General features: G+C 68.7%; 64 protein-coding genes (1 of these 64 cut by a window edge). 21 read left to right on the forward strand and 43 right to left on the reverse strand.

Going from position 1 to position 53308, the window contains the following annotated elements; genetic code table 11:
• On the reverse strand, window positions 1-77 hold a 77-nt coding region (locus AC1Q5B_RS13305; RefSeq protein WP_492632792.1), incomplete at its 3' end, for a serine dehydratase beta chain.
• 76 nt (window positions 78-153) lie between these two features.
• Here AC1Q5B_RS13305 and AC1Q5B_RS13310 point away from each other — a divergent pair.
• Window positions 154-381, forward strand: a complete 228-nt coding sequence (locus AC1Q5B_RS13310) for a glutaredoxin family protein (protein ID WP_492632097.1) — start codon at window positions 154-156, stop codon at window positions 379-381.
• 197 nt (window positions 382-578) lie between these two features.
• Window positions 579-1061 (forward strand): hypothetical protein, encoded by a 483-nt coding sequence (locus AC1Q5B_RS13315; RefSeq protein ID WP_492632098.1) that lies wholly within the window; start codon window positions 579-581, stop codon window positions 1059-1061.
• On the opposite strand, the gene AC1Q5B_RS13320 is transcribed toward AC1Q5B_RS13315, so the two are convergent.
• From AC1Q5B_RS13320 to AC1Q5B_RS13335, 4 genes are read right to left on the reverse strand one after another with little or no spacing between them, the layout of a single operon-like run.
• On the reverse strand, window positions 994-2004 hold the full coding sequence (locus AC1Q5B_RS13320) for an alpha/beta hydrolase (RefSeq protein WP_492632099.1): 1011 nt from the start codon (window positions 2002-2004) through the stop codon (window positions 994-996). The two genes, AC1Q5B_RS13315 and AC1Q5B_RS13320, sit on opposite strands and share 68 nt — an antisense overlap.
• Window positions 2005-2010: 6 nt before the next feature.
• On the reverse strand, window positions 2011-2574 hold the full coding sequence (locus AC1Q5B_RS13325) for a YceI family protein (RefSeq protein WP_492632100.1): 564 nt from the start codon (window positions 2572-2574) through the stop codon (window positions 2011-2013).
• Window positions 2561-3187 carry a cytochrome b gene (locus tag AC1Q5B_RS13330; protein ID WP_492632101.1) on the reverse strand — a complete coding sequence of 209 codons (627 nt, stop codon included), beginning with the start codon at window positions 3185-3187 and terminating at the stop codon, window positions 2561-2563. Before AC1Q5B_RS13330 ends, AC1Q5B_RS13325 begins: the two co-directional genes overlap by 14 nt.
• Window positions 3184-3816: a YceI family protein gene (locus AC1Q5B_RS13335; protein WP_492632793.1), complete on the reverse strand. Its 633-nt coding sequence runs from the start codon at window positions 3814-3816 to the stop codon at window positions 3184-3186. The genes AC1Q5B_RS13330 and AC1Q5B_RS13335 overlap by 4 nt, the downstream gene beginning before the upstream one ends.
• A 135-nt stretch (window positions 3817-3951) precedes the next feature.
• On the opposite strand from AC1Q5B_RS13335, the gene AC1Q5B_RS13340 reads away from it, so the two are divergent.
• Window positions 3952-7536: a hybrid sensor histidine kinase/response regulator gene (locus AC1Q5B_RS13340; protein WP_492632102.1), complete on the forward strand. Its 3585-nt coding sequence runs from the start codon at window positions 3952-3954 to the stop codon at window positions 7534-7536.
• Complete coding sequence (locus AC1Q5B_RS13345; RefSeq protein ID WP_492632103.1) at window positions 7533-8498, forward strand: hypothetical protein; 966 nt, start codon at window positions 7533-7535, stop codon at window positions 8496-8498. The genes AC1Q5B_RS13340 and AC1Q5B_RS13345 overlap by 4 nt, the downstream gene beginning before the upstream one ends.
• A 6-nt stretch (window positions 8499-8504) precedes the next feature.
• Here the strand turns inward: AC1Q5B_RS13345 and AC1Q5B_RS13350 are convergent, their stop codons facing one another.
• Genes AC1Q5B_RS13350 through AC1Q5B_RS13375 form a run of 6 tightly spaced genes read right to left on the reverse strand, consistent with a single transcriptional unit; the run spans window position 8505 to window position 12654 of the window.
• A complete protein-coding gene (locus AC1Q5B_RS13350; protein WP_492632104.1) occupies window positions 8505-8939 on the reverse strand; it encodes a hypothetical protein in 435 nt (144 codons plus the stop codon).
• 52 nt (window positions 8940-8991) lie between these two features.
• On the reverse strand, window positions 8992-9627 hold the full coding sequence (locus AC1Q5B_RS13355) for a hypothetical protein (protein WP_492632105.1): 636 nt from the start codon (window positions 9625-9627) through the stop codon (window positions 8992-8994).
• Between the two features lie 31 nt (window positions 9628-9658).
• Window positions 9659-10729, reverse strand: a complete 1071-nt coding sequence (hemE, locus tag AC1Q5B_RS13360; RefSeq protein WP_492632106.1) for a uroporphyrinogen decarboxylase — start codon at window positions 10727-10729, stop codon at window positions 9659-9661.
• An 18-nt stretch (window positions 10730-10747) separates the two neighbouring features.
• Entirely contained in the window at window positions 10748-11002 is a 255-nt protein-coding gene (locus AC1Q5B_RS13365) for a WGR domain-containing protein (RefSeq protein WP_492632107.1), read from the reverse strand.
• Between the two features lie 9 nt (window positions 11003-11011).
• On the reverse strand, window positions 11012-12115 hold the full coding sequence (gene aroB, locus AC1Q5B_RS13370) for a 3-dehydroquinate synthase (RefSeq protein ID WP_492632108.1): 1104 nt from the start codon (window positions 12113-12115) through the stop codon (window positions 11012-11014).
• Window positions 12112-12654 (reverse strand): shikimate kinase, encoded by a 543-nt coding sequence (locus tag AC1Q5B_RS13375; protein WP_492632109.1) that lies wholly within the window; start codon window positions 12652-12654, stop codon window positions 12112-12114. The genes aroB and AC1Q5B_RS13375 overlap by 4 nt, the downstream gene beginning before the upstream one ends.
• A gap of 105 nt (window positions 12655-12759) precedes the next feature.
• On the opposite strand from AC1Q5B_RS13375, the gene AC1Q5B_RS13380 reads away from it, so the two are divergent.
• Entirely contained in the window at window positions 12760-12963 is a 204-nt protein-coding gene (locus AC1Q5B_RS13380; RefSeq protein WP_192270205.1) for a dodecin family protein, read from the forward strand.
• 129 nt (window positions 12964-13092) lie between these two features.
• On the opposite strand, the gene AC1Q5B_RS13385 is transcribed toward AC1Q5B_RS13380, so the two are convergent.
• The gene (locus AC1Q5B_RS13385; protein WP_492632794.1) at window positions 13093-13902 is read right to left on the reverse strand and encodes a kinase; all 810 of its coding nucleotides are present in this window, start codon (window positions 13900-13902) and stop codon (window positions 13093-13095) included.
• Window positions 13903-13951: 49 nt separating this feature from the next.
• On the opposite strand from AC1Q5B_RS13385, the gene pdxH reads away from it, so the two are divergent.
• From pdxH to AC1Q5B_RS13400, 3 genes are read left to right on the forward strand one after another with little or no spacing between them, the layout of a single operon-like run.
• Entirely contained in the window at window positions 13952-14554 is a 603-nt protein-coding gene (pdxH, locus tag AC1Q5B_RS13390; RefSeq protein ID WP_492632795.1) for a pyridoxamine 5'-phosphate oxidase, read from the forward strand.
• Entirely contained in the window at window positions 14551-15000 is a 450-nt protein-coding gene (aac(6'), locus tag AC1Q5B_RS13395) for an aminoglycoside 6'-N-acetyltransferase (RefSeq protein WP_492632110.1), read from the forward strand. Before pdxH ends, aac(6') begins: the two co-directional genes overlap by 4 nt.
• A gap of 2 nt (window positions 15001-15002) precedes the next feature.
• A complete protein-coding gene (locus tag AC1Q5B_RS13400) occupies window positions 15003-15797 on the forward strand; it encodes a cobalamin-binding protein (protein WP_492632796.1) in 795 nt (264 codons plus the stop codon).
• A 150-nt stretch (window positions 15798-15947) separates the two neighbouring features.
• On the opposite strand, the gene AC1Q5B_RS13405 is transcribed toward AC1Q5B_RS13400, so the two are convergent.
• Genes AC1Q5B_RS13405 through AC1Q5B_RS13420 form a run of 4 tightly spaced genes read right to left on the reverse strand, consistent with a single transcriptional unit; the run spans window position 15948 to window position 18535 of the window.
• Window positions 15948-16409 (reverse strand): DUF4426 domain-containing protein, encoded by a 462-nt coding sequence (locus tag AC1Q5B_RS13405; protein WP_492632111.1) that lies wholly within the window; start codon window positions 16407-16409, stop codon window positions 15948-15950.
• Between the two features lie 22 nt (window positions 16410-16431).
• Window positions 16432-17274, reverse strand: coding sequence for a pyrroline-5-carboxylate reductase (proC, locus tag AC1Q5B_RS13410; protein ID WP_492632112.1), 843 nt, complete (start codon window positions 17272-17274; stop codon window positions 16432-16434).
• A gap of 10 nt (window positions 17275-17284) precedes the next feature.
• A complete protein-coding gene (locus AC1Q5B_RS13415) occupies window positions 17285-17854 on the reverse strand; it encodes a hypothetical protein (RefSeq protein WP_492632113.1) in 570 nt (189 codons plus the stop codon).
• 3 nt (window positions 17855-17857) lie between these two features.
• Window positions 17858-18535: a YggS family pyridoxal phosphate-dependent enzyme gene (locus tag AC1Q5B_RS13420; RefSeq protein WP_492632114.1), complete on the reverse strand. Its 678-nt coding sequence runs from the start codon at window positions 18533-18535 to the stop codon at window positions 17858-17860.
• A 93-nt stretch (window positions 18536-18628) separates the two neighbouring features.
• On the opposite strand from AC1Q5B_RS13420, the gene AC1Q5B_RS13425 reads away from it, so the two are divergent.
• The 4 genes from AC1Q5B_RS13425 (at window position 18629) to AC1Q5B_RS13440 (ending at window position 22478) form a co-directional block, all read left to right on the forward strand.
• Entirely contained in the window at window positions 18629-19666 is a 1038-nt protein-coding gene (locus tag AC1Q5B_RS13425) for a type IV pilus twitching motility protein PilT (protein WP_492632115.1), read from the forward strand.
• A gap of 132 nt (window positions 19667-19798) precedes the next feature.
• Window positions 19799-20929 (forward strand): PilT/PilU family type 4a pilus ATPase, encoded by a 1131-nt coding sequence (locus AC1Q5B_RS13430; protein ID WP_492632116.1) that lies wholly within the window; start codon window positions 19799-19801, stop codon window positions 20927-20929.
• Window positions 20930-21012: 83 nt separating this feature from the next.
• Window positions 21013-21849 carry an endo alpha-1,4 polygalactosaminidase gene (locus AC1Q5B_RS13435; RefSeq protein ID WP_492632117.1) on the forward strand — a complete coding sequence of 279 codons (837 nt, stop codon included), beginning with the start codon at window positions 21013-21015 and terminating at the stop codon, window positions 21847-21849.
• A 116-nt stretch (window positions 21850-21965) separates the two neighbouring features.
• The gene (locus AC1Q5B_RS13440; protein WP_492632118.1) at window positions 21966-22478 is read left to right on the forward strand and encodes a DUF6622 family protein; all 513 of its coding nucleotides are present in this window, start codon (window positions 21966-21968) and stop codon (window positions 22476-22478) included.
• Window positions 22479-22532: 54 nt separating this feature from the next.
• Here AC1Q5B_RS13440 and scpC read toward each other — a convergent pair whose 3' ends face one another.
• Together scpC and AC1Q5B_RS13450 are read right to left on the reverse strand one after the other, a co-directional pair.
• On the reverse strand, window positions 22533-24047 hold the full coding sequence (gene scpC / locus AC1Q5B_RS13445; RefSeq protein WP_492632119.1) for a succinyl-CoA:acetate CoA-transferase ScpC: 1515 nt from the start codon (window positions 24045-24047) through the stop codon (window positions 22533-22535).
• Between the two features lie 93 nt (window positions 24048-24140).
• Window positions 24141-24686, reverse strand: a complete 546-nt coding sequence (locus AC1Q5B_RS13450) for a DNA-3-methyladenine glycosylase I (RefSeq protein ID WP_492632120.1) — start codon at window positions 24684-24686, stop codon at window positions 24141-24143.
• 102 nt (window positions 24687-24788) lie between these two features.
• Between AC1Q5B_RS13450 and AC1Q5B_RS13455 the strand changes: the two genes are divergently transcribed.
• From AC1Q5B_RS13455 to AC1Q5B_RS13465, 3 genes are all read left to right on the forward strand, one after another.
• Window positions 24789-25355 (forward strand): YqgE/AlgH family protein, encoded by a 567-nt coding sequence (locus AC1Q5B_RS13455; RefSeq protein ID WP_492632121.1) that lies wholly within the window; start codon window positions 24789-24791, stop codon window positions 25353-25355.
• 76 nt (window positions 25356-25431) lie between these two features.
• Complete coding sequence (gene ruvX, locus AC1Q5B_RS13460; protein WP_492632122.1) at window positions 25432-25881, forward strand: Holliday junction resolvase RuvX; 450 nt, start codon at window positions 25432-25434, stop codon at window positions 25879-25881.
• Between the two features lie 20 nt (window positions 25882-25901).
• The gene (locus AC1Q5B_RS13465) at window positions 25902-26846 is read left to right on the forward strand and encodes an aspartate carbamoyltransferase catalytic subunit (RefSeq protein ID WP_492632123.1); all 945 of its coding nucleotides are present in this window, start codon (window positions 25902-25904) and stop codon (window positions 26844-26846) included.
• Window positions 26847-27026: 180 nt separating this feature from the next.
• Here AC1Q5B_RS13465 and AC1Q5B_RS13470 read toward each other — a convergent pair whose 3' ends face one another.
• The 18 genes from AC1Q5B_RS13470 to AC1Q5B_RS13555 all read right to left on the reverse strand — a co-directional run bounded on the left by AC1Q5B_RS13470 (window position 27027) and on the right by AC1Q5B_RS13555 (window position 43165).
• The gene (locus tag AC1Q5B_RS13470; protein ID WP_492632124.1) at window positions 27027-28586 is read right to left on the reverse strand and encodes a GGDEF domain-containing protein; all 1560 of its coding nucleotides are present in this window, start codon (window positions 28584-28586) and stop codon (window positions 27027-27029) included.
• Window positions 28587-28733: 147 nt separating this feature from the next.
• Window positions 28734-29012, reverse strand: coding sequence for a hypothetical protein (locus AC1Q5B_RS13475; RefSeq protein ID WP_492632125.1), 279 nt, complete (start codon window positions 29010-29012; stop codon window positions 28734-28736).
• A gap of 2 nt (window positions 29013-29014) precedes the next feature.
• Window positions 29015-29818 carry a carboxylesterase family protein gene (locus tag AC1Q5B_RS13480; RefSeq protein WP_492632126.1) on the reverse strand — a complete coding sequence of 268 codons (804 nt, stop codon included), beginning with the start codon at window positions 29816-29818 and terminating at the stop codon, window positions 29015-29017.
• Between the two features lie 74 nt (window positions 29819-29892).
• On the reverse strand, window positions 29893-30744 hold the full coding sequence (locus tag AC1Q5B_RS13485; protein ID WP_492632127.1) for a DNA ligase: 852 nt from the start codon (window positions 30742-30744) through the stop codon (window positions 29893-29895).
• 168 nt (window positions 30745-30912) lie between these two features.
• Window positions 30913-31530, reverse strand: coding sequence for a DUF1294 domain-containing protein (locus AC1Q5B_RS13490; protein WP_492632128.1), 618 nt, complete (start codon window positions 31528-31530; stop codon window positions 30913-30915).
• 10 nt (window positions 31531-31540) lie between these two features.
• A complete protein-coding gene (gene mgtE / locus AC1Q5B_RS13495; protein ID WP_492632129.1) occupies window positions 31541-32902 on the reverse strand; it encodes a magnesium transporter in 1362 nt (453 codons plus the stop codon).
• A gap of 217 nt (window positions 32903-33119) precedes the next feature.
• Window positions 33120-34841: a phosphoenolpyruvate--protein phosphotransferase gene (ptsP, locus tag AC1Q5B_RS13500; RefSeq protein ID WP_492632130.1), complete on the reverse strand. Its 1722-nt coding sequence runs from the start codon at window positions 34839-34841 to the stop codon at window positions 33120-33122.
• Window position 34842: 1 nt separating this feature from the next.
• Window positions 34843-35112, reverse strand: coding sequence for an HPr family phosphocarrier protein (locus AC1Q5B_RS13505; RefSeq protein ID WP_492632131.1), 270 nt, complete (start codon window positions 35110-35112; stop codon window positions 34843-34845).
• Window positions 35105-35497 (reverse strand): PTS sugar transporter subunit IIA, encoded by a 393-nt coding sequence (locus tag AC1Q5B_RS13510; RefSeq protein WP_492632132.1) that lies wholly within the window; start codon window positions 35495-35497, stop codon window positions 35105-35107. Before AC1Q5B_RS13510 ends, AC1Q5B_RS13505 begins: the two co-directional genes overlap by 8 nt.
• 169 nt (window positions 35498-35666) lie before the next feature.
• On the reverse strand, window positions 35667-36587 hold the full coding sequence (gene rapZ / locus AC1Q5B_RS13515) for an RNase adapter RapZ (protein ID WP_492632133.1): 921 nt from the start codon (window positions 36585-36587) through the stop codon (window positions 35667-35669).
• Window positions 36584-37534, reverse strand: coding sequence for an HPr(Ser) kinase/phosphatase (hprK, locus tag AC1Q5B_RS13520; RefSeq protein ID WP_492632797.1), 951 nt, complete (start codon window positions 37532-37534; stop codon window positions 36584-36586). The genes rapZ and hprK overlap by 4 nt, the downstream gene beginning before the upstream one ends.
• Window positions 37535-37736: 202 nt before the next feature.
• Window positions 37737-38057 (reverse strand): ribosome hibernation-promoting factor, HPF/YfiA family, encoded by a 321-nt coding sequence (hpf, locus tag AC1Q5B_RS13525; protein WP_492632134.1) that lies wholly within the window; start codon window positions 38055-38057, stop codon window positions 37737-37739.
• Between the two features lie 258 nt (window positions 38058-38315).
• On the reverse strand, window positions 38316-39752 hold the full coding sequence (locus AC1Q5B_RS13530; protein ID WP_492632135.1) for an RNA polymerase factor sigma-54: 1437 nt from the start codon (window positions 39750-39752) through the stop codon (window positions 38316-38318).
• A 46-nt stretch (window positions 39753-39798) separates the two neighbouring features.
• The gene (gene lptB / locus AC1Q5B_RS13535; RefSeq protein WP_241045331.1) at window positions 39799-40518 is read right to left on the reverse strand and encodes an LPS export ABC transporter ATP-binding protein; all 720 of its coding nucleotides are present in this window, start codon (window positions 40516-40518) and stop codon (window positions 39799-39801) included.
• Entirely contained in the window at window positions 40518-41027 is a 510-nt protein-coding gene (gene lptA / locus AC1Q5B_RS13540) for a lipopolysaccharide transport periplasmic protein LptA (protein WP_492632136.1), read from the reverse strand. The genes lptB and lptA overlap by 1 nt, the downstream gene beginning before the upstream one ends.
• Window positions 41005-41568 (reverse strand): LPS export ABC transporter periplasmic protein LptC, encoded by a 564-nt coding sequence (gene lptC, locus AC1Q5B_RS13545; protein ID WP_492632137.1) that lies wholly within the window; start codon window positions 41566-41568, stop codon window positions 41005-41007. The genes lptA and lptC overlap by 23 nt, the downstream gene beginning before the upstream one ends.
• Window positions 41565-42110, reverse strand: a complete 546-nt coding sequence (locus AC1Q5B_RS13550; RefSeq protein WP_492632138.1) for a KdsC family phosphatase — start codon at window positions 42108-42110, stop codon at window positions 41565-41567. The genes lptC and AC1Q5B_RS13550 overlap by 4 nt, the downstream gene beginning before the upstream one ends.
• 50 nt (window positions 42111-42160) lie before the next feature.
• Window positions 42161-43165 (reverse strand): KpsF/GutQ family sugar-phosphate isomerase, encoded by a 1005-nt coding sequence (locus tag AC1Q5B_RS13555; RefSeq protein ID WP_492632139.1) that lies wholly within the window; start codon window positions 43163-43165, stop codon window positions 42161-42163.
• A gap of 53 nt (window positions 43166-43218) precedes the next feature.
• Between AC1Q5B_RS13555 and AC1Q5B_RS13560 the strand changes: the two genes are divergently transcribed.
• Genes AC1Q5B_RS13560 through AC1Q5B_RS13570 form a run of 3 tightly spaced genes read left to right on the forward strand, consistent with a single transcriptional unit; the run spans window position 43219 to window position 45119 of the window.
• A complete protein-coding gene (locus AC1Q5B_RS13560; protein WP_492632140.1) occupies window positions 43219-43458 on the forward strand; it encodes a BolA family protein in 240 nt (79 codons plus the stop codon).
• Between the two features lie 51 nt (window positions 43459-43509).
• Window positions 43510-44781, forward strand: coding sequence for a UDP-N-acetylglucosamine 1-carboxyvinyltransferase (murA, locus tag AC1Q5B_RS13565; protein ID WP_492632141.1), 1272 nt, complete (start codon window positions 43510-43512; stop codon window positions 44779-44781).
• Window positions 44778-45119 (forward strand): EF-hand domain-containing protein, encoded by a 342-nt coding sequence (locus tag AC1Q5B_RS13570; RefSeq protein ID WP_492632142.1) that lies wholly within the window; start codon window positions 44778-44780, stop codon window positions 45117-45119. The genes murA and AC1Q5B_RS13570 overlap by 4 nt, the downstream gene beginning before the upstream one ends.
• A 45-nt stretch (window positions 45120-45164) precedes the next feature.
• Here AC1Q5B_RS13570 and AC1Q5B_RS13575 read toward each other — a convergent pair whose 3' ends face one another.
• From AC1Q5B_RS13575 to purM, 5 genes are read right to left on the reverse strand one after another with little or no spacing between them, the layout of a single operon-like run.
• Window positions 45165-45851 (reverse strand): DUF3108 domain-containing protein, encoded by a 687-nt coding sequence (locus AC1Q5B_RS13575; protein WP_492632143.1) that lies wholly within the window; start codon window positions 45849-45851, stop codon window positions 45165-45167.
• Between the two features lie 2 nt (window positions 45852-45853).
• A complete protein-coding gene (locus tag AC1Q5B_RS13580; protein WP_492632144.1) occupies window positions 45854-46570 on the reverse strand; it encodes a DUF3108 domain-containing protein in 717 nt (238 codons plus the stop codon).
• 13 nt (window positions 46571-46583) lie between these two features.
• Entirely contained in the window at window positions 46584-47237 is a 654-nt protein-coding gene (purN, locus tag AC1Q5B_RS13585; RefSeq protein ID WP_492632145.1) for a phosphoribosylglycinamide formyltransferase, read from the reverse strand.
• The gene (locus AC1Q5B_RS13590) at window positions 47234-47854 is read right to left on the reverse strand and encodes a DUF2238 domain-containing protein (protein ID WP_492632146.1); all 621 of its coding nucleotides are present in this window, start codon (window positions 47852-47854) and stop codon (window positions 47234-47236) included. Before AC1Q5B_RS13590 ends, purN begins: the two co-directional genes overlap by 4 nt.
• Before the next feature lie 7 nt (window positions 47855-47861).
• Entirely contained in the window at window positions 47862-48878 is a 1017-nt protein-coding gene (gene purM, locus AC1Q5B_RS13595; protein ID WP_492632798.1) for a phosphoribosylformylglycinamidine cyclo-ligase, read from the reverse strand.
• A gap of 169 nt (window positions 48879-49047) precedes the next feature.
• Between purM and AC1Q5B_RS13600 the strand changes: the two genes are divergently transcribed.
• From AC1Q5B_RS13600 to hda, 3 genes are read left to right on the forward strand one after another with little or no spacing between them, the layout of a single operon-like run.
• Window positions 49048-50133 carry a DUF2066 domain-containing protein gene (locus tag AC1Q5B_RS13600; protein WP_492632147.1) on the forward strand — a complete coding sequence of 362 codons (1086 nt, stop codon included), beginning with the start codon at window positions 49048-49050 and terminating at the stop codon, window positions 50131-50133.
• 14 nt (window positions 50134-50147) lie between these two features.
• Window positions 50148-51314, forward strand: coding sequence for an AI-2E family transporter (locus AC1Q5B_RS13605; protein ID WP_492632148.1), 1167 nt, complete (start codon window positions 50148-50150; stop codon window positions 51312-51314).
• Window positions 51315-51337: 23 nt separating this feature from the next.
• Window positions 51338-52021, forward strand: a complete 684-nt coding sequence (gene hda, locus AC1Q5B_RS13610; protein ID WP_492632799.1) for a DnaA regulatory inactivator Hda — start codon at window positions 51338-51340, stop codon at window positions 52019-52021.
• A gap of 4 nt (window positions 52022-52025) precedes the next feature.
• On the opposite strand, the gene murU is transcribed toward hda, so the two are convergent.
• Together murU and AC1Q5B_RS13620 are read right to left on the reverse strand one after the other, a co-directional pair.
• Complete coding sequence (murU, locus tag AC1Q5B_RS13615; protein WP_492632149.1) at window positions 52026-52739, reverse strand: N-acetylmuramate alpha-1-phosphate uridylyltransferase MurU; 714 nt, start codon at window positions 52737-52739, stop codon at window positions 52026-52028.
• Window positions 52736-53308 carry the 3' portion of an aminoglycoside phosphotransferase family protein gene (locus AC1Q5B_RS13620; protein WP_492632150.1) on the reverse strand. Its footprint extends 444 nt past the window's final position, so only the last 573 of its 1017 coding nucleotides appear in the window; the start codon falls outside the window, past its right edge; the stop codon is at window positions 52736-52738. Before AC1Q5B_RS13620 ends, murU begins: the two co-directional genes overlap by 4 nt.

Genomic DNA, 53308 nt, shown 5'->3' on the forward strand with positions numbered 1-53308 from the left:
GCCCGCATCGGTCCGACCGTATGCGAAGAGCTCGGACCGATGCCGATCTTGAACAGGTCGAACGTGCTGACTGCCATGCTGCAGAACCGCCATCGAAAAAAGGCCGCTATTCTAAGCACGTAGACGCTGGATACCCTTCACCCCTCAGCCGCGATGCCCCTGATCCTCTACCAGCGCGACGACTGCCACCTCTGCGACCTGGCGCTCGATATCCTCGCCAGCGCGCGCGTTCCCGAGTTCGAAAGCGTTTTCATCGATGGCGACGACGCGCTCGAAGCGCGTTACGGCATCCGCGTCCCCGTGCTGCATCGCAGCGACACCGGTGCGGAACTGGACTGGCCGTTCGGCATCGAGAGGGTGGCGGCATTCGTGCGTTCCTGAACCTGTCCGTGAGGAGAACCCGACATGCGAATGCAGGCGGAGCCGCCAGGAGATTACGGTAGGCTCGCGCCATCCGGGTTCGGGGAATTCCGATGACGGCGACACGAAGGTGGCTGCTGGTATCCGTGATGGCCGCGGTCTGTGCGCCACTGGCGACCACGGGCAGCGTGCTTGGCGATGAGGCCGCGCTCCGTCGCATGCACGAGGATTTCGTCGATGCGTTCGTGAACAGCCAGGGATTCGGAAAGACGCGCGTGACGCCCATGATGGTACGCATGCGCCACTATCAGTTCGAGGGCATTGGCGGCAGCGGCCGCTGCGTGCACGACGTGGAACTGATCGGCATCGCCTGGCACGATCCGCCGGTCGTCTATCCCGCGAACTTCATGGGCTTCCAACACGAGGGTGGCGATGCTGGCCTGCGTTTGCCCGTCATGCCTGCCCGAAGCCTGCAGGCATGGGAGCGCGACGCGGTCGCCGCCCTTGGAACAGGCCAGGAGATCGTGCGGCATGCGCTGCCCGGCGGCGAGCGCGCGATGGGTGCTATCCGCGCGCGCCGGGATTGTCTGACGTGCCATACCCGTAGTCGCGAGGGAGACGTCCTTGGTGCGCTCAGTTACGGGTTGGGTCACCTGGTCGTACCGGCGCAGGCGTCCGACCCCCGTTCCTGTCGTCCCTGAGCATCATTTTGGCTTGAAGATCGCCTTGGTGCTGGTCGAGGTCACGGGAGCGCTGGTCGGTGTCGCGCGGCGTATCGAGCTGCCGATCCAGGAAGCCGATCACGTGAGCGGCGTAGCCCTCTGGATCATGCGCCTGGAAATCCACGTGGGCCGCATCCGGCAGCAGCCAGAACGACTTGGGCTGTCGCGCACTCTCGTACATCGCACGCGATTCGGCAGGCAGCGTATGACGGTCTCGTCCACCTGCGATGACCAGCACCGGCGCGCCGACACGTCCGATGCGATCGATGGGCGCCAATTGGCGCACGGGAATGCCCAGTCGCATGCTGGCCTGCATTTCCAATAGCGGAGAGAGTCCGGCCGCCGTGTCGCCCAGTCGCATGGCGATGCGGTTGCGGATCGCTTGGTGGGCCGTCGAATACACGGCTTCCAGCACGATCGCGTCGAAGCCGCTGGGTTGCGGACCGAGCAGCACGGAAGCGCCGCCCAGCGACACGCCGACCGCTGCGCGTTTCTCGCCCGGGCGCTGCCGCTCCATCCATCCGCGAGCGGCGATGACCGCGGCGGCTTCGCGCCATCCCAGGGTTATCGCATCCCCGTGGCTCTCCCCGTGTGCGGGAAGATCGATCAGCAGCACGGCGTAACCGTGCCGCGCCAGCAACCGCGCACGGCCCAGCATCGCGCGCCGGTCCGCGCGGATGCCGTGCAACAGCAGCACGCTGGCGTGGCCGGCCTGGCCATCGATCCACCAGCCGGCCACGGGGGCGGCATCGGGGACTTCGATGTGCACGTCGATGGCGTGCAGATCCGCAGGCGGTGCTCCGACCGTGGCGGGACGCGGCGCCAGCAACTGGCCGCCCAACCACCACACGCCCACCAGGCCGCCGGCGAGCGCGACGAGTCCGGCGATGCCGATGCGGAGGAGCAGGCGTCGCCGGCGCATCCCGTGTTACTTGGCCGGCTTCAACATGACCTTGGTGCTGATCGCGACCTCGTTCGGGATCGTCGAGGTGTCGGCCCAGTCGCCGCCGCCGACCCCGAAGTCCAGCCGCTTCACCGTCGCCTTGCCGGTGAGCACGGGCTGTGCGCCGGGAGTCCAGGTGAAGGTCAGCGTCACAGGCTTGGTGATGCCGCGCAGCGACAGCGTGCCGTCGGCCGCGTACTGGTTGCCGCCCAGCGAGCGGAACTTGGTCGCGGTGTAGCGCGCCTGCGCGAACTTGGCGACGTTGAAGAAGTCGGCCGACACCAGCGTGCCGTCGCGGTCGCCATTGCCGGTCTGCGTACCGGCCAGCTGGATGGCGACATCCAGCTTGCTGGTGGTGAGCTGCGCCGGATCGAAGCTCAGCGTAGTGGTGAAACCGCCGAACTTGCCGGTGAAGGTTTCGCCCTGGTAGTTGCTGGCGAACACGAGCGTCGAGCCCGGCGCCTGCACGTAGTCGGCGGCGGTGGCCTGGCCGGCGACGGCCAGCAGCAGGGAAGCGAGCGCCAGGCGCACGCGGTCAGGGGTTTTCATCGGGAGAATCCTGCGGGGTGGGGGGAAGAGGAGCGGGCGGTGCGGCGACGGGCGCTGCCGCGACCGCGCGTCGGCCCGGCAGCATGCGGCGCAGCGTGGCATCGCCCTGGAACAGATGGTGGTACAGCGCGGCGCCGGCATGCGCCAGTACCAGCACCACCAGCACCCAGAACAGCAGTTCGTGCGCGCCTTCGGCGGCTTCGTGCACGCCTTCGTTGCGGCCGGTGATGGCGGGCAGGTTGAACAGCTTGAACCACTGCAGCGGATAGCCGGCGGACGAGTTCAGCACCCAGCCCGACAGCGGGATCGCGAAAAGCAGTGCGTACAAAAGGAAGTGGGTCGCCGAAGCGATGCGCTGCTGCCAGGTCGGCGTGCCCGGGACCGGCGCGGGTGCGCCGGCATACAGGCGCCACAGTACGCGCAACGCCACCAGCGCGAGGATGGTGAGGCCGATCGACTTGTGCAGTGCGTAGATGTTGATCTTGCGCGGGCCGTTGGGCAGGTCGCCCATGGTCAGGCCCAGATAGGCCATCACCAGGATCAGCACGACGATGGTCCAGTGGAACAACTGGCTGACGGCGCCCCAGTGGTGTTCGGTGTTCTTCAGGGTCATGGCGTCGGTTCCGGAAGCGGTGGGGAAGGCGGGGTATCGGCGGCAGCCTCGTCGGCCTTGCCGTCGTAGGTCGCCTCGGCTTCGATGCGCAATTCGACCTCGTCGCCGATCACCGACTTCCATGCGGTGATGCCGAAGTCGGCACGGCTGAGCGTCGTCGTCGCGGAAAAGCCGACCGTGCGCCGGAACGGCGGCATCGGGTGGCGCTTGACGGCATTGAGCGTGACGTCGAGGACGACCTCGCGCGTCACGCCGCGCAGGCTGAGGTCGCCATGCACTTTCGCATGCGTGGCGTCGACCGGTTCGACCCGCGTGGAGACGAAGCGCGCTTCCGGATGGCCTTCCGCATCCAGCAGCGACTTCGCCAGCGTGGCCTTGTTCCAGTCCGCATCGCCGAGGTCGGCGCGCGCGATCGGCACCCGCACGTCCACGCGTGCGCGGGTCCAGTCGTCCGGATCGAACACCAGCGTGCCGGTGCTGCCGGACACGGTGCCGAGTGCGTTGGAGAAGCCGGCGTGCGAGATGGCGAACATCACGCGCGTATGCACCGGATCCAATCGGTACTCTGCGGGCGCACCGCGCGCGGATGCCAGGGCGGGCAGCAACGCCAGCAGGCAGAGACTGCGCATCAGCAGGCGGGTGGTCGGTCCGGGCATGGGGACGGATTCTAGGGGCCGGGCCATGAAGATACCCCGCTTGCACGTGCAACGGTCCGTTGCGACGATGCCGGACGGGGTCGATCAGGGAACGAGGGACGGACAGGCATGGCGATGCGCGCGTGGTGGTGGTTGCTGTTCTGCCTGCTGAGCGCGCCTGCGCACGCCACGGTGCCCGAGATCCCGCGCTTCCGCCTGCTCGGCGCCGGCGACGGCCTGCCCTCCACCACGATCCCCGCGCTCGCGCGCGACCGCGCCGGCCATCTGTGGATCGCGACCTGGGACGGCCTGGCGCGCTACGACGGCGTCGGCTTCAAGGTCTGGCGCCACGATCCCGCCGATCCGGCTTCGCTGCCCGGCAATGTCGTGCAGGCGCTGCACATCGATGCGCGCGACCGCATCTGGGTGGCGACCGAGAACGGCGGGCTGAGCATGATGGATGTCGACCGGAGGGGCTTCCGCCACTACCGGCAGGCGCAGCACCCGCAGATGCGCAGCGACGACGTGTTCGCCATCGCCAGTCGCGGCGACGAGGTGTGGTTCGGCACGTTCGGCGGTGGCCTGCACCGGCTGGCGGCCGACGGCCGCATCACCCGCTTCGCCGCCACGGCGGAGGGAGAGGAAGGCTTGCCGTCGGACAACGTGCTGTCGCTGGCGTTCGACGCCAGGGGTGTGTTGTGGGTCGGCACCATGGGCGGGCTGGCCCGCTACGACGGTGGCCGGCTGCGCCGGCTGGCGTTGCCGGGCGGCGAGGGTCTGATCATCTATTCGGTGACGGCCGACCGCGATGCGATGTGGATCGGTGCGTCCGATGGCGTGCACCGCTGGTCGCCCGACGGGCGCTGGGGATCGCCGCCATGGTCGCCCATGTTCGCGCGGCCGAACGCGCTGATCGCCATGACCAGCGACGGCCAGGGCGAGTACTGGCTGGCCAGCCAGGGCGGACTGTGGCGCACGGAGGGTGATCGCGCGCCGGCGCCGGTCAACTACGACGCGCAGAACGTGGGCATCGGTCGCGTGCTGCAGACCGTGCTCGCGCTGCCGGATGGAGGACTGTGGGTGCCCGTGCCGACGCGCGGCCTGGCCTACCTGCGTTCGGACTGGCGCCGCATCGCGGCGTTCTCGTCGGCGCAGGGCCTGGGTGGCGGTCTCTATCGCGGCCTGTCGCAGGCCGACGCCGACGGCATCTGGATAGCCAGCAGCACCGGCAAGCTGGAACGGCTGGACACGCGCAGCGGGCATGTCGTGCCGTTGCCGCACCATGCGGCATTGCTGGGCGAACTGCGGCTCACCTCCACCCGGCAGGACCGCCACGGCCAGCTCTGGATCGGACACCGCAGCGGCCTGATCCGCATTGATCCCCGCACCGGTGCCCTGCGGCAGTGGGCGCAGGACGGCGAGGACGCGGTGCCGGACAACACGTCGATCGACTGGCTGGTGGAAGCCCCCGACGACACGCTGTGGGTGGTCTCGCAAATGGGCAGCGTGCAGCAGCGCGAACTGGGCAGCGGGCGCGTGCTGCGCACGATCGCCAGGCGGGAGGACGGCGACGGCCTGCCCGACATCGAAGGCATCGCGGTCGCACCCGATGGCCGTGTCTGGCTGGGCGGCGCGGCCGGCATGATGGTGTGGGACGCTGCGGCGTCGCGTTTCGCCGCGGTGGGCGAAATGGGTGGCGAGCGCGTCTATGCCTTCGCATTCGAACATGCCGACCGGCTGTGGCTGCACCGGATGTCCGGCATGGAAGCGTGGCGTCGTGACGGTGCGCGCTGGGTGCGCGAGCGCCGCATCGGCGCCGACGACGGCCTGCCGGCGGTCGAGTCCACCGGACTGGCGGTGGATCCGCAGCGGCGGGTGTGGCTGGGGACGCGTCGCGGCCTGTTCCGCATCGATCCCAACCTGCGGGGATCGCGTGCGCTGCTGCGCAATTTCGGCGTGCGCGAGGGCCTGCTGAGTCAGGAGCTCAACGACCGCGGCCTGTTGATGACGGCGGACGGCCTGCTGGCGACCACCGCGGCGGACGGGTCGGTCGCGTTGCTCGACACGCACCTGCCCGACCCCCGGCCGGTGACGCCGAACCTGGTGCTGGACAGCCTGCAGGTGAGCCGCGGCGACGACGTGCTGCCGCTGCGCATCGACCAGCGGCTGGTGCTGCAGCCGGACGACCACGAACTGCTGGTCGGCACCCGCCTGCTGAGCTACGAGAATCCGTTGGGCAACCGCTACCGCTCGATGCTGGATGGCTTCGACAGCGGCTGGGTGGACCAGGGCGCCAGCGGCGAGCGGGTGTTCTCCGCGCTCACGCCCGGGCGCTACCAGCTGCGCGTGCAGGCCTACGACGCCGCGGGCAACGCCTCGCGCGAATTGATCGTTCCCTTGCACGTGCTGCCGCCGTGGTGGCGCAGCGTGTGGGGCATGGCCCTGTTCGCCGTGCTGGGCATGGTGCTGATGCTGATCGCCGCCGCGGCGTATCGCCGGCGCGTGCGTCGTCGCAGCGCGTGGCAGCTGGCCGAGCACAAGCGTGAAGTGGCCGAGCAGGCGTCGCTGGCGAAAACGCGCTTCCTGGCCACGCTGGGCCATGAGGTCCGTACGCCGATGACCGGCGTGCTGGGCATGGCCGAACTGCTTCAGGCCACGCCGCTCGATGATCGCCAGAAAGGTTACACCGACGCCATCCAGCGGGCGGGCACGCACCTGCTGCGCCTGGTCAACGACGCGCTGGACCTGGCGAAGATCGAGGCGGGCAAGCTGGAACTGCAGCAGGTCGAGTTCGACCTGCATGCGCTGGTGGCCGATGTCGTCGCCTTGATGGGGCCGGTCGCCGGCAAGCGCGGCCTCGCCTTCCAGGACGGTATCGCCGCCGGGGTGCCGCGGATGGTGCGTGGCGACCCGCTGCGGCTGCGGCAGATCCTGCTCAACCTGCTCGGCAATGCGATCAAGTTCACCGAGGCCGGCCACGTGTCGCTGCACGCGGTGCCGCTGTCGCCGCATGGCGTACGGCTGACCGTCGGCGACACCGGTCCCGGCATCAACGCCGAGCAGCAGACCCGGTTGTTCCGGCGCTTCGAACAGGCCGAGGGTGCGCAGACCACGGCCCGCTACGGCGGCAGCGGGCTCGGCCTGGCGATCTGCCAGGAGCTGGCCGGTGCGATGGGCGGGCGCATCGAGGTGGACAGCGCGCCGGGCAGGGGCACGCGGTTTTCCGTCGACCTGCCCGTGCTGCAACCGGTCTCGCATGACGGTGCGGAGGTGCCGCCCGTGGCTGACGAGGCACGCCTCCAGGCCCCCGTCGGGCCGCTGGAGATCCTGCTGGTGGAGGATGACGCGATGGTGGCCGAGGTCGTGGCGAGTCTGCTGCGCGCGCGTGGCCATCGGGTGACACACGCGCCGCACGGCTTGGCCGCGCTGACCGAGGTGGTGACGACCACGTTCGACATCGCGTTCCTCGACCTCGACCTGCCGGGCCTGGATGGCATGGCGCTGGCGCGGCAATTGCGCCTGCAGGGCGTGCCTACGCCACTGATCGCACTGACCGCACGCACGGATGCCGAGGCCGAACCGCTCGCGCGACAGGCGGGGTTCGAAGATTTCATCCGCAAGCCGGTCACCGGCGACATGCTGGCCGATGTGATCGCCAGGGCGTTGGCGCAGGCAACGGCCATCGGTGATGGACCGCAGGGAGCGCGGGCTTGAGCACGGGATACGGAAACGCATGCGGCATCGCGCTGACGATCGCCTGCTGGCTGGCGTCTCCCACGGCCCTGGCGCAGGCACCTGCCGAGGAGGAGCAGGCCGAGCGCCCGTTCCTCGGCGGCTTCCTGCAGGACAGCCGCATCCTGTATCCGCTCAAGATCGGCGAATGGGTCGCCCGCGACGAGCACCGGTACGAGCAGGCCGAGGCGGGCGCCTCGGTGCGCTACCAGCACGGCGACCTGCGCGACCGTTGGATCGACGTCTATTTCTTCCCTGCCGGCATCGTGCCGGACGATCGAGTGCGCGCGATGGCGCAGGGGACGGTGGACGGCATCCGGGCGCTGCCCGGCAACGGTGGGCTGCCGGCAGGCGGACTGGAGACATTGCGAATCGAGTTCGGCGACGACAAGGACCGGCGGCACGCCACCCTGTACTCGTCGGGCTTCATGCTGGCCCGCGACGGCAAGCGTTACGCGTCGGCGATGACGCTGCTGGCGAAGGACCTCTACTACATCAAGGGGCGTTACAGCGGCGAGGCTGCGGTGCATGCGCCCGAGGCCCTGCACGCCGAACTGAAGGACTTCACTACACGGCTGGTGCGGGAAACCCGGCTGTACAGCACGGGCGAGTGCTGGATGCCGCCGCCGATCGTGCAGGTCGATGCGCCCGATCCCGAGGCGGCCGGTGCGCTGTTGAACACCAGTGTCGATGGCAAGGCGCTGGCGGTCGGGTTCGCCGACCGCGTCGAAGCGGTGGACGCCCGATCGTCGCAGGCGATACTCACGCAGTTCATGGCGCACGTCGCCAGCGGCCGCTGGGTCGATGGCTGCCATCCGCCCGAGGACATGACCCCGCACGTGCCGGACGGGATGCGCGAACTGCGCTTCGAATACCGGGCGCCACCGGAGCGTAGCGACGGCACCACGCCCCGCCTGCGCAGCCCGCGTTCCGGTGTGGGCTGAGGCGGCTCAGCGCAGCCGGCGCACGTCCATCACGCCGGCGACGGTGTCGTAGTAGAACCAGTCGCTGGTGTTGCCGGCCAGCCAGTCGATGCGAGCGCGCGCCGTGGACGGCACGTGGCAGAGCACACCCTCGCCATAATCGTCGCCGGGCGGGGCAGGAGCGGGCGGCGCGTCCGCGAGCAGGTCGTCCAGCGAGGCCGGTTTCCTGCCCCAGGTCAGGCACTCCGCATCGCGGCTGCTGTCGACAGGCCACGCCATGCGGCTCCAGAACGCCGCGCGGCCACGCTCGCCCAGCCGGTGCGCATCGACGACCTTGCCATCGCCGGTGGAAGTGAGGCGCCATCCATCGCCCATGTCCTGGACACGCCATACGACATCGTTGGCGTCATGCGTCGCGCCATGCCCGTAATCGCCCGCGAACGAGAGGGATTCATTCGCCATGGCGACGGACGCCGGAACGAGCAGGCAAACAAGAGGGAGCAAGCGCATCGGTTCAGTCCGCCCAGGCTTCGACGTACAGCGTACGGGTAGCGTCGTCCGGATCCGCATGGATCCAGATGCCGCCGGCATCGGACGAAGGCAGGTAGAGGCCGTCGTCGGCCGCCAGCATGGTGCAGGCGGCGACCGGCGTTTCCTCCGCCAGCGTTCGCGCCAGGCAGGTCTCTTCGACCAGGCGCCGGACCACCGGGGCCACGGCTGCGAACGGGGCGGCCAGCACATACTGGTGGTCGCCCCAGCGTTGCGAATCCATCAGCCGCACCTCCGCTACCGGCTGGCCGGCCAGTTGCACGCGGTCGGGGTGCAACACGGCGCGCGCGGTCACCGCCGTGAGGGTCTGCTGCGCGTCGTCCGCCACGGTGTCTTCGCAGTCCAGCTCGACGCGCGCCACGCGCGTGCGCCATCCGGGCGGCAGTTCATCCACGCGGCGTGCACGGATGCGGTCGCAGCCGGGTGTCGCGTCCAGGCCATGCGCGGCGTGCTCGCCGGGCACCACCATCACCAGCGCGGGAAAATCGCCGCCCGTGACGTGCATGACACGCGCGGCGCCGGCTTCCTCGGCGCGGACGCGTGCGCCGGCCACCAGCAACAGGCCGGCAGCGGCGGGGGCAAGCAGGTGGCGGCATTCCATTGCGTCACTCCGGTGGGGTGGAACGGGTGCGTCAGCGTGCGCTGTAAGCGTGGACTTCGTCCACCAGCACGGCGACGTGGTCCGGATTCATGTCCGGCGACATGCCGTGGCCCAGGTTGAACACGTGCCCTTCGCGCGAACCGCCATTGCCGTCGCGATAGCTGTCGAGGGCGCGGCGCACTTCGTTGCGGATCGCGTCCGGCGATCCGTACAGCGTGGCCGGGTCCAGGTTGCCCTGCAGCGCGACCTTGCCTCCGGTACGCCGCGCGGCTTCACCCAGTTCGACCAGCCAGTCCACGCCGACACCATCGGCGCTGCTGGCGGCCAGGTCTTCCAGATACGCCGCCGTGCCCTTGCCGAACAGGATCAGCGGAGTGCGCTCGGCGCCTTCGCCGCGGTCCAGTTCGCGTGCGATGCGTTGCAGGTACGGCAGCGAGAACTCGCGGTACATCGCCGGCGACAGTACGCCGCCCCAGGTATCGAACACTTGCAGCGCCTGCGCGCCGGCCGCGCGCTGCGCGGCCAGATAGGCGATCACCGCATCGGTGTTGACCGACAGCAGTTGGTGCAGCACCGCCGGCTCGTTCAGCGCCATCGCCTTGATGCGGGCGAAGTCCTTGCTGCCGCCGCCTTCGACCATGTAGCAGGCCAGCGTCCACGGGCTGCCGGAAAAACCGATCAGCGGCACCTGGCCGTCCAGCTCGCGGCGGATCACCCGCACCGCGTCCATCACGTAGCGCAGTTCGGTCTCCATGTCCGGCACGCCGAGCTTGGCCGCGTCGGCGGCGCTGCGCACGGTGCGCTCGAACTTCGGGCCTTCGCCTTCGACGAAGTACAGGCCCAGGCCCATCGCATCGGGGATGGTGAGGATGTCGGAGAACAGGATCGCGGCGTCCAGGTCGAACCGGCGCAGCGGCTGCAGCGTCACCTCGCAGGCGACCTCCGGATTCTTGGCCATGCCGAGGAAGCTGCCAGCCTCCTTGCGGGTGGCGCGGTACTCCGGCAGGTAGCGGCCGGCCTGGCGCATCAGCCAGACGGGCGTGCGGTCCACGGGTTCGCGACGCAAGGCGCGCAGGAAGCGGTCGTTCTTCAAAGCGGTCATCGTGGATCCGGGAAAGGGTTACTTGGGCGCGTCGGCGCCGCGCGCGAACATCAGCTGGAAGCCGCGCTTGAGGTGGCCGTCGCGCGCCTTTTCGAACGCGGCGTAGGCTTCGTCCTGCAGCAGGTACTGCTCGCGCTTCAGCGTCGCGCGGCCGCCGATCTGGCCGGTTTCGCGCAGCAGCTCCCAGCCGCCGAACAGGTCGGGCTGCAGGGTCAGCTGGACGTAGCGGGGGGCTTCGCCCGCATCGGGGCGCTGCTGGAGGAAGACGCGCATGGCGCCATTTTAGCCGGACAGCAGCCCCAGCACGCGGGCCTCGTCCACGTCCGGTACCACCTCGGCCTGGCCCAGGCCCCGCCACAGCACCAGGCGCAGGCGGCCGGCCAGGTTCTTCTTGTCCAGTCGCATGCGGGCCAGCAGGGCTTCGGGCGCCAGGCCCGGGGGAATCCGGGTGGGCAGACCGTAATCGCGCAGGGTGGTCTCGAGGCGGGCAGCGTCATCCGCCGGTGCCATGCCCAGCTCGGTCGACAGGCGCGCAGCCAGCACCATGCCCACCGCCACCGCTTCGCCGTGGTTGAGGTTGTCGTTGCCCACGCCGCCATAGCCCTGTTCGGTCTCGATGGCGTGGCCGAAGGTGTGGCCGAAGTTCAGCAGGGCGCGCTCGCCCTGTTCCAGCGGATCGTGGGCGACGATCTCGGCTTTGTGCTCGCAGCTGGCGGCGATCGCCAGCGCCAGTGCCTCGCCGTCCATCGCCAGCAGGGCGGCGCGTTCCTGCTCGAGCCACTGGAAGAAGCGGGCATCGCGGATCGCGCCGTACTTGACGACTTCCGCCAGTCCCGCGCGCAGTTCGCGCGCCGGCAGCGTCGCCAATGCACCGGTGTCGGCGAACACCGCGCGCGGCGGGTGGAAGGCGCCGACCAGATTCTTGCCTTGCGGGATGTCGACCGCCGTCTTGCCGCCGACCGACGAATCGACCATCGACAGCAGCGTCGTGGGTACCTGCACGCAGTCCACGCCGCGCATCCAGCACGCAGCCGCGAACCCGGCCAGGTCGCCGACCACGCCGCCGCCCAGCGCCACCACGCAGGCGTCGCGGGTGGCGCCCAGCGTCGCCAGCGCCTCGATGGCGTGGCCGAAGTGCGCCAGCGTCTTCGATTCTTCACCCGCCGGCAGGATGAAGGTGCCGATGGCCAGATCCGGGCGCGCGGCATGCAGCGCTTCGCGCACCGTGCCGGCATACAGCGGTGCGACGATCGAATCGCTGACCAGCAGCACATGGCGACCGCGCACATGGCGCGCCAGCGCGGCGCCGTCGGTCAGCAGGCCGGGGCCGATGGCGATGGAATAGGGAATCTCGCCGCCGACGTCGACGGTGCGGAGCTGGTTCATGCGTTCTCTTCGATGGGCTGCCAGCGATGCGCCAGCAACTGGGTCAGACGGGCCGTCGCCTCGGGCGGTGTCAGCCCGTCGGTGTCCAGGGTCAGGTCGGCCACGTCGCGGTACAGCGGCTCGCGCAGCGTGGCCATGTCGTGCAGGACCTGCTCGCGGTCCGGCCGCTGCAGCAGCGGACGGTTGGTGCAGCGGCCGAGACGCTTCAGCTGCGCGTCCACGCTGACCTGCAGGTAGACCACGAAGCCGCGCTGTTTCATCCGTATCCGATTGTCGGCATCCAGGACGGCGCCGCCGCCGGTCGAAATCAGTTGCCCCTGGCCAGCCAGCAGGTCGGCCAAGGTGGCCTTCTCGCGCTCGCGGAAGCCTGCTTCGCCGACGTGCTCGAACAGGGACGTGATGCTGGCGCCGGTGCGGTCGACGATGGCCTGGTCCGCATCCACGAACACCAGCCCGAAGCGCTCGGCCACGCGCTTGCCGATGGAGGTCTTGCCGGCCCCGGTAGGGCCGACCAGGATCAGGTTGGGGGCCGGATTCATGATGGGACAGATGCTAGCACCGCCCGCGCGCATGGCGTGGATTTAACACCGGCGGGACTACGGTGGCGCTCCGGCATCGAGCCGGCCATCCGAGGAGAACGCGCCATGTCCGTCGCCAAGATCATCGAGGTCAACGCCTCGTCGAAGACCAGCATGGAGGACGCCGTCAAGGTCGGCCTGAAGAAGACCTCCGAAACGGTGAAGAACATCAAGGGCGCCTGGGTCAACGAGATCAAGGTCGTCACCGACGATGGCGGGAACGTGCAGGAGTGGCGCGTCAACCTGCGGATCACGTTTGTGGTGACGTGAGGCGCGGACAGGCGTGGAGTAGGCAGGTGTGGGGCAGGTGGGTGTGGGGCAGGTGGGTGTGGGAGCGACGTAAGTCGCGATGAACTATCCGGATGTCGTCATCGCGACTTACGTCGCTCCCACAACCGACTAAATGATCGGTCGGCGCTGCTCGTCCAGCCTCACAACCCGATCCGCCGTCGCCGGCAGCGTCGCCAGCAGGTGGCGGCTGGTGCGCTCGTAATGCTGGATGAAGCGGTCCAGTTGCGCGCGGTCCATGCCCCTGCGGGCCGGATCGCGCGCCACCATCGCCTGCTCCTGCTGCCAGCGCCAGGTGCGCACCACCTCGAAACCGGGCGGCTGCAGGAACCACAGCGCATCCAGGCGCGACCACAGTGCGGAGTAGTCGCGCCGCAGCGCCGCGTTGCAGTAGTGCCGCCAGCGCCCGTCGGCATCCTCTTCGCGCTCCAGCGCATTGATCGGCGTCGCCAGCGCTGGCCCGTCCTCGGGCACGGCACCCACGCACCAGCCTTCGAACAGCACCAGGTCGACGCGCCCCTGCACGCGCGTCCAAGCGTCCTCCGCGCGATCGTCGGCGAGCTTGTCGAAGCGCGGCACCGCGATGTCGTCGCCCGCTTTCAGCGCATCCAGTACGCGGCAGCCCAGCGCGACGTCGTGCGTGCCCGGCGGCCCACGGGTGGCGAGCAGCGGGTGGACCTCGCGGGCCAGCCGCTGGCGCTGGTCACGCGTCAGGTACAGGTCGTCCAGCGACACCACCGCTACGCGTAGGCCGTCGGCCTCCGCGCGCGCGGCGACCTGTGCGGCCAGCGTCGATTTGCCGCTTCCCTGCAGGCCGCTGATGGCGAACACCGGCGTGCGCACCGGCCGGGCGCGAGCCGCGGCCAGTGCGTCGGCGACGAGCGCGTCGGGAAAACCCTCGGGATGCGTTGCCTGCGTCATCGCGCGACAATAGCGCATGCCCGATGCGCGGGTGCTGCCTGACGACGCCATGACCGACCTGTACGCCGAAGCCCTGTCCACGTTCGCCACGCTGTTCGGCGAAGCGAAGGCCGCGGGCACCGAAGTCGAGCCGAACGCGATGACGGTCGCGACCGCCACGCCGGACGGACGGCCGTCCGCACGGACCGTGTTGCTGAAGGCCTACGACGAACGCGGCTTCGTCTTCTACACGCATACGCACAGCCAGAAAGGGCGCGAACTGCACGACAATCCACGCGCGGCGCTGCTGTTCCTGTGGCGCAGCCTGCGCGAGGCCGGCATCCAGGTGCGGGTGGAAGGTGCGGTGACGCCGGTGGCCGACGTGGAAGCCGATGCGTACTTCGCCTCGCGTCCGCGCCCGAGCCAACTCGGCGCCTGGGCGTCGATCCAGTCGGAGACGCTGGCGTCGCGCGAGGCGTTCGAAACGCGCATGGCCGACGTGGAAGCGCGCTTCGCCGGCGGCGACGTGCCGCGCCCCGATGGCTGGAGCGGCTACCGCGTGGCGCCGGAGGCGATCGAGTTCTGGTACGGCGCGCAGTTCCGCCTGCACGAGCGCTGGCGCTACGAGTGCGATGCCGCGGGCGCGTGGAGCAAGCGGATGCTGTTCCCTTGAGCGTCCGCGTACGGCCGGCGTCCGCTGCCGACGTCGAGGCCTGGGTCGCCATGCGCCTTGCCCTGTGGCCCGACGCCGACCTCGCCGACCTGCGTGCCGAGGCGCTGGCGTGGGACGGGAGCAACGGGATTGCGCTGGTCGCGTTCGACGATGACGACCGTGCCGTCGGCCTCGCGGAAGCCACGTTGCGCCACGACTACGTCAACGGCACGGCCGGCTCGCCGGTCGGTTTCCTGGAAGCCTGGTACGTCGATGCAGCGTACCGTGGTCGCGGCGTCGGTCGTGCCCTGGTCGCCGCCGTGGAAACGTGGACGCGCGAGCGCGGCTGCAGCGAACTGGCATCCGACGCCCTGCTCGACAATACGGCCAGCCATGCCGCGCATGCGGCTTGCGGTTTCGAGGAGACCGAGCGCGTGGTGTATTTCCGCAAGGTGCTGGCCCCATGAGCATCGGCCCCCGCCGCATCGTCTGCCTGACCGAGGAACCGACCGAGACGCTGTACGCGCTCGGCGAGCAGGACCGCATCGTCGGCATCAGCGGCTTCACCGTGCGGCCGCCGCAGGCGCGCAAGGAAAAGCCCAAGGTCAGCGCGTTCACCAGCGCGAAGATCGGCGAGATCCTGAAGCTGCAGCCCGACCTGGCCATCGGCTTCTCCGACATCCAGGCTGACATCGCCGCCGAACTGGTCCGGCACGGTGTCGAAGTGTGGATCAGCAATCACCGCAGTGTGGACGGCATCGTCGACTATGTGCGGCGGCTGGGGGCGCTGGTCGGCGTGGCCTCGCGCGCCGGCGACTATGCCGACACGCTGGCGCGCGGGCTGGACGAGGTCCGCGCGCAGGCCGCGCGCCTGCCGCGGCGACCGACCGTGTATTTCGAGGAATGGGACGAGCCGCAGATCACCGGCATCCGCTGGGTGTCGGAGTTGATCGGCATCGCCGGTGGCGACGACGTATTCCCCGAACTGGCGATGGAATCGCTGGCGAAGCACCGCATCCTCGCCGATGGCAGCGACGTCGTGCGCCGCGCGCCGGACATCATCCTCGGCTCGTGGTGCGGCAAGAAGTTCCGTCCGGACCGGGTGGCCGCGCGTCCTGGCTGGGCCGCCATTCCTGCGGTGCGCGACGGAGAGCTGCACGAAATCAAGTCGCCGCTGATCCTGCAACCGGGCCCGGCGGCGCTGACCGATGGGGTGCAGGCGATCGCGGCGATCATCCAGCGGTGGGCGGAACGTCGCGGCTGAGTTGGCCCTGCATCTACGGGATTCGGAATGTAGGGATGCGGGATGTGGGAGCGACGTCAGTCGCGATGGGCTACCGCGGTGCTTCATCGCGACTGACGTCGCTCCCACATGTCTTTCCGCGAGGTCTCCACAGGAGGGCGCAGATTCGCCTCAGAAATTCCGCTGGAACTTCACCGTCTCGCTGCGTCCGCCCGCGGTCACCACCACTTCGAAACGGTAGGAATTGCGCGGCGAGATGCGGGCCGTGCCGATGTGGTCGGTATAGCCGCCGGCGTCGATCCCGCGCAGCGTGATGGCCTGCCGCGCACCGGACAGATCGTGCGCGGTGACGCTGACCTCGCCGTCCGCATCGACCTCCTCGCCGCCGGCCACCGTGCGCAGCGCGACCAGCACCAGCGCGGTGCCGGCATCGCGTGGAACGCTGTACTCCCTGGCGACGGCTTCACTCAGGGCCAGCGTCGGCAGGGCGTTGTAGCGCACGCGCAGGTCGCCGAAGTCCGCCTCGGCCGGCGTGGCCTGCACGAACTCGGCAGCACGCGGCGCTTCGCCGCCGGAGCAGCCCGCCAGCGCCAGCGAGGCGGCCAGGAGGAGGGACGGCAGCGGGAATTTCATGCGGGCACCTTCAGAAAGGGAATCAGTCGTTCGCGGCCGACAACTCGCCGCCGCGCACGGTCGCGGCGTGCACGGCCTTCGCGACCAGCGCTTCGAAGCCGCCGGCCTGGAAGGTTTCGATGGCGGCTTGCGTGGTGCCATGGGGCGAGGTGACGCGGCGACGCAGTTCGGTCGGCGTCTCGCCGCTTTCGGTCAGCATGCGCGCGGCGCCCAGTACCGTCTGCAGCACCAGCGTGCGCGCGGCATCGGCGGACAGTCCTTCCGACAGCGCGGCCGCTTCCATCGCCTCGGCCAGCAGGAACACGTAGGCCGGTCCGCTGCCGGACACGCCGGTCACCGCGTCCATCTTCGCCTCGCTGTCGATCCACACCGTCGGGCCCGCGGCGGACAGCAGCAACGCCGCGCGCTGGCGGCCGGCAGCGTCGACTTCGTCGCTGGCGTGCAGGCCGGTGACGCCAGCGCCCAGCATGGCCGGCGTATTCGGCATGCTGCGCACCACCGGCACGCCGCCGCCCAGCCAGCGCTGCATCTGCGCGCCGGTGATGCCGGCGGCGATGGACACCGCCAGTGGACGTTGCGCCTGCGCGCGCGGCGCGAGGCTCTCGCACACGGTGCGCATCACCTGCGGCTTGACCGCGAACAACCAGGTGTCGGCGCCGTAGACCGCTTCGTCGGCCTCGGCGAACACCTGCACGCCGAAGTCCGCGGCCAGCGCGGCGCGCAGCGGTTCCGCCGGTTCGGCCACGCGGATGCGGGAGGGGTCCGCCCCGCGCGCGATCAGGCCGCCGATCAGGCTGCGCGCCATGTTGCCGCCGCCGATGAAGGCCAGCGGATGCGTCAGGAGCGGAGAATGCGATGCGGTCATGGGGGCAGGCTCAGGGAGAAGGCGAGGGGAACGGCACGGCGGTCGCGCGTGCCTCGAACCGGTGGGCGAGGGCCTCGTCGCCGGTGTAGGTCAGGGCGATGTCGCCGGTCCAGACGATGTCGAAGCGGTCGCTGTCGCCGACGCGGTGGAAGCCGATGCGATGGTTGGCCACGCTGTCGTGGCCGAGCAGATAGATATGGAAGGCGAGGTCGTCGAGTTCCACGTCCTCCAGCGTGCCGCCGGCGATCGTATCGACCACGAAGGTCCGGCCATCCAGCCAGTCCGGAGTGAAGTCGCCGACCGTACACAGCGGGAAGCCGCGGTCGGCGTCCCAGAACGTCGACGACAGCGTGCAGCGATGGTAGTTGCCCCACACGCCGGCGGCGTCCCAGCTGCTGTCGTGGTCCTGGTCGTCGTCCAGTTCGATGTCGCGCTCCGCGTAATGGTCCGCGCTGCGCAGGTGCAGGTCGCACCACACCACGCCGTCGACCGTGCGTGCCGTCCATGCGAATTCGGCCAGCGCATGGCCTTCGGGCCACGGGTTGCCGGGAAAACGGATGCGGTCCTGAGCGGGGTCCATGCGCTACTTTGCCGGTCGCGCGCCGAACAGCGCTGTGCCGATACGGACCATCGTGGCGCCATAGGCGACAGCCTGCGCGAAGTCGTCGCTCATGCCCATCGACAGCGTGTCGGCGCCGGGATACGTCGACGCCAGCCGATCGTGCAGCGTCTTCATGCGGCTGAACGCCGCGATGCGCGCGGTCGGGTCCGGGTGCGGCGCGGGGATCGCCATCAGCCCGCGCAGGCGCAGCGCCGGTGCGGCGGCGATCGCCTCGGCCAGCGCATCGACCTCGTCCGGCCTGCAGCCATGCTTGCTGGCCTCGTCGTCGATGTTCACCTGGATCAGTACGTTCAACGGCGGCCGATCCGGCGGGCGATTCCGTGACAGGGCGCCGATCAATTTGTGACGGTCTACCGTCTGCACCCAGTCGAACAGGCGCGCAGCGATGTCGGCCTTGTTCGATTGCAGGTGGCCGATGAGATGCCATTCCAAGTCCATGCCCGCCAGTTCGGCGATCTTGCCCTGCGCTTCCTGCACGTAGTTTTCGCCGAAGGCGCGCTGTCCGGCGCGTGCCAGCTCGGCCACGGCGGAGGCCGGCTGCAGCTTGGACACGGCCAGCAGCGCGGGGGCTGGCCGATGTGCGGCATCTGCTGCGTTTTCAAGACGTTGCAGGGTCTCGCTGAGGGTGTCGGCGAGCATGTTGGTCCAACCATTGGCGGGAACGGCGAGGGCGCTATACTGCCCTCCGGGGAATCAAGGTTCCAGTTCGCAGCAACTTGGGGAAGCAGCGTCATGGATATCGCCGAACTGTTGGCGTTCTCGGTAAAGAACAAAGCATCCGACCTCCACCTGTCGGCCGGCCTGCCGCCGATGATCCGCGTGGACGGCGACGTGCGCCGCATCAACATCCCGGCGCTCGACCACAAGCAGGTGCACTCGCTGGTCTACGACATCATGTCGGACAAGCAGCGCCGCGACTTCGAAGAATTCCTCGAAGTCGACTTCTCGTTTGAGATCCCGTCGCTGGCGCGTTTCCGCGTCAACGCGTTCAACCAGAACCGTGGCGCCGGCGCGGTGTTCCGCACCATTCCGTCCGAAGTGCTGACGCTGGAGGACCTGGGCTGTCCGCCGCTGTTCCGCGAACTGATCCAGCAGCCGCAGGGCCTGATCCTGGTGACCGGTCCGACCGGCTCGGGCAAGTCGACCACGCTGGCGGCGATGATCGACCACATCAACAAGAACGAATACGGCCACATCCTCAGCGTCGAGGATCCGATCGAATTCGTGCACACCTCGCAGAAGTGCCTGATCAACCAGCGCGAAGTGCACCGCGATACGCACGGTTTCAACGAAGCGCTGCGTTCGGCGCTGCGTGAAGACCCCGACTACATCCTGGTCGGCGAGTTGCGCGACCTGGAGACCATCCGGCTGGCGCTGACCGCTGCGGAGACCGGCCACCTGGTGTTCGCCACCCTGCATACCAGTTCGGCGGCCAAGACCATCGACCGCATCATCGACGTGTTCCCCGCCGGCGAGAAGCCGATGGTCCGCTCGATGCTGTCCGAGTCGCTGCGCGCGGTGATCTCGCAGGCGCTGCTGAAGAAGATCGGCGGCGGCCGCACTGCGGCCTGGGAAATCATGGTGGGCACGCCAGCCATCCGCAACCTGATCCGCGAGGACAAGGTGGCCCAGATGTATTCGGCCATCCAGACTGGCCAGCAGAGCGGCATGATGACGCTCGACCAGCACCTGCAGGACCTGGTGAAGCGCAGCCTGATCACGCGCCAGCAGGCCAAGGAATATGCCAAGGAGAAGCGGCTGTTCGAGTAATGCCGCGATTCGTGATTCGTGATTCGTCAACAGCCGGGGTTCTGATGCGGTGATGCACGCTGGATCGTCAAGGGTGGCTCTTGCGAATCACGTCTCACTCGTCACGAATCACGGCTCCGCAAGGAGCCACCCATGAGCAGCATCGATTTCACCTCGTTCCTCAAGCTGATGGCGCACCAGAAGGCGTCGGACCTGTTCATCACGTCCGGCATGCCGCCGTCCATCAAGGTGCACGGCAAGATCTCGCCGATCACGCAGACGCCGCTCACCTCGCAGCAGTCGCGCGATCTGGTGCTGAACGTCATGACGCCGGCGCAGCGCGAGGAGTTCGAGAAGACCCACGAGTGCAATTTCGCCATCGGCGTGGCCGGCGTGGGCCGCTTCCGCGTCAGCTGCTTCTACCAGCGCAACCAGGTGGGCATGGTGCTGCGCCGGATCGAGACGCGCATCCCCACCATCGAAGAGCTGAACCTGCCGCCGGTCATCAAGACGCTGGCGATGACCAAGCGCGGCATCATCCTGTTCGTCGGCGCCACCGGCACGGGTAAATCCACTTCGCTGGCGGCGATGATCGGCTACCGCAACCAGAATTCGACCGGCCACATCATCACGATCGAGGATCCGATCGAATTCGTGCACAAGCACGAGGGTTGCATCATCACCCAGCGCGAAGTCGGCATCGATACCGACAGCTGGGAAGCCGCGCTGAAGAACACGCTGCGCCAGGCACCGGACGTGATCATGATCGGCGAGGTGCGTACCCGTGAGGGCATGGATCACGCCATCGCCTTCGCCGAGACCGGCCACCTGGTGCTGTGCACGCTGCACGCCAACAACGCCAACCAGGCGATGGACCGCATCATCAACTTCTTCCCCGAAGACCGCCGCCAGCAGCTGCTGATGGACCTGTCGCTGAACCTCAAGGGCGTGGTCGCGCAGCAGCTGATCCCGACGCCGGACGGCAAGGCGCGTCGCGTGGCGATGGAAATCCTGCTCGGCACGCCGCTGGTGCAGGACTACATCCGCGACGGCGAGGTGCACAAGCTGAAGGAAGTGATGAAGGAATCCACCAACCTCGGCATGAAGACCTTCGACCAGGCGCTGTTCGAGCTGTACCAGGCCGGCGAGATCAGCTACGAGGACGCGCTGCGTTTCGCCGACTCGCAGAACGAAGTGCGCCTGCGCATCAAGCTGGCACAGGGCGGCGACGCCCGTACGCTGGCGCAGGGCCTGGATGGCGTGGAGATCGCGGAGGTCCGCTGATACTGCGTATCCGGCGACGGACAGAAGGGGGCGGGCGACCGCCCCTTTTCCATGAGTCGCTGTGTCGAAGCAAGGAGGAGGAAGTGGAGCCACGCCGTCGCACCCTCGTCAGCCTGTCGTGCTTGGCCGTCCTGCTGGCAAGCACCACGGCGGCCGCGGTGACGCCACCACCGGCGAACGGGACCTTCGACTACCAGCTGGGTGGGGCGTATACGCCGGAGGACGGCGTGGCGATCGTGGTGCGCGATCGGCTGGCGGCGCCGGTGCCCGGCAAGTACAACGTCTGCTACGTCAATGCGTTCCAGACGCAGCCGGGCGACGCGGCGTGGTGGAAGACGAACCATCCCGGCCTGCTGCTCGGCGAGGACGGGGTCCATGTCATCGATCCGAACTGGCCCGACGAGCTGCTGTTCGACACGTCCACCGCGGCCAGGCGCGAGGCGCTGCTGGAGATCGTCGGCGGCTGGATCGACGGGTGCGCACGGGATGGCTTCGATGCGATCGAGCCGGACAACCTGGATTCGTGGACCCGTTCGGAGCAGCGGCTCGAACCGGCGCACAATCTCGCCTTCGCCCGCTCGCTGGTCGCGCGGGCGCACGCGCGCGGACTCGCCATCGCGCAGAAGAACGCTTCCGAGTACGCATCCCGGGGCGCCACGGAGATCGGGTTCGACTTCGCCATCGTCGAAGGCTGCGAAGTGTGGTCGGAGTGCGACGCGTACATCACCGCGTATGGCGATCGGGTGTACGAGATCGAGTACAGCGACGTCGATCGCGATGCCGAGGGCAGGCCGGTGGCAGCCGAGTCGTTCTTCATCACCGCATGCCGGATGCGGGGCGACCGGATTTCCGTGATCTACCGGGACCGCGGGGTGAGCACGCCGGCGCGGACAGGCGTCTACGTCTACCGGCGTTGCTGATCAGGCCTCACGACCTCCGGCACCCCGAACAAGTGACTTCCAGCACCTAAGTTGGCAGGGCCCTGACCGGATGATGTGCCTGACCCGACGCGGTGTCGGAACTCCAGGAACCTTCCGTGATCACGCAGATTCTCACGCACACCCCGCTCTGGGTTTTCGGCCTCTTCTTCGGTCTGGTCTGCCTGGGCGTCGTCCAGCGCCGCACGCGTCGCGTCTCGCGCCAGCGCCTGGTCGTGCTGCCGGTGGCCATGCTGGGCTGGTCGCTGTACTCGGTGTGGTCGACCTTCGATACCCACCTGACGGCACTCGCCGCATGGGCTTGCGTGTGGGGCATCGTGGTCGCCTTCGGTCTGGCGCGCGCGCCGCTGCAGGGCGCGTCCTACGATGCCGGGACGAAGCAGTTCACCGTGCCGGGCAGCGGGATCCCGCTGGCGCTGATGATGGGCATCTTCTTCTTCAAGTATGCGGTGGCCGTCGTCCATGCCACCCACCCGAGCGTGCTCGGGACGACAACCGCGGTCGTTGTGGTCGCCGGCACGTACGGACTCTTCAGCGGCATGTTCGCGTCGCGTGCGCTGCGGGTGCTGGGAGTGATGAGGCAGATGCGCCTGGTGGAGCGCAGTGTCTGACACGCCACGCAGGATGGGTGGAGCCGAAGGCGATGCCCATCCTGCGAAACGACTTCAGCGCTTCATCGTCCCCGTCTCCAGCCACCGCTGGTGCCACGACAGCGCTTCCGGCAGCAGGTGCGGGGTGTGCTTGCCGTAGCTGTGGTGCAGAGCGCGGTCGACGTAGTCCTGCAGTGCGTCGCGGTAGTCGGGGTGCGCGCAGCGGTCGATCAGCAGGCGCGCGCGCTGCTTGGGGGTGAGGCCGCGCAGGTCGGCCAGGCCCTGTTCTGTGACGACGACCGAGACGTCGTGTTCGGTGTGGTCCACGTGACTGACCATCGGGACGAGTGCGGAGATGCTGCCGTTCTTCGCGGTGCTCGGGCTCAGGAACACCGACATGAAGCCGTTGCGGGCGAAGTCGCCCGAACCGCCGATGCCGTTCTGGATGCGGCTGCCCATTACGTGGGTGGAATTGACGTTGCCGTAGAGGTCGGCCTCGATCATGCCGTTCATGCCGATGCAGCCGAGCCGGCGCACCAGCTCGGGATGGTTCGACATCTCCTGCGTGCGCATGATGATGCGCTCGCGGTAGAACGCGATGTCGCGCTTGAACGCCTCGTTCGCTTCCGGGCTCAACGCGAAGCCGGTGCACGAGGCGACATCGAGCACGCCTTCGCGCAGCAGGTCGAGCATGCCGTCCTGGATCACCTCGGTGAAGGCGGTCAGGCCACGGAAGCCGCTCTTCGCCAGGCCGGCGAGGACGGCATTGGGGATGTTGCCGACGCCGGATTGCAGCGGCAGCAGGCTGGGTGGCAGGCGCCCCAGGGCGACTTCGTGCTTGAGGAAGTCGATCAGGTATTCGGCGATGCGTTCGCTGGTGCCGTCGATCGGCGTGAACGGGCTGTTGCGGTCCGGCCCGTTCGTCGGCACCACGGCGACGATCTTGGCGGGGTCGCAGTGCAGCGCGGTATCGCCGATGCGGTCGTGCACGTGTTCCAGCGGGATCGGCTTGCGGTGCGGCGGCAGCGCAGTGCCGTAGTAGATGTCGTGCATGCCCTCGACACCGGCCGGTTGCCAGTCGTTGACCTCGACGATGACCTTCTTCGCCAGGTCCAGCCAGGTCTTGTTGTTGCCGACCGACGTGGACGGCACCAGTTTCCCGTCCTCGCGGATCGCCGACACCTCGATCACCGCGGTGTCGATGGGGCCGTAGAAGCCGAACCACACATGCTGGGCGACATGGCTCAGGTGGATGTCGATGTAATCCAGCGTGCCGTCGTTGATGCGCTTGCGTGCGTCCGGATCGCTCTGGAACGGCATGCGCAGGGCGATGGCGTCGGCCTTGGCCAGTGCGCCGTCCAGTTCCGGCGCGGTGGAGGCGCCGGTCATCAGCTTGATCTGGAAGGGTTGGCCGACCGCGTGGGCCTGCTCGATACGCCGCGCGAGCGCCATCGGCACCGCCTTCGGGTAGCCGGATCCGGTGAAGCCGCTCATGGCGACGGTCTCGCCGGGCTGGATGAGGCTGGCGGCGTGTTCTGCGCTGATCACGCGGCCACGCAGGCCGGCGTGGCGGATACGGTCTTCGTGCATCGGGGGAGGCATCGGCGTTGCGAAACCCGGATTATCGCGCGGGGCATCGTGCCGCAGGATACGACCATCGGCGTGGATGCGGCTTGCGCCGGATCAATGCCCCGCGGCGATCATCCACGGTGGGCGCTGCTTCGCCGCGCGCTTGAAGGCCGGACAGTCCTCGCGGTGCGCGCCGGGCAGGTAGCCCAGGCTCATCAGGAATTCGTTGGTGATCTCGCCGCCGGTGAAACGGAAGGTCTTCTTGAACAGCGTGATCCAGTCGGCCTTCGACAGCGGGTGGTGGGCATCCAGCCATGCCGCGAAGCCGCCGTGGCTCTTGCGAAGCTGCTGGATGACCTGGGCGTTGTGGATCGCCGCCTCCACCTTCAGCCGGTTGCGGATGATGCCGGGATCGGCGAGCAGGCGGGTCCGGTCCTTCTCGCCGTAGCGCGCCACTTTGTCCACATCGAAGCCACTGTACGCGGCACGGAAGCCCTCGCGCTTCTTCAGCATGGTTTCCCAGCTCAGGCCTGCCTGGTTGATTTCCAGCAGCAGGCGTTCGAACAGCACGGCCTCGTCCCGTTGCGGAAAGCCGTATTCGCGGTCGTGGTAGGGGCCGTGCAGCGGATGGTCGGGGGCGATGTCGCAGTAGCCGGACATGGGGAGGCGCGCCTGGAGAGGAAGGCCGATTCTAGGGGCAGTTGCGGACAGGACCCGTCCGCACCGGCGCGGCCCGGGCAGGGGCGGGCTAGAATGGCGGCCATGCAAGATGCCGCTACCCCACTGGCCAACCAGCTGCTGATCGCCCTGCCGGCGCTGTCCGATCCGAATTTCGCGCGCGCGGTCACCCTGATCTGCCAGCACGACGACGACGGCGCCATGGGCGTCGTCGTCAACCGGCCCTCGGAATACACGCTGGGCGACGTGCTGAGGCAGATGAACCTGGCTTCGCACGATCCGCAGCTCGACGGTCAGATCGTGCTGGCGGGCGGCCCGGTGCATCCCGAGCGCGGTTTCGTGCTGCACGACAGCGCACGCGCGTGGGAGTCCACGCTGGAAGTCGCCAGCGGCCTGTACCTGACCACCTCGCGCGACATCCTCGAGGCGATGGCGGAAGGCGAGGGTCCGGCGCACGCCGTGGTGGCACTGGGCTGCGCCGGCTGGGGCGCGGGCCAACTGGAATACGAACTGGGCGAGAACAGCTGGCTGACCGCGCCCGCGGATGCCGAACTGCTGTTCAGCGTGCCGCTGGAGCAGCGCTGGCAGACGGCCGGCCAGCGGATCGGCGTGGACATGACCCGGCTGACGGACTACAGCGGACACGCATGAGTCCGCGCCCGCCGACGTCGTGTCCACGGACGCTGTCGCAGGATGGTGCAGACCGTAGCGAAGGGAGGCAGCGGGCATGAAGCTGGACGGCACGGTACTGGGATTCGACGTGGGTGCGCGCCGCATCGGCGTGGCGGTGGGCAGCGCTTTCGGCACCGGCGCACGCGCGCTGGCGGTGATCGACGTGCATGGCCACGGCCCCGACTGGCCGGCGATCGACAAGCTGCATGCCGAATGGAAGCCCGACGGCCTGGTGGTCGGCGACCCGATGACGCTGGACGGCGGCGACCAGCCAATCCGCAAGCGTGCCCATGCCTTCGCCCGCGAATTGCGCACGCGCTACCAGTTGCCGGTGGTGCTGGTGGACGAACGCACCAGCTCGGTGGAAGCCGCGCAGCGCTTCGCGCTGGACCGCGCCGAAGGCCGCAAGCGCCGGCGCGATGCCGCCGCGCTCGACGCCGTCGCGGCCGCCGTCATCATCGAACGCTGGCTGGCCGCGCCCCATGACGCGACCCAGCTGACCTGATTCCCTCCCGACCTCGCCCCATGACGCCTCAACTCGATTCCGACGGACGCCTGCGCCACCTGCTCACCCTCGACGGCCTGCCGCGCGACACGCTGTGTCGCCTGATCGATCGCGCCGGCCAGATCCGCGACGCCGCGCTCGGTCGCACCCCGCGCCGGCAGGTGCTCGACGGCACCACCGTCTGCACCCTGTTCTTCGAACCGTCCACGCGCACGCGCAGTTCGTTCCAGATCGCCGCGCAGCGACTGGGTGCGGATGTGCTGAATTTCGATGCGTCCACCTCGTCGACCCGCAAGGGCGAGACCGCGCGCGACACGCTGCGCAACCTGGAGGCGATGGGCGTGCGCGGCTTCATCGTCCGCCATGCCGACGACGGCGCGGTCGCCGCGTTGGCGGCCGAGGCGGGCGAGGGCACCGCACTGATCAACGCCGGCGACGGCCGCAGCGCGCACCCCACCCAGGGCCTGCTGGACGTGCTGACCATCCGCCAGGCCAAGGGCGCGGATTTTTCGCGACTGAAGATCCTGATGGTGGGCGACGTGAACCATTCGCGCGTGGCGCGCTCGGACCTGCACGCGCTGCGCACGCTGGGCGCGGGCGAGATCCGCGTGTGCGGGCCGGTCTCGCTGCTGCCCGACGACGGCACGCTGGCGGGATGCCGGACCGGGCAGGACTTCGACGCGATGCTGGACGGCGCCGACGTGGTGATGATGCTGCGCCTGCAGCGCGAGCGCATGGAGGAAGGGCTGGTGTCCTCGCTCGAGGACTACCATCGCGATTACGGCCTGACCACCACGCGATTGGCGCGCGCGGCGAAGGATGCGGTGGTTCTGCATCCGGGTCCGATCAACCGCGGCGTGGAGATCACCGACGAGGTCGCCGACGGCCCGCAGTCGCTGGTGCTTCGCCAGGTCAGCAACGGCGTCGCCATCCGCATGGCGGTGCTGGAGATGCTGCTGGGGTGAAGGACGCTCAACGGGGTGCAAGCGCGGGCGATCGCTTTAAGAAGAAGGCATCCCGATTCCGTCATTCCGGCGAAGGCCGGAACCCAGCGACTTCAATCGCCAGAACCAAAGACACTGGTCCCGGCGTTCGCCGGGATGACGATCACTCGCGAACACGGCGCAAGAATCCCTGCGCCTTGCTCACTCCGGTGCCGCGACCACGCGGTTCTTGCCGGCTTGCTTGGCCTGGTACATGGCGCGGTCGGCGCGGGCCAGCAGCTCATCCTGCGATTCGCCCGGCTGCCAGCGCGCCACGCCGGCGCTGAACGTCACCAGGATGCCGCGCCCTTCATAGACGAGGGGCTTGTGCGCCAGGCGGTCGCGCAGGCGCTCCAGTGTGCCCATCGCTTCCAGGAAACTGGTTTCCGGCAGCAGCAGAACGAACTCCTCGCCGCCGAAGCGTGCCACGGCATCGGTGGCGCGTAGCGTGGCGCGCGCGAGCGCCACGACGTGGCAAAGCGCGGCGTCGCCGCCGAGGTGGCCGTGCGCGGCGTTGATGTGGCGGAAATCGTCGAGGTCCAGCAGCGCCAGGGTCAGCGTCTGGCCGCTGCGCAGGGCGCGGACCGATTCGCGTTTGAACAGTTCATCGAAGCCGCGGCGGTTCAATGCCTCCGTCAGCTGGTCCACGCGCACCAGTTCGGACACCGACTGCAGTTCCTGCTCCAGGTCCATCACGCGGCGTTCGGCGTCCTCCACCTCGCGGCGCGCCTCCAGCAGGCTGTCGCGCGCACGCAACGCCTGCGCCTGCACCTGCGCGGTGTCTTCCAGGATGTCTTCCATCCGCCTGCCCAGCTCGGCGATGCTGCGGCTGTCGCGCACGGCCTGCGCGTGGAAGCTGATGCGGTCGTGGAATTCGCCGGTACTGTTGGCCATGCCGTCGAGCCGCTCGACGAAGGTCACCATCATCTCCTTCATCGAGGCCTTCGACTCGGCCAGTCCCTGCTTCAGCAGGCCCTGCTTGTAGATGACCTCGCGCAGGCCGGCGCGAGTCTGCTCCAGCGCGGTGCGATCGAGCGGGCCGGCGAGCAACTGGCGCACGGCGCCGATCTGGTCCTGCAGCCAGCTGCCGTCCTCGATCAGTTCACCGACGTTCTCCAGCAGCAGGTCGAACAGGCTGCGCATCAGTTCCTGCGCGTCGTTGACTTCATGGGTGCGCAGGCCGACCTGCTGGCAGAGTTCCTTCAGGTCGTTGCCGAGCGCGGCCAGCGGCTGCGCGGGCTGCCACTGGCGCACCCGGTCGGCCAGGGCGTGCGTCTGCGGGAGCAGGGCGGCGTCCTCGCGCAGCAGGTGCTCCATGCCGCCCACCAGCAGGTGATGCAGCAGGTCGCGCAGTTGGTCGGCTTCGCCGGACAGGGGCTCGTCCTGGATCGTGCGGATGTACTTGTCGACCAGTTGGCGTAACGCGCGGCCGTAGCGCGGCCAGTCGTTGTCGGCGAGCGCGGACTGCAGGCGCTCGCCCATGCCGTGCAGTTCGCCGGGCAGGCCGGCGACGCCGTCGGCGAAGGCGGACAGCAACGCGCCGGGTTCCTCGGCGTGCGCGAACAGGGCCTGCAGTTGCGCGCTGCTGATCGCGGTCTTCGGGCCGACCCCCCTGGTCGTGGCGAGCTCGCGCGAGGCCGGTGCGTCCGCCTCGCGGCGTCGCGACCACAGCCGGCGGAAGCCGCCGGTAACACCCGAATTGTCGTCGGCCACATCAGCCATGCGCGTCGCTCTCACGGCCATGGGCGGGTGCCCGTCAGCCACCAGGGGATGCCGGGTTATCGGCCGCCAGGGGCGCAGGTTGAGGGAGGGCGGGTTCGGTCGCTGAAAAAGCCGCGGAAGCGTGACGCAGGACGCGCCGGCGCCGGCTCAGCGGGCGTCCGGCGTGAAGCGGGCCTCGGCTTCCTCGACGATGGCCAGCTGGGCGGCGGCTTCGCCGTTGCCTGCCGCGGCGGCTGCGCGGACCTGGTCCAGCGTCGGGTGCGACACGATCAGCAGCAGGTTGCCGCACGGTGGGCAGGCGTAGTCGGTGACGGCGTCGTGCAGTTCCATCGCCATCGCCCGGCTGTCGCCCTGCCAGCCGCAGGGACAGGCCAGGGTGCGCTCGCGCCAGCCGGCGGTGAAGTAGTCGGGAACCAGTTCGGCCACGCTCAGCGCCCGCGGCGCTGGGCGAACAGCCAGTCCCACATCGGGGCGTAGGCGTAGGTCGCGTCCCAGCTGTTGTGGTTGGCGTCGGGGAACTCGGTGTAGCGGGCGTCGCGCGCGCCGGCGGCCTTCAGGGCAGCCTCCATGCGTCGCGACTGCGATGGCGGCACCACGTTGTCCTGGCCGCCGTGGAAGATCCACACCGGCACGTCCTTCAGGCGCTGGGCGGCGGCCGCGAACGGATCGGCGGCATTGCCGACGCTGTGCGCGCGCAGGCCCGGGCGTGCATCGGTCCAGTCGACGGTGATGCCGCCGCAGACCGGTACCAGCGCGGCGAAGCGGGTGGGTTGCTGCATCGCCAGTTCCCAGGTGCCGTAGCCGCCCATGGACATGCCGGTCAGCGAGACACGGTCCGGGTCGCCGTCGAACTCGCGCATCGCCGCGTCCAGCGTGGCGAAGGCGATCGGGCCGGCCGACTCGGTCCACTCGGTGTCTTCGGGCGCCTGCGGGAACACCACCACGGCCGGGAACGTGTCGGCATGCTGGCGCAGGTAGGGCCCCAGGCCAGCCATCGTCTGCTTCACCCCGTCGCTGCCGCGCTCGCCCGAACCGTTGAGGAACAGCACCACCGGCGGCTTGCCGCTGCGGAAGCGCGCGGCGGGCACGAACACCTGGTAGCGGTAGGTCTTGCCATCGACCGTGACTTCGCGCGTGACGAATTCGCCGGTCGGGTTCATGGGAGCGGTGGTGGTGCAGGCGGTCATCAGGATCAGCAGCAGGCCCAGGCAGGCGGTGGCGAGAGAGCGCATGGTGGTGGCGGTCCAAGGGTAACGGGCGGCAGCATACCCCGAGGCGAAAGAAGAACGGGTGGGCTCCGGCCATGTCAGCGTTCGGGATCGGATGGAGGCAGGTCGTCGCGCATCCGCACGAAACGGGCGAACCGCGGCAGTCCGGTCGAAGTGAGGCCGTTGTAGCGGTAGGTCAGCCATGCGCCGAGCCGTGGCGGCGTAGCCCGTTGCGCATCGGTGAAGCCGGTGCCGAGACGGAAGCTGCGCCCGTCGCGCGTGCGCACCTGCAGCGCTCCCATCATGCCCTCGTACTTGCCTTTGCCGGGCAGGTGCGCGACGACCTGCGCCTCCGCGTCTTCGTAGGGCTTGTACTTGAGCAGGTCGTCGCTGCGCCCCGCGCGATAGCGGGCATCGCGTCGATGCAGCATCAACCCCTCGCCGCCGGCAGCGACCACGCGTGCCAGTTCGGCGTCCAGGCCGGCCCGGGTATCGAAGCGTTGTTGCGGAATCATCGCCAGATGCGGGTTGCGTGCCGCCGACACCACGGTGCGCATGCGCGCGATCCGCTCGGCGAACGGCCCCGGGTGGGCCGGCAGGTCGAACGCCATGAAGCGCACCTCGCGCCAGGCATGCGCATCGGTGCCGATGCGCCGCACGAGGGCGCTGACGTCATCGAAGCGGCCGCGCGCGATCCACAGTTCGCCATCGATCGGTTCGGCAAGCCATCCGCGCGTGAACGTGGCCGGCACCGCGATCCGCGCGCCGCCGCGTGTCCACAACGCCCGGCCGTCCCAACGGGCACGCACGCCGTCCAGCTTCTCGCTGACCAGGAAATCGCCGACCGGCACGTCGTCGCGATATGTCGTCGCCAGCATCGGATCGGGCGGCGGTGCCGCCAGGCCCGGCCAGGTCAGGAAGCACAGCAGGGCAACAAGGAGGAGGCGCATGAGGGCGGCCCGGCAGCACAAGGGAGCGCCAGCGTCGCCGTTGCGCGCGGGGGGTGGGCATCGGTCCATGTCGCGGCGGCCTGTAGGAAAGCGCCACGCGCGTCGAGCGCTAGGACAAGGAGGCCCGCCTGTCCAGGTTCAAGCAACGCAACCGGCGCATCGCGGTCGTCACTTCGTCATCCAGCACCCCACGGCCAGCGCGCCACCGTGCAGGACCACCATGGTCCAGAAGGCGATGCGATAGCCCGGCTTGCGCGACTTGTGCCGCAGCATCCGCTGCGCAAGCCATGCGCCCGGCCAGCCGCCGGCGAGTTCGAGCAGGTGCAGGGTGGATTCGGGTGTGCGCCAGCGACCGGTCTGTGCCGCGTGCTTGTCGAGGGCGTAGGCGACGAAGGTGATCGCGGACATCGCCAGCGGGATGGACACCGCTTCGACGGGAAGCCGGTCGTCGCCCACCGCCCAGGCCAAGAGCACCGCGTAGGCCGCGACCGCAACGGCACCGGTCAGCCATGAAGCGGCGGGCTGCGGCGAGGGCGTCCGTGCACGTGTCGACGGCTTGGTGGACCGTGGGGCGGACAGGGTCCGACGGACCGCCTGTGCGCGCCACCTGCCATCCGGCCGCGGCTGCACCGTGAACTTCACCAGCTCGCCCGTTTCGGGACGACGGCCATCGAGACGGTAGTCTCGGACATGGAAGAACACGCGCGCCGGCTCGCCGCCGAGCGGGGCGATGAAGCCGAAGCCGCGATCATCGTTCCACTCGCTGACCTTGCCGAGTCGCTCCATGCGCAGGCCTTCAGTGCAGCAGGATCAGCGTGGCCAGGCCGAGGAAGCAGAAGAAGCCCATCACGTCGGTGACCGCAGTGACGACGACGGTGCCGGCGACGGCGGGGTCGATGTTCATGCGCTTGAGCAGCAGCGGCAGCAGCACCCCGGCCGTGGCGGCGGCGCAGAAATTGAGCACCAGCGCCATCGCGATGACCAGCGAAAGCATCGGGCTGTGGAACCAGAGCAGTGCGATCAGGCCGACGATGCCGCCGATCAGCACGCCGTTGATCAGTGCGACACGGATCTCCTTCCACAGCAGGATGCGCGCGTTGCTGGCGCCGACCTGGCCCAGGGCGAGGCCGCGCACCATCAGTGTCAGCACCTGCACGGCCGCATTGCCGCCGATGCCGGCCACGATCGGCATCAGTACGGCCAGCGCGACAATCTTCTCGAGGGTGACGTCGAACTGCTTGATCACCGTCGCCGCCATGAACGCGGTGAACAGGTTGATGCCCAGCCACACGACGCGGCCGCGCACGGCGCGCTTGACCGGCGAGAACAGGTCCTCGTCCTCGTCGAGGCCGGCGGCGCCCAGCGCCTGGTGCTCGGCCTGCTCGCGGATGATGTCGACCACGTCGTCGATGGTGATGCGGCCGAGCAGGATGTTGTTGTCGTCCACCACCGGCGCCGACACCCAGTCGTGGTCGGAGAACTGGCGCGCCACTTCCTGCGCGCTCTCGCCCACGTCGATGGCCGGCTGCTCGTCGTCGATCAGCCGGTTGATCGGGGTGGTGTCCTCGTGCGTGACCAGCGCGGCCAGCGGCACGCGACCGAGGTACTGGTGGCGGCGGCTGACCACGTACAGGTGGTCGGTGTGGTCGGGCAGTTCGCCGCGCAGGCGCAGGTAGCGCAGTACCACGTCGACGTTGACGTCGGCGCGCACCGTCACCACGTCCGGATTCATCAGGCGGCCGGCGGTGTCCTCGGCATACGACAGCACCTGTTCCAGGCGCTCCCGGTTCTCGCGGTCCATCGACTTGAGGACTTCGTCGATGACGGTGTCGGGCAGGTCCTCGACCAGGTCCGCGAGGTCGTCGATGTCGAGGTCCTCGACCGCGGCGACGATCTCGTCGGTGTCCATGTCCGCCAGCAGGCTTTCGCGCACCTCGTCGCCGACGTGGACCAGCACCTCGCCGTCGTCCTCGGGGTCGACCAGACCCCACACGACCTCGCGCTTGCCCGGCGGCAGCGACTCAAGCAGGTTGCCGATCTCCGCAGGCGACAAGGTGTTGACCAGCCGGCGCACGGGACCCAGCCGGCCGCTGTCGAGCGCGTCGGAGAGCAGGCGCAACTGGCGTGCGGTCTTGTCGTGGCGGATGGTCTCGACCATTCGGTACTCCGGAATGGGGCCGATCCGTCAGGCGGATGCGACCGGGGCATCAGGCGTTCATTGCACCATTATCGCCCGGCCCGCCATTTATGGACACCCTTCGGAAGCGTAGTGAAAGAGGTGGTGTGGCAGCGACGTAAGTCGCGATGGGCCACCGGGAACGCTTCATCGCGACTTACGTCGCTCGCACATCGGGCTCCCACGTCGGGCGCGGCGGTCAGCTCGCGACCGCCGCCTTCAGCCAGCGCTCGATGCCGGCACGGTCGCGCGCCTGCAGCAGCTTGTCGGTGCGTGCCTGCAAGTCGCCGAAGTCGACCTCACGGATGGCCTTGCGTACTTCCAGCAGCGTGGCCGGGTGCAGGCTGAACTCCCGCAGGCCCAGCGCCAGCAGGATCGGCGTGAGCGCGGCATCGCCGGCGATCTCCCCGCACATCGCCACCGGAATGTCGTGTTCGGCACCGGTGCGGATCACGTGCCGCAGCAGCCTCAGCACGCCGGGATGCAGGGGCGAATACAGTTCGCCCAGGGCGTCGTTGTTGCGGTCGGCCGCCAGCAGGTACTGCACCAGGTCGTTGGTGCCGATGGAGACGAAGTCGACCACGTCGACGAAGCCGTGCAGCGCGATCGCCGCGGCGGGCACCTCGATCATCGCGCCGAGTTCGAGCTGTACCGCGATCTCGTGGCCCTGCTTGCGCAATTGCAGCGCGGCGCGCTGCAGCCGGCGGCGCACTTCCAGCATCTCTTCGCGGCCGCTGACCATCGGTACCAGTACGCGCACCGGCCCGTAGTTCGAGGCGCGCAGGATGGCGCGCAGCTGGGTGTCGAACACGCCGGGATGGGCCAGCGACAGGCGCACGCCGCGCACGCCGAGGGCGGGATTCTCCTCGTCGCCGACCACCAGGCCGGCACGGTCCGCCTTGTCGGCACCGAGGTCGAGGGTGCGGATGGTCACCGGCCGTCCGCCCATGCCGAGCACGAGGTCGCGGTAGACCTGGAACTGCTGCTCCTCGCTCGGCAACTCGCGCTGCTGCAGGAACAGGAACTCGGTGCGGTACAGGCCCACGCCGGCTGCGCCGAGGGTGTGGGCGTTCGCCACGTCCTCCAGCGATTCCGCGTTGGCCCATAACGCGATGTCGACGCCGTCGCGCGTGCGGCTGGGCTTGGAGCGCAGGCGTCCGAGCTCGCGCGCTTCGCGCGCGGCGTCGCGCAGGCGCTCGCGGTAACGGCGCAGGTCGTCGGGATCGGGATTGACCACGACTTCGCCGGTGGCGCCGTCGACCAGCAGCACGTCGCCGTCATTGATCTTCTGCAGCGCCTGCGCGTTGCCCACCACCAGCGGCAGGTGCAGGCTGCGCGCCAGGATGGCGCTGTGCGACAAGGGGCTGCCGGCGGCGGTGACCACGCCGACCACGCCCTGCTGTTGCAGTTCGGCCAGTTCCGACGGCGCCACGTTGTTGCTGACCAGGATTTCGCCCGCCATGCCCGGCGCATCGGGTGCGCGCTGGTGCAAGTGCGCGTGGATGCGGCCGATCACATGGTCGAGGTCGTCCATGCGGCTCTTGAGGTAAGCGTCGTCCATGCCGTCGAAGACGGCAGCGAGCCGGTCGCGCTGCAGGCGCAGCGCGTAGTCCGCCGTGTAACGGCCGGTGCGGATCAATTCGTCCAGGCCCTGCAGCAGTTCGGGATCGTCCAGCAGCAGGGCATGCAGGTCGAGGAACTCGCCGACCTCCTTCGCCAGAGCGCCGTGCAGGCGGTCGCGCAGGCTGCGCATCTCGCCGCGGGTGGCCTCGACGGCCGCGTGCAGGCGGCCTACTTCGTCGTCGATCCGGTCCGGGCGGACGTGCTGCTCGGCGACCTCCAGCACATGCGGCAGCCGGACCCGGGCGCGTCCCAGCGCGCTGCCGCGCGAAGCCCCGTGGCCCGGCAGCAGCGCCCTCACGTCAGGACTCCTCGTCGAATCGTCGCTCGAACAACGAGACGATTTCCTGCATGGCGGCGGCTTCGTCCTCGCCCTCGATGCGGACGATGACCGGGGTGCCCTGGCCGGCGGCGAGCAGCATGACGCCCATGATGCTCTTGGCGTTCACCTCGCGCCCCTTGGCCGCCAGCGTGGCGTTGCAGCGGAAGCCGGACAGCGTCTGCACCAGCTTGGCGGTGGCGCGCGCATGCAGTCCGAGGCGGTTGGAAATGATGAGTTCGCGTTCAAGCATCGTCGTGAATGACTCCATTGCGTGCGCCGGCCGCCGCGGTGGCAGGCAGGTCGTCCAGTCCCTGTTCCGGATAGTTCATCACCCTCAGCAGCATGGGCAGGCTGAGCGCGGACACGCGGCGCACGGGGGTACCCAACCGGGCCAGTCTGCCGGCCAGGTTGCTGGGGCTTGCCCCGTACAGATCGGTCAGCACCAGCACACCGTCGCCACCGTCCACGCGCCGCAACGCGGCCGATGCCTGCGGTAGCAGGGCATCGAGATCGGCGTCGAACGGCACCTCGAAGGCTTCCGCCTTCAAGGGCAGCTGCCGCAGCAGCGCCGTGGCGACCGCCAGGGTCGCCGCGCCCACGCCAGGATGAGTTACAAGAAGAATGCCACAGGCCATGCCGGAACGTTAACAGACGCGCATGACGGGCTGGAAGCGGCGCGGATGGAACGGTCAGGGTGACATGACGTCCCGCCTCACCCCGGTAGAGCGGAGCTTGCTCCGCTGCCTTGGCGTGGGCGGGGTATTGGCAGGTGTCAGCCGAGCGGGCTCGGCTCTACAGGACCGGTCAATCCAGTTCGCGGTGGAAGGTCGCGACCTCTTCCCAGCCCTGTTCCCGGGCGTGTCTGGCCAGGGTTTCCGCCAGGTACACCGAACGGTGCTTGCCGCCGGTGCAGCCGAAGGCGATGGTCACGTAGCTGCGGGTCTCACCGCGCAGACGGGGCAGCCAGGTATCCAGAAAGCCGCTGACCTGGCCGACGTATTCGGCCACTTCCGGCTGGGCGTCGAGGAACGCACGGACTTTCGGATCTCGACCGGCGTAGGGGCGCAGCTCCGGATTCCAGTGCGGATTGGGCAGCACACGCGCATCGAACACGAAGTCCGCGTCCGCCGGCACACCGCGCTTGTAGGCGAAGGATTCGAACAGCAACGAGAGCTGCGTGCCGCGGTTGAGCGCGAACTCGGCGATGATCCTGCGGCGCAGCTGGTGCACGTTGAGCTGGCTGGTGTCGATGATGACGTCCGCCTCGTCGCGCAGCGGCTGGACGATCTCTCGCTCCTGGCGGATCGCTTCCTGCAGCGACAGCCCGCCATGGCCGAGCGGATGGCGGCGGCGCGTGTCCGAGTAGCGGCGCAGCAGCACGTCGTCCGCGGCGTCGAAGAACACCAGCCGTCCTTCGAGGCCCAACTGCGCCAGCGCTGCCCGCCATTGCGCCAACTTCGACAGGTCGCTGTGGCGGCTGCGCACGTCGATGCCCACAGCGATCTTGGGCGGCAGCTCGTCCTCGCGGACCAGGCTGCGCACGAACGAGGGCAGCAGGTCCACCGGCAGGTTGTCGACGCAGTAGTAATCCAAGTCTTCGAAGGTCTTCAGCGCCACCGACTTGCCGGAGCCCGACAGGCCGCTGACGATCACCACCGTGGGTGGCGCGAGCGCGGTGGTCTCCTCGCGCGGCGCCAACGCGGATTCGTCGCCCGCCTGGGTCATGGCGCGCTACGCTCGAGCAGGTTGCTGTGGCGGGCGATGAACATCGCCGCGGGATCGATGCCCTTGGTGCGCAGGATGTGCAGGCGCGTGGCGGCTTCGGTCAGCACGGCCAGGTTGCGGCCGGGCATGACGGGCAGGGTGATCAGCGGCACGTCCAGGTCCAGCACGTGGCGCGTGCCGGAATCGCCGGTCAGTCGCTCGTAGCCATGGGGATTGGGCTCGGTCATCGGGCGCGTCAGGTGCACGATCAGGCGCAGGTACTTGTTCTTCTTCACCGCGGTGTCGCCGAACATCTCGCGCACGTTCAACACGCCCAGCCCGCGGACCTCCAGCAGGTCCTGCAGCAGCTCGGGGCAGGTGCCGTCCAGCACGTCCGGTGCGATCTGGGTGAACTCCGGCGCATCGTCGGCGACCAGACGGTGGCCACGGCTCAGCAGTTCCAGCGCCAGTTCGCTCTTGCCGGACCCGGCCTCACCGGTGATCAGCACGCCGATCGAGTAGATTTCCATGAAGACGCCATGCAGCGTCACCCGCGGCGCCAGCGTGCGCGCCAGGTGGTAGGAGAGGTGGTTCAGCAGTTCGTGGCCGCGCTTGGGCGAGACCCACAGCGGGGTGTCGTTCTCGTTGGCGGCTTCACGCAGGTCTTCGGGGCAGGACTGGCTCTTGCTGATCACCAGCGCCAGCGGCTTGGCCTGCACGATCTTCTCGATCGTTTCCCAGCGCTGGCGCGAGTCGAGGGAATCCAGCCAGGTCAGCTCCTCCGTGCCGAGGATCTGCACCTTGTTGGGGTAGACCGCATTGAGATAGCCGGCCAGCGATGGGCGACGGGAGACGGTGTCGCCGGATTCCAGCACGCGCTTCTCGCCCTTCTGTCCCGCCAGCCAGCGCAGCGCCAGCTTGTCCTTCTGCTGGTCGAACAGTTCACGGGCGGTGATGCTGGTATTCATCATGCGGTGGCAGCCGGCGGAAAGGGAATGCGGCACCGGGCGAGATGCGCGATCGGCATCGCGCGTCCCGGGCGTGGCGGCTGCCAGTGTAATGGCCGGAACGGAAGCGTGCGACCGAGGGTGGCGTGAGACGTCCCACCGGGTGCGTCATCGGGACGTGGGCCGCTCCGCCAGGGAGCGGCCCGTAATCGTGCTGCTGCCGTCAGCCGATCAGTTCGCCGCGCATGCTGTGGCGTTGCACATCGGTACGCTTTTCCTTGTGCTTGACCAGCAAGCGGTCGAGCTTGTCGGCCAGGATATCGATGGCGGCATACATGGTCTGCGCGCCGGCATCGGCATGCAGGGTGCGGCCGGCGACGTTGACGGTCGCTTCGGCGAGATAATCGGGCTTGCGGGTACCCAGTTGCGTTCGGACTTCGCAGGGTTGCTCGAAGTGGCGCTCCAACCTTTTCAGCTTGGTTTCGACGTATTCGCGCAGGGCGGGAGTGACTTCGATTTCATGGCCGTAAGTCTCGATACGCATGTGTGCCTCCTTCTGGTCGGTAGAGCCGCGCGCGTAGCGCGGATGGCGTGTCAGGGAATGACAACGCGGCAGGGTCTGGGTTCCGTCGATCTCCTCTGCGGTGGGCGATGGCAAGCGGTGCCTGCAAGACAAAGATGGACCCCTCCGCGGCAACTATCAACCGTCGCGGGCGTCTTTTTTCCATGATGTGAAAAGGTGTTAGGAAAACGTTTCGCGCGGGCGGAACGCGATCACGGATCCGGTGACGGATCGCGTCGTTCAGGCGATGCGCACGCGCTCGTGCGAGGACAGGATGTTGAGTGCCTCGCGGTACTTGGCCACGGTACGGCGCGCGACCGGAATGCCGGAGGCCTTCAGCAGGTCCGCCAGCTTGGCGTCGGACAGCGGCTTGCGCGGGTTCTCGCCATCGACTAGCCGCCGGATCATGGCCTGGATCGCCGTGCTGGACGCTTCGCCACCGCCTTCGGTGTCGATGCCGGAAGCGAAGAAGGCACGCATCGGCAGCGTACCGCGCGGGGTGCGCACGTACTTGCGGGCGATCGCACGCGACACGGTCGATTCGTGCAGGCCCACTTCTTCGGCGACGTCGCGCAGCGTCAGCGGACGCAGCGCCTGCTCACCGAATTCCAGGAAGCCGGCCTGCTGGTGCAGCAGGCAGCGCATGACCTTCAGCAACGTGTCGCCGCGGGCCTCGACGCTCTTGAGCAGCCAGCGCGCCTCCTGCAGCTGCGCCTTGAGATAGCCGGCGTCGCTGTCGCCGCATTGCCGGATCATCTGCTCGTAGCCGCGATGGATGGTGATGCGCGGCAGCGTGTTGCCCGACAGCGCGGCACGCCAGACACCGCGGTGGCGCCAGACCACGCAGTCCGGTACCACGTAGGTGTCGTGCGAAAGATCGCCCACCTGCGCGCCGGGCTTCGGGTCCAGCGTGCGCAACAGCTGCACCGCTTCCTCGACCTCGGCGACGGGGCGTTTCAGCTCCTGTGCGATCCCCGCCACACCGCTGCGCGGCAGCCGCTCCAGTGCGGTGTCGGCGATCTGCAGCGCCAGCGTCTTGCCAGGCGTCTCGTCGCTCATCACCGCCAGTTGCAGGTGCAGGCATTCGCCGAGCGTGCGCGCCGCGACACCGACCGGGTCGAAGCGCTGCACCTGGTGCAGCACGACCAGCACTTCGTCTTCGCGCGCTTCGATGTCCGGGCGCAGCGCCTGCACGATGCCGGACAGCGGCTCGCGCAGGTAGCCGTCATCTTCCAGTGCGTCGATCAGCGTGGCGCCGATGCGGCGATCACGCGAGGAGAGATGCGACAGATGAAGCTGCCACAGCAGGTGGCCATGCAGGGTATCGGCTTCGGCCACGCGTTCGGCGGGGCTGCCGCCGTCGTCGTCGTCGAAGGAGCCGCCGCTGCCGGACGTCGTCCAGGGGCCTTCATCGGGCGACCAGTCGTCGCGGTCGGCATCGGCCTCCCGCGCGACGTCCTGCGCGGGCTCGGCGGGAGGCTGGTCGTCGTCGCTGCCGCGGGCCTGCGCCGGCTCTTCCTCCGGTTCGCTCCAGTCGAGCAGGGGATTGGTTTCGACCGCCTCGGTCAGCTCGATCTCGAGCTCGGCGGTGGACATCTGCAGCAGCCGGATGGCCTGACGCAACTGCGGCGTCATGACCAGCTGTTGTCCCAGCGATGTCTGCAGGCGTGGCTTCATTCCCGACCTTGGAAACCCGTGTGGCGGCCAAGGGCCGCCGACGGGATCACAGGCGGAAGGTTTCGCCCAGATAGACCCGGCGTACGTCCGGATTGGCCAGCAACGCGTCCGGGGCCCCCTGCGCCAGAACGCTACCGGCATTGAGGATATACGCCCGGTCGCAGATTCCCAAGGTTTCGCGCACATTGTGGTCGGTGATGAGTACGCCGATGCCGCGATCCTTGAGGTGCTTCACGATCCGCTGGATCTCGCCGACGGAAATCGGATCGACGCCGGCGAACGGTTCGTCCAGCAGCATCAGACGCGGGCGGGCGGCGAGGGCACGGGCGATCTCCACGCGCCGGCGCTCGCCGCCGGAGAGGCTGGCGCCAAGCTGATCGGCCACGTGGGTGACCTGCAGTTCGTCCAGCAGCGAAGCCAGTTCGCGCTCGATGCCCGCACTGTCCAGGTCCTCGCGCAGCTCCAGCACCAGGCGGATGTTGTCGGCCACGCTGAGCTTGCGGAAGACCGACGGCTCCTGCGGCAGGTAGCCCACGCCGAGCTTGGCGCGCTGGTACATGGGCTGGGCGGTGATGTCCTGGCCGTCCAGTTCGATGCTGCCGGCATCGGCGGCGACCAGGCCGACGATCATGTAGAAGCACGTGGTCTTACCGGCGCCGTTCGGACCCAGCAGGCCGACCACTTCGCCCGGTTGCAGGGTCAGGCCGAAGTCGGCGACGACTTCGCGCTGCTTGTAGCGCTTGCGCAGTCCCTTCGCGGTCAGCATCAGTTCTTGCCCTGTGCCGGTGCGGCTGACTTGGGCTGGATGACCGTGCGCACGCGGGTGCCATCGCCGCCGCTCTGCATGTTGCCGCTCTTGGTGTTGTAGACCATGCGCTGGCCGCTGTTGGAGCCGCGGTCCGACTTCACGGTGTAATTGCCGATGAAGGTGATGGTCTCGGTCTTCATGTCGTACTCGACGCGGTCGGCCTGCGCATCCATCCAGCTGCCGTCGTCCATCTGCTGCCTCATCTTCACCTGCTTGCCGGTAAAGATCGAACGCGAGATCTCACCGTCGGCCATGTAGATCTCGGCCGCGGCCGACTTGATCTCCAGCGACCCCTGCGAGACCACCACACCCCCGCCCAGCAGTGTCTTGCCATTGCCTTCCATGTTGCCGTTCTGGCTACCGGAATCGATGGTCATCGGCTGGTTGCGGTCGGTGGACTTCGCGATGGCGCCTGCCGCGGGCAGCAGGAGCAGCAGCGCGATGCTAACGGGCAGAACGCGGTTCATAGATGGATCTCACCTGGGATTTGAATGTGTATTCCTTGGTCTTGAGGTTGGTCTCAAAACCACGCCCGGTCAGTCTAGAGCCGGGTTGCGTCACCGTCACCACGTCGTCGGTCTGGGCGAGGTCGCGGTCGGGGAACACGTTGAGCGTCTCGGTGCGGAACTCCGCCTTGCGGGCGCTGCCCGCGGGCGATATGCCGTGCACATCGCCCTTGAGGCGCAATTCCTCGCCCTTGGCGCTGAGCCAGCCGGTCTTCGAGCGCAGTTCCCACGAGCGGCCCTGCTCTTCCGGCAGCAGGAACAGCGGCGTGGCGATGGTGTAGGTCTCGTCATGCGGATTGCGCGCCATCTCCGGCGAGCGCACCGCCACGGCCTCCTGGCCTTCGCCGTTCAACGCGATCATCTCGAAGTCGCGCATCACATAGTCCGAGCGGTCCGCGACCACCTGATTGGGAGCGGGGATGTCACGGTTCTTCCAGGCCGACCAGCCACTGACGATGGCGGCCAGCAACAGCACTACGCCCAGCGTGGTACGCCAGCTCATGCCGTGCCTCCTTCGAACGAGGGCGCATGTCCCTGCGTTCCCAGCAGCAGGTCGCAGGCCTCGCGCGCGGCCCCCTGGCCGCCTGCGCGGCGCGTGCGCCAATGCGCATGCTGTGCGGTCCACGGGTGCGCGTCGGCCGGCGCGATCGCCAGCCCCACGGCGCGGAAGGGCGGCACATCCGGCAGGTCGTCGCCCATGAAAGCGACCTCGTCCAGTCCGATGCCCAGGCCGGCGCCCAGATCCCGCACGGCCGCCAGCTTGTCCTTGACGCCCGTGAAGACCTGGACGCCTAACTCGCGGCCGCGCGCCACGGCGACGGTGCCGCCACGCGCGGTGATGAAAGCCACTTCGATGCCGGCGCGCTTGAGCAGCATCAGGCCCTGTCCGTCCTGCACGTGGAACGCCTTCTGCTCGCGGCCTTCGCTGTCCAGGAACAGGCGGCCGTCGGTCAGCGTGCCGTCCACGTCGAAGCACGCCAGACGGACGCGCGCGGCGCGGGCCAGCACGTCTTCGGTCAGGTCATGGAGATGGCGCAGCGGCATGGGCGGTGAGGATGTCCAGGAAGAGGTGGGAGGGAAAGCAAGCGTACGGGTTACACCACGCGGGCACGCAACAGGTCGTGAATGTTGAGCGCGCCGACCGGCCGCTGCCCGTCGTCCACCACGACCAGGCCGCTGATCTTGTGGGTTTCCATCAAGCGCGCGGCCTCCACCGCCAACTGGTCGGCGCCGATGGTCTTGGGGGCGCGCGTCATCACGTCGGCGATGCGCGCGGTGCGGACGTCCAGCGCCGGATTGTCGAGCGTGCGACGCAGATCGCCATCGGTGAACAGTCCGACCAGTCGGCCCTCGGCATCGACGACGGCAGTCATGCCCAGGCGCTTGCGGCTCATCTCCATCAGCGCTTCGCTCAGCGTCGCATCCACGTCCACACGGGGCACGTCGTCGCCCGCATGCATCACGTCGGTGATGTGCAGCAGCAGGCGCCGGCCTAGGCTGCCGGCGGGATGGGAGCGGGCGAAGTCGTCGGCAGTGAAACCCCGGGCATCCAGCAGGGCGACGGCCAGCGCATCGCCCATCGCCAGCGACGCGGTAGTACTGCTGGTCGGCGCCAGGTCGAGCGGGCAGGCCTCGGCCGGGACGCTGACGTCGAGGTGGAAGTCGCTCTCGCGCGCCAGCGTGGACTGCGGCCGACCGGTCATGCCGATGACGGTGTTGCCCTGGCGCTTGAGCACCGGCAGCAGCATCAGCACTTCATCCGACTCGCCCGAGTAAGACAGCGCCAGCACCACGTCGGCGTCGGTGATCATGCCCAGGTCGCCGTGCCCGGCTTCGCCCGGGTGCACGTAGAACGCCGGCGTGCCGGTGGACGCCAGGGTCGCGGCGATCTTGCGGGCCACGTGCCCCGACTTGCCCATGCCGGTGCAGACCACCCGGCCATGGCCCGCAAGGATCGCCTGGCAGGCGGCGGCGAAGGCGTGGTCGATGCGGGCGGCCAGCGCATCCAGCGCGCGCGCTTCGATCTCGATCACCCGACGGCCGCTGGCCGCCAGGCTGGCGGTCGAGACGGACGGGGTGAGGGGCAGCGGCTGGGACATGCGGACGGGGCGCCGGCGGGTAGAATGGCCGGGTATTTTATTAGGAAAGCCCGTTGGACGCCGAAACCATCCGTAAACTGATCGAATCCGGCCTGCCGGGCGCCCGCGCCGACGTACAGGGCGACGATGGCGTCCATTTCGAGGCGACCGTCGTGTCCGAGGCCTTCCGCGGCAAGCTGCCGCTGGCCCGCCACCGCATGGTCTACGCGACGCTGGGCGACCTGATGGGTGGCGCGATCCACGCGTTGCAGCTCAAGACCATCACGCCCGACGAGGCCGGCGCCGCACGCTGAGGCGCCCCATCGCGTCCCGCCTTCCCACCGTACCTTCCATTCCGGAACTCCATGCAGAAGATCATCGTCACCGGTGGCAACACGCTCAACGGCGAAGTCACCATCTCGGGCGCCAAGAACGCCGTGCTTCCCATCCTGTGCGCGACGCTGCTGGCGGATGCGCCGGTGGAGATCACCAACGTGCCGCACCTGCACGACGTGGTGACCACCATCAAGCTGCTGGGCGAACTCGGTGCCGGCATCACCATCGACGAGGGCACGCTGGCGAAGGGGCGCGGCATCACCGTCGATCCCACCACCGTCAGCCGGTTCGTCGCGCCGTACGAGCTGGTCAAGACCATGCGCGCGTCGATCCTCGTGCTCGGCCCGCTGGTGGCGCGTCATGGCGCCGCCGTGGTGTCGCTGCCCGGCGGCTGCGCGATCGGTTCGCGCCCGGTCGACCAGCACATCAAGGGCCTGCAGGCGCTCGGTGCCGAGATCACCGTCGAGAACGGCTACATCAAGGCGCGCGCGGCACGCCTGAAGGGCGCGCGCTTCGTGTTCGACATGGTCACCGTGACCGGTACGGAGAACGTCATGGCCGCCGCCACGCTCGCCGAAGGCACCACGGTGCTGGAGAACGCGGCGATGGAACCGGAGGTCACCGATCTGGCGGAATGCCTCAACGCGCTGGGCGCGAAGATCGAAGGCGCCGGCACCTCGCGCATCGTCATCCACGGCGTCGAGCGCCTGGGAGGCGGTCGCCATTCGGTGGTGCCGGACCGCATCGAGACCGGCACCTTCCTGGTCGCCGCCGCGATGACCGGCGGCAAGGTCACCACGCGCAATGCGCGCCCCGACACGCTGGAAGCGGTGCTCGACAAGCTGACCGAAGCGGGCGCGAAGATCGAGACGACCGCCGACAGCATCACCCTGGACATGCAGGGCAAGCGGCCGAAGGCGGTCAGCCTGACCACCGCACCCTATCCGGCGTTCCCCACCGACATGCAGGCGCAGTTCATGGCCTTGAACTGCGTGGCCGACGGCGTGGGCGTGATCAACGAGACGATCTTCGAAAACCGCTTCATGCACGTCAACGAACTGCTGCGCCTGGGCGCGGACATCCGCGTTGAGGGCCATACCGCCATCGTGCGGGGCGTGGAGCAGCTGGGGGGCGCGCCGGTGATGGCGACCGACTTGCGCGCGTCGGCCTCGCTGATCCTCGCCGGGCTGGTGGCCAACGAGGACACGACCATCGACCGCATCTACCACCTCGATCGCGGCTACGAGAACATCGAGGAGAAGCTGGGCGGGCTGGGCGCGAAGATCAGGCGCGTGTCGTGAGCCGGCACGATCCGAAGCTCTCCGGTATCCGTCCGCGTTTCCCGCTGCGTCGCAAGATCCTGCTGGGTGTCGTAGTGGCGTTGCTCGCGCTGGTCGCGTGGCTGCACTACACCGGCTCGGCGGCGACGCATGGCATCACCACCCGTGACATGGACTGGAACGGCGATGGCACGGTGACGCAGGGTGAGATCGCGCAGGCGGTGTTCACCGTAGTGGTCGAGCAGAAGCAGGAAGGCAACCGGCACTGCGACACGTTCGTCTGGCGCAGTGGTGCGGGAACCATCCGGATGGATTGCAAGACCGTTTTCCAGGCCGACGCGGCACAGGCCAAGGAATGAAAAAGCCCGGCATCGCCGGGCTTTTTCTTGCGGCATCAGGACGCGTCAGCGCCAGGACTTGAGGGTCAGGTCGATGGTGTCCTGGCCTTTCTCGCGCTGCAGGATGCGCGCCGGCACCGGTGCATCGGCGACCACCCAGACGATGGTCTGCTTGTCGCCGTCGGTACGGACGACCTTGGTGGCTTCCTGCGGCTTGCCGCCGATGGTGATGCGCTCCTTGCCGGCGATCTGGTAGTTCATCGGCTTGGCGCGCCCGTTCTCCACCATGCGGTAGGTCAGCGGCTTGCCGGCGGCGACGTCGCGCACGATGGCCAGGTTGACGAGCAGCGCGTCCATGTCGCCCGCCGCCAGCTTCACCGGACCGGCGCGGTCGGGCTTCACGTCGCCCGTCCAGGTCGCCTGCGCGCTGGACCAGTCGTAGACCGTGTTGACGGTCTTCTTCTTGATCAGCAGGCGCGAGCTGTCGCTGCTGCTCAACGGCCGCATGCGCCCATCCTGCACGTCGAAGACGGTCTTCTGGCTCAGGTCCACGGCCTGGTTGCGCACGGTCAGCGAATACTGCCAGCGATTGCCGGGCTGCGCCGCGACCGACATCTGGCCTTCGCCGACCATGCCCAGTGCGCTGGCGCTGTACTGCGCAGTGAAGGCTTCGACGGCGAGGGCAGGAGCGCTGGCCGCCAGAAGCGCGGCGACCATCAGCAGGCGCGGGGAAGGAAGGGCGGTCTTGCTCATGTCTACGGTGCTCCTTGGTATTCGACCAGGCGGAGGTCCACGCCATCCTGACCGTTTTCCCGCTGCAGGATGCGCACGGGAGTGGGTACGCCATCGGCGACCCAGAAAATGGTTTCGTCGTTGCCGCCGTTGGCCCGGCTCACGCGCAGCGCGCTGTAGCTGAGGTCTTCGACGGCGACGGTTTCCGGTTCGGGCGACACCGTGTACTGGTACTCGCGGATGCGCCCGTTGTCCACCACGCGGTAGTCCAGCTGCCTGCCGGGCGCGGCGTCGCGGATCACCGCCAGGTTCATCAGCAGCGCGCTCATGTCGCCGGGCTGCAGCGGCAGCGGCGCGCGCCGGTTCTTCTTGATGTCGCCCTGCCATTGCGCCGTGCGTGCGGCCCAGTCGTACGTGCCGACCATCTTCTTGCCCATGAACACCGCGCGCCGGACGGTGGCCTGGCTCAACGGGCGGAATTGTCCATCCACATTGTCGAAGACGGTGCTCTGTTCGATGTTCAGCCCGGCCAGTCGCGCGATGCCGCGCGTGCCCTTCACGTCCAGGTCGATCTGCCACTGGCTGCCGGTCCTTGGGACGACCCTCATGCTGGCGCTGCCCGCCAGCTTTCCCTCGTTGTAGGCCTGATAGCTGGCCACGAACGGCTCCAGCGCCCAGGCGGGCGCAGCGGATCCGGCCAGCAGCAGGCCCAGCATCAGGGAGCGGAACGGGAGCGTCATCGGGGGAGGCGCGTCAGGAAACCAAACGGTCGGCAGAATCTAGTGACAGCGGATTTAATAACGGCTGACCGTGACAGAGCGTGATGTCGCCCTGTTCAGCTAGCTGGCCGCTACTCGCCAGTCGAAGCACCGCCAGCAGCAGGGCGTGCTCGCGCGGGAGCAGCCGTGCGGCCAGTGCCTCCGGCGTGTCGCCGGGCAGGACCGGCACCCTTACTTGGGCAATTACGGTGCCGGCGTCCAGTTCAGGAATGACGAAATGGACGCTGGCGCCGTGTTCGGCATCGCCGGCTTCGAGCGCGCGCGCATGGGTGTGCAGGCCGCGGTACTTGGGCAGGAGCGAGGGGTGGATGTTCAGCAGCCGGCCGCGGAAGCGGGCGATGAAGGCATCGCCCAGGATGCGCATGTAGCCCGCGCAGACCACCCAGTCGGGCCGGACGGCGGCGACCGCCTCCGACAGGGCCGCTTCGTAGGCGGCGCGGTCGGGAAACGCACTCGGGCGCGCGCTCCAGCGCCTGGCCGCCGGGACCTGCTGCAGCGCGGGTGCGCCCGGCTTGTCCGAGAACACGCCCACGACCTCGGCATCCAGCGTGCCGGCCCCGATGGCGTGCAGGATGGCCAGCAGGTTGCTGCCACGGCCCGAGGCCAGGACGGCGATCCGTGCGCTCATGCCGCGGCTCCACGACGTTCCGTGCGCGCCAACGGCCAGGCCAGCAGAGCGCCGAGCGTGGCCAGCAGCATGTCCGCGTGGGCATCCCACACGTCGCCCTGCTGCCCGTTGTAGGACTCGGCCGCCTCGGGCGACATCGTCAACGCGATGCCCCACTCCAGCCATTCGTAGACCAGGCTGGTGCACATGATCAGCATCACCGCCAGCGCGAAGGCGTGTCCCACCGGCAGGTGCGGCCAGCGCTGGCGCAGCCAGTGCCAGACGGCGGGCGTGAAACACACGCCGTACATCAGGTGGATGAAGCGGTCGAAGTGGTTGCGCTGCCAGCCGAACGCCTCCCCAGGCGACCAGCCGGTCGCCGCCTGCAGCCAGGCATCGTACGGGACGTAGGAATACAGCCAGCGCGCGCCGATGCAGTGCGCCACGATGAAGCCGCAGATCAGCGCGAAGTGCGCCGGCCGCAGCGGCCAACGGCGGTCGTGCCACCACAGCCAGGCCAGCCCGAGCACGGTCAGACTGCTGTGCATGGCCTGTTCGACCGGCCAGCGCGGTGCGATCCAGCTGGCGGCGAACACCGCCAGTGTCAGCCCGAAGGCGATCGCCTTGCTGCGCGGCATGCCGCGCTCAGCCGATGCGGACGCGTTCGCCGCCGGTGGCGGTGACGACTTCGCCGATCTGCCAGTGGGTCAGCTGCAAGCGGGCCAGGTCGGCCTGCACGGCGGCCAGCTGGTCCGGCGCCACCAACAGCACGAAGCCGATGCCGCAGTTGAAGGTGCGCCACATTTCGCTGTCCTCGACCGCGCCCTCGCGTTGCAGCCAGTCGAACACCGGGGGCAGCGTCCACGCACTGGCGTCGATCTGCAGGCCCAGGCCGTCGGGGATCACGCGGATGATGTTCTCGGTCAGGCCGCCGCCGGTGATGTGCGCCATGCCGTGCAGGTCGTGCGCCTGCAGCAGTTCCAGGATCGGCTTCACGTACAGCGTGGTCGGCGCCATCAGCGCATCGGCCAGCTTCACGCCGCCGACATCGATGTCGGCCGGGCGGCCGGCACGGTCGTAGATGCGGCGGACCAGCGAATAGCCGTTGGAATGCGGACCGCTGGAGGCGATGCCGACCAGTACGTCGCCGGCGCGGACCTTGGCGCCGTCCAGCAGGCGCGACTTCTCGACCGCAGCCACGCAGAAGCCGGCCAGGTCGTACTCGCCCGGACCGTACATGTCGGGCATTTCGGCGGTCTCGCCGCCGATCAGCGCGCAGCCGGAGAGCTCGCAGCCCTTGGCGATGCCGCCGACCACGGCGACCGTGGTGTCGACGTCGAGCTTGCCGGTGGCGAAGTAGTCGAGGAAGAACAGCGGTTCGGCGCCCTGCACCAGCACGTCGTTGACGCACATCGCGACCAGGTCGATGCCGATGGTGTCGTGGCGGCCCAACTGCTGGGCCAGCTTCAGCTTGGTGCCGACGCCGTCGGTGCCGGACACCAGCACGGGTTCGCGGTACTTGCCCGAAAGGTCGAACAGCGCGCCGAAGCCGCCCAGCCCGCCCATCACTTCCGGCCGGAAGCTGCGCTTGACCAGCGGCTTGATGCGCTCGACCAGTTCGTTGCCGGCGTCGATGTCGACACCCGCGTCGCGATAGGTCATCGGGGTGGGGCTGGAAGGCGTTGGCTGGGTCACGGGCGGTCGTCGGTGGGCAAGAGGCGTGATTTTAAAGGAATCGACGGTCCGAGCGGCCGTCCTGAACGGGTGCCGTTGGCGGTATCGGGCCATTCGGGCAACAATTCGCCGGGTCTGTAGAGCTCAAGGACGCTCGATGCGCCGGATCCCAGGTATCGCACTCGCCACCGCACTGCTGGTGGCGGCACTGACCACGACACTCGCCGTGCAGGCGCAGTCCGGCCTGCGCACGGAAGGCGATGCGGTCGCCGCGCGCGGGCTGTACGAGGCGGAGGTGCCGGTCAACGGACAGGGCGAAGCGGAGCGGCAGGGCGGCTTCGCACGCGCGCTGGGAACGGTGCTGGGCAAGCTGTCGGGCGATCGTGCGGCGATGTCGCGTCCGGGCGTCGGTGCCGAGCTGCGCAACGCGAAGGACTACGTGGACGGCTACGACTACCGGCAGGACCAGGGCACGTCGGCCACGGGTGCGCCGAGCTTCCGCACCACGCTGGTGGTGCGCTTCGATGAAGACCAGGTCAACGGCCTGGCCGGTGCGCTCGGTCTGCCGGTGTGGCCGCAACCGCGTCCGAAGCCGGTCGTCTGGCTGGCGATCAACGACGGCAGCGGTCCGCGCCTGGTCGGCCTGCCGCAGTCCAATGCCGCGCGCCCGCTGCTCAATCGCGCCATCGAGCGCGGCTATGGCCTCGGCCTGCCGGCCGGCGGTGCGGCGGAACAGGCGTTGGTCGGCGCGATCTGGCGCCAGGACACGGCCGCGGTCGCGCGCGCGTCCGCGCGCTACAGCCCGCCGATGCAGCTGATCGGCAAGCTCTACCGTAACGCCAAGGGTGGCTGGACGGCGGACTGGGTGTTCGTCGATGCCGGCAAGGTGCTGGCGAACTGGTCGGTGACCGACGCCGACGCACGGCGTGCGATGGCTTCCGGTGCCGATGGCACCGCCGACGCGCTGGTGAAGCGCTACGGCAAGCGCGGCAGTGCGGGACCCGCCGGCACCTATCGCGTGCTGTTCACCGGTGTCCGCACCACCGACGACTACCTGCGCCTGACCGGCCACCTGCAGAAGATGGCCGTGGTCCGCCGCATCACACCGGTGCGTGCCAGTGGCGACGTGCTGGAACTCGACCTGGAACTGGTCTCGGGCCTGGCCGGCTTCCGCCGCACCATGGGCGCCGACGCTCCCTTCACCGGTGGCGAAGGCGAGCCGCCGGCCTACCAGATGCGCTGACACAAGGACGCTGCATGGATCTTTCCTCGACGCCGGCCGGTACGCTGGCCCGCCGCTGGCAATGGCTGCTGATTGCCCTGATCGTCGGCTGGCTGATCTGGTTGCTGGCGCCGGTGCTCACACCGTTCGTCTGCGCCGCGTTGCTCGGCTGGCTGGGCGACCCCTGGGTCGACCGGCTGGAGCGCAGTGGCCGCTCCCGTACCACGGCCGTGGTGCTGGTGTTCACGCTGATGGTGCTGTTGCTGACGCTGGCGCTGCTGATCCTGGTGCCGATGATCGAACGCCAGGTGGTGACGGTCATCGAGTCGGTGCCTGCGTATCGCGACTGGTTCGTGCAGAAGGCCTTGCCGTGGGTGGAACAGCGCACCGGACTGGAACTGGTGGCATGGCTCGATCCCGACCGCCTGACCGAATGGATCCGCGGCCACTGGCAGCAGGCCGGTGGCGTCGCCGCCACGCTGTTCGGCTATTTCTCGCGCTCCGGCTTCGCGGTGATGGCGTGGGTCGCCAACCTGGTGCTGCTGCCGATCCTGACGTTCTACTTCCTGCGCGACTGGGACACGCTGGTCGAGCGCATCGCCGCGCTGGTGCCGCGCGACCACATCGCGACGGTGACGCGGCTGGCGCTGGAATCCAACGAAGTGCTGGGGGCGTTCCTGCGCGGGCAGTTCCTGGTGATGCTGGCGCTGGGGGCGATCTACGCCATCGGCCTGTCGGTCGTCGGCCTGAAGGTCGGCCTGCTGGTGGGCATCATCGCCGGCCTGATCAGTTTCGTGCCGTATCTCGGCACCGCGACCGGCATCGTGCTGGGCGTGATCGCGGCACTGGTGCAGTCCAGCGGCGACTGGTCGCTGGTGGCGCTGGTGATGGGCGTGTTCGTGGTCGGCCAGATGCTGGAAGGCTACGTGCTGACGCCGCGCATCGTCGGCGACCGCATCGGCCTGCACCCGGTGGCGGTGATCTTCGCAATCATGGCCGGTGGGCAGCTGTTCGGCTTCCTCGGCATGCTGCTGGCGCTGCCGATCGCCGCGATCGCCAACGTGCTGTTGCGGTTCGCGCATGAGCGTTATACGCAGAGTCGCCTCTACGCGGGCGACCGGCCGTCGATCGTGCTGGACTCTTACATCGACAAGGGCAGTGTGGAGCAGGCGGCGCCGCGCGCGGACTCCGACACGCCGTGAGCCGCGACGGGCAGGACGCGGGCCTGGGGCCACAATTGCCGCTGGCGCTGCGGTATCCGCCGGACCAGCGCTTCGAGAGTTTCATCGCGCCGCCCGAGGGCGCCTTGCCGGCGTTGTCCGCGCTGGCCACGACGGCCGGCGCGGACTGGGTCTATCTGTCCGGCGCATCGAGGACCGGGAAGACTCACCTGGCGCTGGCGGTCTGCGCTGCGGCCGAGCAACAGGGTCGGCGCGCGGCTTATCTGCCGCTGGCGGCGGCGGCGGGACGCCTGCGCGACGCGCTTGATGCGCTGGAGGGGCATGACGTGGTGGCGCTGGATGGCCTCGACGCGATCGCCGGTACGCGCGAGGACGAAGTCGCGCTGTTCGATTTCCACAATCGCGCCCGCTCCTCGGGATTGAACGTGCTGTACACGGCGCGCGGCATTCCCGACGACATCGGCCTGGGGCTGCCCGACCTGCGCTCGCGCCTGCAGCAGTGCCTGCGTCTCGTACTGGATGCGCTCGACGACGAAGGCCGCCGCGAGGTACTGCGCGACCGCGCGCAGCGGCGCGGACTGGTGCTGGAAGACGCCGCGCTGGAGTGGCTGCTCACACGCACCGATCGCGACCTCGGTGCACTGGTTGTGTTGCTGGACCGGCTGGACCGCGCATCGCTCGCCGCACAGCGCCGGATCACCGTGCCGTTCCTGCGGCAGGTGCTCTGAACGGCTAACGCGGCGGGTTCACGAGCGTTCTTTCCAGTTCCGCCAGGCGCTCCGGCGTGCCGACGTCGGTCCAGCGCCCGGCGTGGCGTTCACCGCGGATGCCGTCCGTGTCCATGTGCGCACTCAGGATTGGTGCCAGGCGGAAGCGCGGCTTTCCATTGCTGGTGACGCCAGCTTGCTCGTCCACGTGACGTTGCCAATCGTCCAGTAAGGCGGGGCGATAGACGCCGATGCCCGAGTAGGTCAATCGCTGCGTGCCGTCGCGGCGTACCAGGCCTGCTTCATCTAGCGCGAAATCGCCATGGGTGGCATAGCCGGGTGGATCGATCATCACCAGATGGGCCAGCCCAGCCGGCTCGGACGGCAGGCGGGCGAAGTCGAAGTCGGTCCAGATGTCGCCGTTCACCAGCAGGAATGGTGAATCGCCGAGCACGGCCAGCGCGTTGAGCATGCCGCCACCGGTTTCCAGCGGAGTATCGCCTTCGTAGAGGTAGTGGAGCCGAAGATCCCATTGAGCGCCATCGCCAAGCGTCGCCGGAAACTGGTCGGCCAGCCAACTGGTGTTGACCACCACGTCCCGCACGCCCATTGCCGCCAGCTTCTCCAGATGCCAGACGATCAGCGGCTTGCCACCGGCTTCGATCAGCGGCTTGGGCGTGTGGTCGGTCAACGGTCGCATGCGCTCGCCGAGGCCTGCCGCGAACACCAGCGCCTTCATGCGATCTCACCGCGGGCGAGCAGCACCGGCTTGATGCGAGTGTCCAGCAGCACGCGTAGTCCGGCAAGTTCCGGATAACGCGGCAGCACATCGTCGAGGTAGCGGATGAAGCGCGGCACGTCCGGCAGGTAGCGGGTCTTGCCGTCGCGGTAATGCAGGCGCGAGAAGATGCCGAGGATCTTCAGGTGACGCTGGATGCCCATCCAGTCGGCGTCGCGCAGGAACACCTTCAATTCGGGTACCGGCACGCCGGCGCGCGTGGCGCGGGCGTGGTATCGCGCCAGCCAGCCGTCGACGCGTTCGATCGGCCAGCTCAGGAACGCATCCTTGAACAGGCTCATCGCATCGTAGGCCACGGGCCCGCGTACGCAGTCCTGGAAATCCAGTACCGCCGGGCCGGGGGTGATCGGCATGAGATTGCGCGGCATGAAGTCGCGATGGGTCAGCACGCGCGCTTGCGACAGTGCGTTGTCCATCAGGCGGCGCTGGGCGAGTTCCAGCCCTTCGGCCTCGCCGCAGTCCAGCGTCAGCCCCAGGTGGCGGCGCAGGAACCACTCGTCGAACAAGCC

It is taken from the genome of Pseudoxanthomonas sp. GW835-FHT14C01 (assembly GCF_058793715.1).

Coding starts and splice junctions, on each gene's coding strand:
- AC1Q5B_RS13310 (WP_492632097.1), top strand. CDS start 154: ATGCCCCTGATCCTCTACCAGCGCGACGACTGCCACCTCTGCGACCTG.
- AC1Q5B_RS13315 (WP_492632098.1), top strand. CDS start 579: ATGCACGAGGATTTCGTCGATGCGTTCGTGAACAGCCAGGGATTCGGA.
- AC1Q5B_RS13320 (WP_492632099.1), bottom strand. CDS start 2,004: ATGCGCCGGCGACGCCTGCTCCTCCGCATCGGCATCGCCGGACTCGTC.
- AC1Q5B_RS13325 (WP_492632100.1), bottom strand. CDS start 2,574: ATGAAAACCCCTGACCGCGTGCGCCTGGCGCTCGCTTCCCTGCTGCTG.
- AC1Q5B_RS13330 (WP_492632101.1), bottom strand. CDS start 3,187: ATGACCCTGAAGAACACCGAACACCACTGGGGCGCCGTCAGCCAGTTG.
- AC1Q5B_RS13335 (WP_492632793.1), bottom strand. CDS start 3,816: ATGCGCAGTCTCTGCCTGCTGGCGTTGCTGCCCGCCCTGGCATCCGCG.
- AC1Q5B_RS13340 (WP_492632102.1), top strand. CDS start 3,952: ATGGCGATGCGCGCGTGGTGGTGGTTGCTGTTCTGCCTGCTGAGCGCG.
- AC1Q5B_RS13350 (WP_492632104.1), bottom strand. CDS start 8,939: ATGGCGAATGAATCCCTCTCGTTCGCGGGCGATTACGGGCATGGCGCG.
- AC1Q5B_RS13355 (WP_492632105.1), bottom strand. CDS start 9,627: ATGGAATGCCGCCACCTGCTTGCCCCCGCCGCTGCCGGCCTGTTGCTG.
- hemE (WP_492632106.1), bottom strand. CDS start 10,729: ATGACCGCTTTGAAGAACGACCGCTTCCTGCGCGCCTTGCGTCGCGAA.
- AC1Q5B_RS13365 (WP_492632107.1), bottom strand. CDS start 11,002: ATGCGCGTCTTCCTCCAGCAGCGCCCCGATGCGGGCGAAGCCCCCCGC.
- aroB (WP_492632108.1), bottom strand. CDS start 12,115: ATGAACCAGCTCCGCACCGTCGACGTCGGCGGCGAGATTCCCTATTCC.
- AC1Q5B_RS13375 (WP_492632109.1), bottom strand. CDS start 12,654: ATGAATCCGGCCCCCAACCTGATCCTGGTCGGCCCTACCGGGGCCGGC.
- AC1Q5B_RS13380 (WP_192270205.1), top strand. CDS start 12,760: ATGTCCGTCGCCAAGATCATCGAGGTCAACGCCTCGTCGAAGACCAGC.
- AC1Q5B_RS13385 (WP_492632794.1), bottom strand. CDS start 13,902: ATGACGCAGGCAACGCATCCCGAGGGTTTTCCCGACGCGCTCGTCGCC.
- pdxH (WP_492632795.1), top strand. CDS start 13,952: ATGACCGACCTGTACGCCGAAGCCCTGTCCACGTTCGCCACGCTGTTC.
- AC1Q5B_RS13405 (WP_492632111.1), bottom strand. CDS start 16,409: ATGAAATTCCCGCTGCCGTCCCTCCTCCTGGCCGCCTCGCTGGCGCTG.
- proC (WP_492632112.1), bottom strand. CDS start 17,274: ATGACCGCATCGCATTCTCCGCTCCTGACGCATCCGCTGGCCTTCATC.
- AC1Q5B_RS13415 (WP_492632113.1), bottom strand. CDS start 17,854: ATGGACCCCGCTCAGGACCGCATCCGTTTTCCCGGCAACCCGTGGCCC.
- AC1Q5B_RS13420 (WP_492632114.1), bottom strand. CDS start 18,535: ATGCTCGCCGACACCCTCAGCGAGACCCTGCAACGTCTTGAAAACGCA.
- AC1Q5B_RS13425 (WP_492632115.1), top strand. CDS start 18,629: ATGGATATCGCCGAACTGTTGGCGTTCTCGGTAAAGAACAAAGCATCC.
- AC1Q5B_RS13430 (WP_492632116.1), top strand. CDS start 19,799: ATGAGCAGCATCGATTTCACCTCGTTCCTCAAGCTGATGGCGCACCAG.
- scpC (WP_492632119.1), bottom strand. CDS start 24,047: ATGCACGAAGACCGTATCCGCCACGCCGGCCTGCGTGGCCGCGTGATC.
- AC1Q5B_RS13450 (WP_492632120.1), bottom strand. CDS start 24,686: ATGTCCGGCTACTGCGACATCGCCCCCGACCATCCGCTGCACGGCCCC.
- AC1Q5B_RS13455 (WP_492632121.1), top strand. CDS start 24,789: ATGCAAGATGCCGCTACCCCACTGGCCAACCAGCTGCTGATCGCCCTG.
- ruvX (WP_492632122.1), top strand. CDS start 25,432: ATGAAGCTGGACGGCACGGTACTGGGATTCGACGTGGGTGCGCGCCGC.
- AC1Q5B_RS13465 (WP_492632123.1), top strand. CDS start 25,902: ATGACGCCTCAACTCGATTCCGACGGACGCCTGCGCCACCTGCTCACC.
- AC1Q5B_RS13470 (WP_492632124.1), bottom strand. CDS start 28,586: ATGGCTGATGTGGCCGACGACAATTCGGGTGTTACCGGCGGCTTCCGC.
- AC1Q5B_RS13480 (WP_492632126.1), bottom strand. CDS start 29,818: ATGCGCTCTCTCGCCACCGCCTGCCTGGGCCTGCTGCTGATCCTGATG.
- AC1Q5B_RS13485 (WP_492632127.1), bottom strand. CDS start 30,744: ATGCGCCTCCTCCTTGTTGCCCTGCTGTGCTTCCTGACCTGGCCGGGC.
- AC1Q5B_RS13490 (WP_492632128.1), bottom strand. CDS start 31,530: ATGGAGCGACTCGGCAAGGTCAGCGAGTGGAACGATGATCGCGGCTTC.
- mgtE (WP_492632129.1), bottom strand. CDS start 32,902: ATGGTCGAGACCATCCGCCACGACAAGACCGCACGCCAGTTGCGCCTG.
- AC1Q5B_RS13505 (WP_492632131.1), bottom strand. CDS start 35,112: ATGCTTGAACGCGAACTCATCATTTCCAACCGCCTCGGACTGCATGCG.
- AC1Q5B_RS13510 (WP_492632132.1), bottom strand. CDS start 35,497: ATGGCCTGTGGCATTCTTCTTGTAACTCATCCTGGCGTGGGCGCGGCG.
- rapZ (WP_492632133.1), bottom strand. CDS start 36,587: ATGACCCAGGCGGGCGACGAATCCGCGTTGGCGCCGCGCGAGGAGACC.
- hprK (WP_492632797.1), bottom strand. CDS start 37,534: ATGAATACCAGCATCACCGCCCGTGAACTGTTCGACCAGCAGAAGGAC.
- hpf (WP_492632134.1), bottom strand. CDS start 38,057: ATGCGTATCGAGACTTACGGCCATGAAATCGAAGTCACTCCCGCCCTG.
- AC1Q5B_RS13530 (WP_492632135.1), bottom strand. CDS start 39,752: ATGAAGCCACGCCTGCAGACATCGCTGGGACAACAGCTGGTCATGACG.
- lptB (WP_241045331.1), bottom strand. CDS start 40,518: ATGCTGACCGCGAAGGGACTGCGCAAGCGCTACAAGCAGCGCGAAGTC.
- lptA (WP_492632136.1), bottom strand. CDS start 41,027: ATGAACCGCGTTCTGCCCGTTAGCATCGCGCTGCTGCTCCTGCTGCCC.
- lptC (WP_492632137.1), bottom strand. CDS start 41,568: ATGAGCTGGCGTACCACGCTGGGCGTAGTGCTGTTGCTGGCCGCCATC.
- AC1Q5B_RS13550 (WP_492632138.1), bottom strand. CDS start 42,110: ATGCCGCTGCGCCATCTCCATGACCTGACCGAAGACGTGCTGGCCCGC.
- AC1Q5B_RS13555 (WP_492632139.1), bottom strand. CDS start 43,165: ATGTCCCAGCCGCTGCCCCTCACCCCGTCCGTCTCGACCGCCAGCCTG.
- murA (WP_492632141.1), top strand. CDS start 43,510: ATGCAGAAGATCATCGTCACCGGTGGCAACACGCTCAACGGCGAAGTC.
- AC1Q5B_RS13575 (WP_492632143.1), bottom strand. CDS start 45,851: ATGAGCAAGACCGCCCTTCCTTCCCCGCGCCTGCTGATGGTCGCCGCG.
- AC1Q5B_RS13580 (WP_492632144.1), bottom strand. CDS start 46,570: ATGACGCTCCCGTTCCGCTCCCTGATGCTGGGCCTGCTGCTGGCCGGA.
- purN (WP_492632145.1), bottom strand. CDS start 47,237: ATGAGCGCACGGATCGCCGTCCTGGCCTCGGGCCGTGGCAGCAACCTG.
- AC1Q5B_RS13590 (WP_492632146.1), bottom strand. CDS start 47,854: ATGCCGCGCAGCAAGGCGATCGCCTTCGGGCTGACACTGGCGGTGTTC.
- purM (WP_492632798.1), bottom strand. CDS start 48,878: ATGACCTATCGCGACGCGGGTGTCGACATCGACGCCGGCAACGAACTG.
- AC1Q5B_RS13600 (WP_492632147.1), top strand. CDS start 49,048: ATGCGCCGGATCCCAGGTATCGCACTCGCCACCGCACTGCTGGTGGCG.
- AC1Q5B_RS13605 (WP_492632148.1), top strand. CDS start 50,148: ATGGATCTTTCCTCGACGCCGGCCGGTACGCTGGCCCGCCGCTGGCAA.
- murU (WP_492632149.1), bottom strand. CDS start 52,739: ATGAAGGCGCTGGTGTTCGCGGCAGGCCTCGGCGAGCGCATGCGACCG.